Genomic DNA, 57,671 nt, shown 5'->3' with positions numbered 1-57,671 from the left:
TTTAAGCTTTTTAATAAAATATATGTTTTTAAAATTTATGCAGTTTATTGAAGGCATATATGATGTATATGACCTATCTTAAAAACCTGTGAATTCAATTTAAACAAAAAATACGAATAAGAATAAATAAGGCAAGTTATGATATTTCGTGTGTAATGAAATTATTTTTAACTCGTTTTAATAGAAAAAAGATACAGAAATGAAGTTCTTATTAAGTTCACAAGATATTCAAAACTATAAATTTTTATGGCAGGTTTCTAAAGAAAATTATAAGAAGCAGAAAGGTAGTATGTTTCTCATGTTTTTATTAGTAATGTTTACAGCATTCTTTACGACATTATTGCCATACCTATTAAAAATTATTATTGATTACTCTGCACAGGCATATAACTTTCCACTAGATATTCGACTTCCATTTAATTTCTTATATCTAATCGTACTCGCTTATGCTGCAGCATGGTTAGCGAATGAGTTATGTAATTGGACGAAAAATATTTTTAGTGCTTATTTGATGGTTGATTTCAAAGGAGCATTAATTTTTGCGGGGTTAAAAAATTATTTAAATCTTAAAAAAGATGAGCAAGATCAAATTGAAGCTGGAACAGTCATCAGTGATCTTGCAAGAGGAAGTTCTGCTTTTGGTGAGATAAATCTAACGTTGCTGCTTCATTTGGGGCCAATCATTTTTCAATTGGTTATGATCTTTGCAGTTTTATTTACAACTATTAGCTTACTTTTTAGTATCAGTTTTTTATTGGTAGCTATCGTTATTTTTTTAGTTTCCTTTCATATAAATAAAAGAAGTAGTTCTTTATTTGATTCGATGTATCAACAAGATAATCAGGTAAATAGCGATTTGATACATCAGATCTCAAATTCATATGAAATTAAAGTAAAAAATGCAGTACCGTTTCAATTGTCAAAATTTAATATCACATTAGACTCATTCATCAAAACAGCTAAAGATAGGAATAAAAAAATAGGGCTATTGATGATTTCTCAATTGTTCCTGATCTTTTTGTTTTTACTCTTTTTTATGTTATTTACAGTCTTTCTTTCAACTGAAAAGCAGCTTACACCGGGTGCTTTCGTATTGATAAGTACTTATATTATTCAACTCACCAATCCATTTTTAGCGGTTTCTCAAAGCTTGATGCGTTTAAATGGTAACTTTGTCGCCTTAGCAAAATATCGAAAATACTTTAATCTCAATAAAGAAAATTATACGCATTCTATCGTTCAAGACTCCAACGTTCTCTTTCAATTTATAAATGCTAAATTTTTACTTGGGAAAAGAGCCGTAGATCATTTTAATTTAACAATATTAGCCAATAAAACGTATGTCGTGATTGGGCCAACTGGCTTGGGAAAGACTTCTCTAATGAATTATTTAATGGGTGTCTATCAGATTCAATCAGGGCAGCTTTGCTATAAGAATATTGATATTAGCCAAAATTTCTCTAAACATATTTTTGATGAGGTTACTTACGTTGCACAGCAACCAGTTATTTTCCCTTATTCTCTTAGAGATAATTTAGTTTATAACTCCTCGCACATATATGAGGATTCTTACTTACTTCAGATGCTTGATCAATTTAATCTATTACATATTTTGAAAAAGCATCAACTAACGCTCGATGATGATTTAACTGAAATTTATAAGAATTTTTCAGGAGGAGAAAAGCAAAGAATTTGCATTCTTCGAGGTCTTTTAGCTCGCCCGCAGCTCATCATCCTAGACGAACCGACTGCCGCCTTGGATGTAGATACTGCAAAAAATATACTTGAATATATTCAGCAGGTTGTTCCATCCGTAATCATGATTACACATTCGCCCTATGCAATGGAAATTGCGGATGAGGTAATCGATTTAGAAAAGTTATTAAACTAAAGATAATCAAAAATAAAAAAGAGCCTAAAGCGGCTCTTTTTTACATCTTAAAAATTAAAGACGGTTTTCATCTAACAAAAGCTGAGCTTCACGAAGGTTTAAAGTACCTTCATAAATTGCGCGGCCTGTAATCGCACCTAAAATACCCGGTTGACCTTTTAAGTTACGAACGTCATCAAGGTTGGTTACACCACCAGAAGCAATTACTGGTAAGCCTGAGTATTGAGCCAAGTTTACAGTTTGCTCAACGTTTACACCTTGCATCATACCGTCACGAGCAATGTCTGTATAAACAATGCTAGACACGCCTGCATCAGCAAAGCGTTTCGCTAAATCAGTTGCTTTCACATCAGTAACGTTTGCCCAGCCGTCAGTTGCAACCATACCATTCATGGCATCAATACCAACAATGATGTGGCCTGCAAAACGTTTACAAGCTTCTTCTACAAATTCAGGTTCTTGAACAGCTTTAGTGCCGATAATGACAAAAGTCACGCCAGCTTCTAAATAGTGTTCAATCGTTTCTAATGAGCGAATACCACCACCAATTTGAATTGGTAATTCTGGCTGAGCTTTAGCAATCGCTTCAACAACAGGTTTATGAATTGGAGTACCTGCGAAAGCGCCATTCAAATCAACCAAATGCAAACGGCGCGCACCTTCATTTACCCAATGCTGGGCAGTTGCAACCGGATCGTCAGAGAAAACGGTATCGTCTTCCATACGCCCTTGTTTTAAACGCACACATTTACCATCTTTCAGGTCAATTGCTGGAATGATTAGCATGCTTCCGCTCCTTGCTTCATCATGTTTATGAAATTGTGCACATCTTAGCAAAGTATTGATCAATCGCTAAGCCTTAGAAAAGACTTTTATTACTTTACGCTTGAAGTGCGGTTTGAATAGTTTGTGAAATGTGAGCAGGTAATAGTTTTTGGTTTCTGAGCTCTTCAAATACGAGTAATGCAGCATAAGCATCGGCGGCGGCATAATTTATTTGTTGTGGTGTAAGTGGCTTTCGTGCCCAGTTTGAAGTTCCGACTTTTTTCGACTTTGCGAGATATTGTCCAAATAACAGTGCCACCGCTTTTTGTAAGCCCATTTGCTGTTTAAAACCAAAGTGACTAAAACCTTTAGCAAGGTCGATACAACTTTCTAGCTCTATGCCTTTTTTATGAAAAATGTGCTTATCATTTTTAAGACCAAAACCGACTTTAATTTGCTTCTGGTTAGATAAAATGGGCTGTAAGAATTTTAATGTCGATGAATTGACATGAAATAAATAGGCTTTTTGTGTTGTAGCAAGTTGAATTAAGTGTGGACCAGTTGAGATTTCACCCACTTTAAATGTAGGTTTAGACTCAGAATCAAATCCCAAAATTGCAGCGTTTTTTAATTCTTCTTCAATACTTTTGCATTGCTCAATATTTTCAATCACCACAATATTATGGTGGTTAAGATTTTCAAAAGTAGGAAGCTGCTGAATGGAGGCTTTATCAAGGAGGGCAACGGCTTCGGACATATTTAACAGCGTACAAAAGAATTGGGCTATTCACTTTATATATGAATAAAGCCTAGAGAACTAGGCTTTATGAATGTCTTTAAAAATTATTGAGACTGAGAAGGTGTACCAATGACCACACTTTCACTTTTCTCGACATAGCCTTCATAGGTCGGAGACATGATTGTGGCAACGACAGCAAAAACCAAAGCAAGTGGAATTAGGATAATATAAATCCAGCCTAAAACGCGCTCCCAACCAGGGGTAGGGCGCTGTGGGCCGTAATCATTATTGCCTTCTGTACCTTTTGCTGCAAAGAGATAGATCATAAAAATCAGGTTTACGGCGGGGATCAGCATCAGTAATGATAGCCATCCTGTATTATTACGGTCGTGCAAGCGGCGGATTGTAAATACAAAACTTACATAGAGGCAAACAATATAAAGAATGGCGATAACAATCATGCCTGCCGTAGAAAGACCCGTTAGTTCCTGACTAGATGTAAACCCAAAAGTAAAAGCGATGATGACAACGGCGATACCGATGACGAGTGAAAATAAGAATGTCCAAGCAGCATAAGAGAGTCGCCCAAAACGACCACTAGCTTTAAAGGGGGAATCTTGTTGAAGTGGTTGATTTTCGAAAGGTGAATTCATTTTGTTTTCCTGACCATTTGGTTTTATTTAAAAGTATAAATATTCAATATTTTGTTGAATAAAACATCATTCTATAAATGATTAGTTGTTATTGTAAATAAAAAAAAGATCAGGCCATCTAGACCTGATCTTTTTCAGTTTTAAATCAGATTAAATATTCCATTCCACAAAGTTTTTAAGTAACTGCAAACCAGCAGTATGACTTTTCTCTGGGTGGAATTGGGTCGCGAATAAATTATCTTTATGAATTGCTGTGCAGAAATTCACACCATACTCACAAGTCGCAGCCACAACGCTTTCATCTTTTGGTTCGACATAGTAGCTATGTACAAAGTAGAAGCGAGCATCTTGTTCGATGTTATTCCACATTGGATGGCTTGGGTCCATTTGGTGAACTTGGTTCCAGCCCATGTGCGGTACTTTTAAACCTTCCATTTGAGGGAAATGTTTTACGACACCGTCAAAAATACCTAATGCGTCTACACCGCCATTTTCTTCAGAACTTTGTAGTAATGCTTGCATGCCTACGCAAATCGCAAGAACAGGTTTATTAAAAGCAGCTTTACGTACAACTTCATCAATACCTGCTTCACGCATACCTTGCATACAGTCACGCATTGCACCAACGCCCGGAAAAACAATTTTGTCGGCTTGTGCAATTAACTTTGGATCATTGGTCACATCGACTGTAGCGCCTACATGCTCAAGTGCTTTAGCTGCTGAGTGTAGATTGCCCATACCATAATCAAGTAACGCGATACGTGTCATTAGAGGCTACCTTTTGTCGATGCAATCGTGTTTTCTGCACGTGGATCAACTTCACATGCCATACGTAAAGCACGAGCAAGTGCTTTGAACACACTTTCGATTTGATGGTGGCTATTTTTACCTTTTAAGTTATCGATGTGTAAGGTCATAAGCGCATGGTTTACGAAACCTTGGAAAAACTCAGAAAATAAATCGACATCAAAGGTACCGATGCGTGCACGAGTAAATGGAATATCCATAAATAATCCCGGACGACCAGATAAATCTACAACAACGCGAGATAAAGCTTCGTCTAATGGTGCATAAAAATGACCATAGCGTTTTAAACCTTTTTTATCGCCTAAAGCTTGTGCAAAAGCTTGTCCAAGTGTGATACCACAGTCTTCTACGGTGTGGTGGTCATCAATCTCGAGGTCTCCGTCACAATGAATATCGATATCAAATAAGCCATGTCGCTTGATTTGATCAATCATATGGTCTAAAAATGGAACTCCAGTGTTTAGTGTGCCTTGACCAGTACCGTCGAGATTTAAACGAACTCGAATTTTGGTTTCATTGGTATTTCTAACCACTTCACTGATACGTTGCGTCATGGACACGTTCCTCAAAAAACGTCAAAAATGATTGGATGTTAACGACAATTTCGCTGTGACGAATTCGTGACAGCATCATAGTTTGCTCAGGAGGGTTAATCAATGCCTATTACCGTACATGCTTATAGTTCTCTAGATAATTCAGAGATCCGCGATCAGCTTGAGCGACTGTATGATACAAGTCCGGAGTTTGGTGACGGGCACGATGCGATTGAACAACTTGAACAAGATTTACAACAGTATACCACGCTATACACTGCCGAATTTAACACCAAAATTATAGGTGCAATTTGGTCTTCAGGACAAGGCGAAAGCAAGGTTCTTGAATATATTGTTGTGCACCCTGCGAACCGTGGTCGTGGGGTGGCTGAGCGCTTAGTCGAAGAAGCTTGCCGTATAGAAGAGTCAAAAGGTGTTAAAACTTTTGAACCAGGTTGTGGCGCGATTCATCGCTGTTTGGCTCACATTGGTAAACTACATCACTAAAAGCTTCTATTATTTTGTGGTTGTGATTTAAAAATAATCACTTGTTACAAAAAACACGGAAGTTGCTTGACGTCTTCTTATAAACATTGTTTAATACGCCCACTTCGGCGTGATAGCTCAGTAGGTAGAGCAACGGATTGAAAATCCGTGTGTCCCCAGTTCGATCCTGGGTCTCGCCACCATTATTTGTGTTTTCAATCCCTGATCCCATCAGGGATTTTTTTTAAGTATAAAAAATACTCATTTAAATCAGAAACTCAGGATAATTGTTGACTATTGTTCTGAGATACGGCTTAATACAGGCCATCGGCGTGATAGCTCAGTAGGTAGAGCAACGGATTGAAAATCCGTGTGTCCCCAGTTCGATCCTGGGTCTCGCCACCATATTCGAAAAAGCCCCATACATTATGTATGGGGCTTTTTTCATGCCTGTTTATTTAATAAAAATATTACGACCTTACCTGTGTATAAATCTCATTTTATCCACAAGCAAAGAGGGTTATCCCCAATATTGCCTTAACTTTCTAAAAATGGCTCAACTGAAAACTTGTCTCTAATCGTGAGAACTATCACGAATAAGTCGTTTTCCTAAGCACACTGCTTCTACCTCGTCATAGCCAAGCTGTTCGTAAAAGTTCAACACATTCAAATTGTCTTTACGGACTAATAATTGAAGTTTTGGGCAGCCGCGAGCAATGAGGCGCTTCTCAAGCTGCTGAACGAGCGCTGTAGCGATTCCTAAGCGTTGTTGGTGGGGGTGAACAGCCAGATAGTTAATCCAGCCTCTATGGCTGTCGTAGCCGCCCATAAGCGTGCCAATTAGTTGCTCATCTTTAATAGCAACTAAAAACAAATCATCCTGTTGTGAGACTTTTCTGAAAATATCGGTTTCAGGATTATTCCAAGGACGAGTCAGACCACAGCTTTCCCATAAAATAACGACATCATCCAGATCTGCATTTGTAAATTGACGAATAATAAACATATGGATTTCTACTTTTTGTTTTGATGTGCTGAAAAGATAAAATAAAAATTTGGGCTTGAGCAGTTTTTTATTAATAATTTAAACAAATAAAAAAGCACCCCCGAAGGAGTGCTTGAATTAAACCAGTGATTTAAGCTGATTTTGCAACTGGTGCTGCTTGAAGCATTTGACCTGTTTCTTCGAAGTTTGCATGCCAAGACAATGCTTCACGAAGTAAGTGAGGAGTATGTCCACCTTTAGCACATGCACGGTCAAAGTAGTCATTTAATGCATCACGATAAAGTGGGTGTACACAATTATCGATAATAGCGCGAGCGCGTTCACGAGGCGCTAAACCGCGTAAGTCTGCTAAACCTTGCTCTGTCACTAAAATATCAACATCGTGTTCACTGTGGTCAACGTGGCTTACCATTGGCACGATAGAAGAGATATCGCCGCCTTTAGCAATTGATTTGGTCACAAAGATCGCTAAGTGAGCGTTACGAGCGAAGTCACCTGAACCACCGATACCGTTCATCATTTTGGTACCACACACGTGAGTTGAGTTCACGTTACCGTAAATATCAAACTCAAGCGCAGTGTTAATGCCGATAATTCCTAAACGACGAACCAATTCAGGATGGTTAGAAATTTCTTGTGGACGAAGCACTAATTTGTCTTTGTAAGCTTCGATATTACCAAAAACTTTTTCGCCACATTTTGCAGAAAGGGTAATTGAGCTACCAGAAGCAAATTTCATTTTGCCTGCATCAATGAGTTCAAAAGTACAGTCTTGTAGTACTTCTGAGTACATGATGAGGTCTTCAAAATCAGAATCTTTTAAACCTGTTAGTACTGCGTTGGCAATAGAGCCAATCCCTGCTTGTAATGGACCAAGGTTTTTCGGTAAACGACCTTCTGCAACTTCTTTATTAAAGAAAGCAATTAAGTGGTTTGCAATGCCTTGAGTCTCATCATCTGGAGGAGTTACTGTTGATGGTGAGTCATGTGTATCGTTAAATACAATACCTACAATTTTTGCAGGATCGATTTGGATTGCCGTTGTACCAATACGCTCATCCACTTTTGTCAATGGAATTGGAGTACGTGTTGGACGATAAGTCGGAATATAGATGTCATGCAAACCTTCAAAGCTTTCGCTTAAAGATGTGTTGATTTCAACAATAACTTTTTCGGCAAAAATAGCAAAGCTTGCAGAGTTACCTACAGAAGTTGTTGGAATAATACCGCCATCTTCAGTAATCGCAATTGCTTCAATAACCGCAACGTCTGGACGTTTAAGTTGCTGGTTACGCATTTGCTCAACAGTTTCTGATAAATGTTGATCAATAAACATAACTTCGCCGTTGTTAATCGCACGACGTAAAGTGTTGTCTACCTGAAATGGCATACGACGAGATAAAACACCTGCTTCCGTGAGTTGTTTGTCTAAGTCATTACCTAAGCTAGCACCCGTAATTAACGTGATTTTTAACGGATTTTTCTTTGCATGCTCTACAAGTGCTTGTGGAACAGCTTTAGCTTCACCGGCACGAGTAAAACCACTCATACCAACGGTCATTCCATTTTCGATGAATTGCGCAGCTTGTTCAGCACTGATGACCTTGTCATGAAGAGAAGCTAGGCGAATACGACTTAAAGACATTGGACATCCTCAATATTGTCAAAACATACGGGATTTTAGCTATGAAAAATTGAAAAGTGCATAGGTGTTAGGCTAAGGTCTAATTTTGTAAATAAATGGCGGTATAAATTATATTTATGGTTTTTATTTAATTGATTTTTATTGCTTTTATTTATGATTAAAACAAGGCTTTTAATTGCTGATTGATCAAATTAAAAGCGCTCACTTAATGTTTGTTTTATTTTTTCCAAAGGATTGGTCGTGGTATTTTCTTCGGTACTTGGTTTTGGGATTGGCAAAGAAATAATAACTTCTAAACCACCTTGTTCACGATTATGAATTTGAATCTCACCATGATGAATATCGACAATACGTTTAACAATAGCCAGCCCAAGACCGCTACCTTGAATGGTTCTTGCTGAGTCTCCGCGAACAAAAGGTTGCATTAACTCTTCAATTTGATCTGCAGGAATGCCTTCACCATGATCAGCAACAGTAATTAAAATACATTCATTTTCAACTTTTGCACTGAGCTGTATCGGTTCAGCACCATAGCGTTTTGCATTATTAATCAAGTTGGCAATAAGTCTTTTTAAAGAAAGACTACGTGCCGGAATAATAGGTACATCCTGCATCTCGAATTGAATATCGAGAGGTTTAAATTGCACAACAAGTTCTTGTAAAAGCATGTTGATATTGGTGTCTTTCAACTCCTCATCTGAGCCATCGCGCATGTATGAAATGAACTGATTAAGAATTGCATCCATATCATCTACGTCATAAACCAAACCTTCACGCAAAAACTCATCAGGCAGCATCTCTGCTGTTAAACGTATGCGTGTAAGAGGGGTACGTAAATCATGTGAAATACCTGCCAACATAATACGTCGTTCACGCTCAGTCTGATCGAGTGTATAGACCATACGATTAAAGGCTTGGTTTACTTGACGAATTTCTAATGGACCGTGGTTGGTATCAAGATACGGCGCTGTTCCGGATTTACTGTATTCATTGGCAGCATTCTGCAAACGACGCAGAGGGCGGTTCATCTGTCGAACCAAAATTAAAATAATGATAGCCGACAGTAATGGAACACCCACGACCCAACCTACTAAAAGTTCAGGACTATAGTTGGCATAGGTTTTTAAAGGCTCGCGAACCCAGTTGCCATGCATTTCAGGAGTTTGAATCCAAATGCGTGGGCTCGGTTTAAACTGAAAGTAAACGGTAACGTCTTTAGTCCCAATCTCATTTGCCAGCTTTTTTTCGACATGATTGGTAAAAAACTCGGCAATGACCTTTTCTCGGACACTTGGATATTCTTTGGGGTTGGTAACGTATTCAATACCGACTCGATTACGCAACCACGCATCAATATCTACTTCATTTTCACGATGAAAAATTCGTATATCAGGATTATTGACGAGCTCAAGCTCGACCGCAAGATAACGGGCGTGCTGTTGAATTTCAGGTAAATAAAGAGTGCGCCAAAAGAACCATAACGACATAAATAAGCTAAAGAACACCACCAGCAGTACCAGAATAGTGGTACGCATGGCAGCAGAACGTGGCTTTATTTTATCGAGAAAACGTTCCCATCGAGTCCGTTTACGCTCTGAATAGGTCACGTAATCGGTAAAGTTCTGTGGGGCGATTGGTTCTAAACTCACTCTATCTTATCTCAAGCTTATTCAGCACCATCTGGAACGAATACATAGCCGACACCCCATACAGTTTGGATGTAACGTGCACGTGCAGGGTTATCTTCAATTAAACGACGTAAACGAGAAACTTGAACGTCAATTGAACGTTCCATTGCACCCCATTCACGGCCACGCGCTAAGTTCATCAATTTATCGCGTGTTAATGGTTCACGTGGGTGTTGTACCAATGCTTTTAATACAGCAAATTCGCCAGTTGTTAAGGTAACGATTTGCCCTTCGCGTGTCAGTGTGCGGGTAGACAAGTCTAAAGACCATGGACCAAAGCTTACTACTTCAACTTGTTGGCTTGGTGCACCCGGAACTTCACGAACTTGGCGACGTAATACTGCGCGGATACGTGCTAAAAGCTCATTTGGGTTAAATGGTTTTGGCAAGTAGTCATCTGCACCAGCTTCAAGACCGGCAATACGGTCTGAATCGCTACCACGTGCTGTTAACATGATGATTGGCGTATCAATATTTGATTGGCGTAAACGACGGCAAATACTTAACCCATCTTCAACCGGTAACATAAAGTCGAGTACGATAAGTGAAAATAACTCACGTTGTAATAAACGGTCCATTTGAGAAGCATCGTGGGCAGTTTTTACAACAAAGCCTTTATCTTCCAAAAAACGTTGCAAGAGGGTACGTAAACGCACATCGTCATCGACCACTAAAATACGTTCGACACGATCCGTTTCGTTGTGTACGGTTTCAGGATGTTCAGCAGGTACAACTAAACTCATGATGTACTCCCTTTTAAAGTCATAATTTATATATTATTGGGTCGGATAGGCTTATTGCCAACAAGCCCTCAGTATAATGCTGATATTCTTGTTTAGACTATGTATCAATTTGCTCAAAATTACAATTTTCAAGGTGGTTTGAAACCAAAAAACAACATCTTAAGCCCATAATTTAGCAAAGACCGACCTAAAACAACAAATGGTTAAATTTTCAATAAATTTACAATAACTCTATAGTGATAACTAATTGTTTAAAATCAATTTTTTGAAACAAACATAATGGGCCTTTGATTGCTGAATAAGATAAAAAAACTGAGTAGTTAAGGAATTAGAGGAATAAAGCAGTGCTCAACCTCAATATTTTTATCTTTTGGGCTATGTATCAATATGATCATTTTCTCATAAATTATATTAATTTTTTGTCATGTTCATGACATAAGTCATACGTTTATATTTTTTAAAGATTAAAAGGTAGGGTTCAGTCTTAACTTTTTCATACTTAAATCACTGTTTTTGCGTGCTCTAGTAGTCGTAAAAAGTATAAATATTCAGAGTCAATACAAAAAAACGTTTTGAATACGCAAACAAGTGTGGATTTTATGGGCTTGGTCTTTATAATCAGTGCTTTTAAACTTTATCCTTGTGGGATCAAACACGATGACTGACTTAGTTCAGCAGTTGGCAAGTGAGCTTGCCGTACGTCCAAACCAAGTAGAAGCTGCCATCCGCTTAATTGACGAAGGTGCCAGTGTTCCATTCATTGCCCGTTACCGTAAAGAAGTAACACAAGGTTTAGATGATACGCAGTTACGCCAATTAGATACTCGTTTAGCGTATTTACGTGATTTATATGAGCGCCGTGAAAAGGTCATTCAGTCATTGCAAGAACAGAATAAATTGAATGATGACTTGTTGGCGCGGGTGAATGCAGCCGAAACAAAAAATGCTTTAGAAGAAATTTATGCACCGTATCGTCCTAAGCGTACAAGTAAGTCTTTTAAAGCAAAAGAAGCAGGTTTAGGACCGATTGCTGAAAAAATTATTGCAGAACAAGTTGACCCGACAGAAGCATTGGCTGGTTTTAGTCATGAAGACTATCCAGATGTTGAAAGTCAGTTAGATGCGATCCAGCATATTCTGATTGATGACTGGGCACAAAATATTGCGCTTACTACAGAATTAAAAGCAACTTTTGCAAAAACTGCGGTTTTAAAAAGTACTGTTGCTTCTGAAGAAAAGAAAGAAGTCGGTAAAAAATTCCGTGATTACTTTGAATTTTCTGAAGGTTTAAACAAATTACCTTCACACCGTCTATTGGCGATGTTACGTGGGCGTCAAGAAAACGTATTAGGTTTAAAAGTTGATGGTGAAGATGATGCACCATTAGCGCGTATTGAAACTGAATACAACCTTGAGCAAATTCAACCTCAAGCACGTCAAGATTTCTTAAAACAAACTGCAAAATTATTCTGGTTGGGTAAAGTTCGTCCTCAAATCGAGCATTCATTGCTAACAGAGAAACGACTTACTGCCGAAGCAGAAGCAATGCAGGTATTCGCTGAAAATCTTCGTCATTTATTATTATCAGCGCCAGCAGGTGGTCGAACTACTTTAGGTGTTGACCCTGGTATTCGTACTGGTGTGAAACTTGCAGTAGTAAGCGATGCAGGTGATGTACTTGCTCATAGCACGATTTATCCATTCGCGCCTAAAGAAGATAAAGAAGGTTCTATTGCTGAACTTGCGCGTCTATGCCGTGAATATAATGTAGAGCTTATTGCTATTGGTAATGGTACAGCTAGCCGTGAAACAGAAGCTGTAGTGGCTGAAATGATGGCTGCTAATACAGACCTCAAATTAACACGCGTGACTGTAAGTGAAGCGGGTGCATCTGTTTACTCTGCAAGTGAGCTTGCTGCTGCAGAACTTCCAGAGCTTGATGTTTCAATTCGTGGTGCAGTGTCGATTGCTCGCCGTTTACAAGATCCACTTGCTGAACTTGTTAAGATTGATCCGAAATCAATTGGTGTAGGTCAATATCAACACGACGTGAATCAAACTGGTTTAGCAAAAACTCTTGACGCGGTAGTTGAAGACTGTGTGAACGCTGTTGGTGTTGATGTAAATACTGCTTCGCCAGCAATCTTGGCTTACATTGCGGGTTTAAACAAAGCGATTGCTCAGCAAATTGTTGAATACCGCAAAGAGCATGGTCGTTTTGATAACCGTCAAGCTTTGAAAAGCGTACCACGTTTAGGCGAACGTACTTTTGAACAAGCGGCTGGTTTCTTACGTATTCAAAATGGTTCTGAACCTTTAGATGCTTCTGCTGTTCATCCTGAGAGTTATGGTCTTGTTGAGAAAATTGTTGCAGCAAAAGCGACAACTGTTAAAGACATCATTGGTAATACCGAAATCATTCGCCAAGTAAAAGCTGATGAATTTGTTGATGACAAATTTGGTTTGCCAACAGTACAAGACGTATTAGCTGAACTTGAAAAACCGGGTCGTGACCCGCGTCCAGAGTTCCGTACTGCTAAATTCCGCGAAGATATTACTGAAGTGGGCCAATTAACTGAAGGTATGCAACTTGAGGGTGTGATCACTAATGTCACAAACTTTGGTGCTTTCGTTGATATTGGTGTACATCAAGATGGTTTAGTTCATATTTCTGAGTTAGCGAATGAGTTCGTTTCTGATCCGCATAAAGTTGTAAAACCAGGTCAGATCGTACAAGTGCGTGTTATGCAGGTTGATGTTGAACGTAACCGCGTGAACTTAAGTATGCGTGCTGAAGGTTCTGCACCTGTAAAAGCACAGCGTCCACCACGCCGTGAACAAAATACAGAACAGCGTTTTGAGCGTAAGCCTCAAGGTAAACGTCCTCAACCGCGTAAAGACCAAGCTGAACGTCCTCAGCGTAGCAAGCAAGAGAAACCACAAGAACAAAAGATTGGTGGTTTAGGTGCATTGTTATTACAAGCGGGAATTAAAGGTTCTAAATAAGCATTTTTAATTGATAAAAAGCCTCCAATTGGAGGCTTTTTTATGGATTAAATATTATGTTTTAAATAATTATATAAAGGCAAAATAAGAAAAAAACAGTTGTAAAGATGAGGTGAATCTTAAGATCAACAAAACGTTGTTAAATACACAATTAAATACACAACGTTATAGCATAACTAAACTTTAATGATATTCAGTTGTTCGACATCATCAACCCAGCCTTGAAGCATTTACTCACTTTCAGGCTGTAATAGTACAACTTTGCTTATTTCTTTATATTATAAATGGTTGTTTTATGTCGGTTTTAAACCTGAAAAATAGATTTCATTTAAAAGACCTCTTGTCCGGAGTTGTCGTATTCCTCGTGGCATTACCGCTGTGTTTGGGTATTGCTTTAGCCTCAGGTGCTCCCATCATCTCTGGTATTATTGCAGGTATTGTAGGCGGCATTATTGTGGGTTTACTAAGTGGTTCTCACATTAGCGTTGCAGGCCCAGCGGCAGGGCTGACTGCTGTCATCCTTGTACAGTTAGAACAATTAGGCGGCAATTATGCCGCCTTTTTATTATGTATTATTTTTGCCGGTGCCCTACAAATTCTATTTGGATTATTTAAGTTAGGTTTTTTTGCGAACTTTATTCCAAATAATGTCATTTTGGGATTACTAGCCGCTATTGGCGTGATTCTGATTGCCACGCAATTGCCTTATCTGTTTGGACTTTCTGATTTTTCATGGAAACAAGTTTGGACTTCAACACCAGATGCATTCCTTCAACGTTTTGATGGAGGCGCTGCTCTTATTGGCTTACTCAGTTTATTTTTAATTTTAGCGTGGGATAGCAGTCCGCTTAAAAAACTAGCTTTACCTTCGGCTTTGATTGCGGTTGTGCTCGCAGCAGTTTTAAATTTTATTTTGGTGAGTATGGGTTCTGCATGGGCAGTGCAAATTGATAACCTCATTCAGTTACCGAATATCTTACAAGCACCCGAAGAAGTATTAATTTTCCCTGATTTTAGCTATTTAGCTGAGCCTATGATTTACACAGGGGCAATCACTCTGGCTGTCGTTGCATCTTTAGAAACGTTATTGAATTTAGAGGCAGCAGATAAAATCGATCCTCAAAAACGTTCCTCTCCGCCGAACCGTGAACTCTGGGCACAAGGCACAGGGAATATCGTTTCGGGCTTAATTGGTGGAATGCCCGTCACCTCAGTGATTGTACGTAGTTCGGTGAATGCAAATACAGGCGCGCGTAGTAAATGCTCTACCATTATTCATGGGGTATTGTTGCTGTTGGCGGTTTTGTTCTTTGTGCCATTAATGAACATGATTCCTTTGTCTGCATTGGCCGCGATCCTTATTGTCACAGGCTTTAAGCTTACTCATCCAAAACTATTTAAACAGCTTTATCAAAAAGGTTGGAAACAGTTTTTACCTTTTATTATTACCTTAGTTGCAATTTTACTGACCGATCTTTTAATGGGAATTTTAATTGGTCTGTTCACCAGTAGTGCTTTTATTCTCTATGGCAATTTTAATAAAGGTATTCGTGTTTATAGAGAGAAGCGTTTGCATGGCGTAGTGACTCGTATTGAGCTTCCTTCTCAAGTCACCTTTCTTAATCGTTCTGCGCTTATTTCGGCATTAGAACATGTACATAAACATCAACAACTCATTATTGATGCAACTCAATGTGATTCGATCGATCCTGATATCTATCAAGTTATTCAAGATTATCAAAGTGAAACGGCTATTAAACGCCAAGTAAATCTTAAACTGGTCGGGTTTAAGCAGCACTATCAAGATGTTGATGATGCGGTACTTGATATTGATATTAGTACACATGATTTGCAACAAAAGTTGAGTCCACAACAGGTCGTTAACCTACTTAAAGAGGGGAACGAACGTTTTGTAAAAAATGAACGTCTTCAACGAGATATTTACCGACAAATTCGTGTGACTGCAGATGAAGGCCAACATCCGATTGCAGCAGTCCTTGGGTGTATGGACTCACGTGCACCCACCGAAATGATTTTTGATGTGGGTATTGGTGATCTGTTCAGCTTACGAATTGCAGGTAATATTGCTGGGCAAAAAGTATTGGGTTCACTTGAGTTTGCATGTCAGGCCAAAGGTTCTAAAGTCATCGTTGTTTTAGGACATACCGATTGCGGTGCGGTGACGAGTGCATGTCAATTGCGTTTAGAGCAAAAGCAAGTATCTGATGTGAAGGAAATGCCACACATTCAATATGTACTTGGACCATTAATGCACTCGGTTGATAGCGTATATGACATTATGCAGCCACGTGAATTAGGTAATGCTTTTATTAGTCAAGTCACAGCAATGAATGTTCATTACAACATCCAGTACATTATTAATAATAGCAGCGTGCTTAAAGATATGGTTGATCGAGGTGAGATCGTAGTTGTGGGTGCAATTTACGATGTAAAAACAGGGCACGTTCAGTTTCTTGATTGATCAGTCCTTTAGTTAAAAAAAGCGCCTTAGTTAAGGCGCTTTTTTATTTGTTATGCGATTAACTCAAAATTACCAGTGTTCACCAGGGAAAATACGTGCATAAGCTTTTTGTGCCCAGTTTAATTTCTCAGTTTTTTGTCCCTTCGCTGCATCTGAACTTGGGAATAAACGGAAACCAATCGACATAAACATATTATTGATGCCTGGTGCTACAGAATAAGTCATTGAAGCTAAGCGACCTAAGTTGGTTGCCATACGTTTCGGGCGTTTCACAATTGCATAAGCAATTAAGTCAGCAGCCTGCTCAGGTGAAAGGGTTGGAACATATTTATAAATTTTAGTTGGTGCAATCATTGGGGTACGAACCAATGGCATATAAATTGAAGTAATTGCGATTTTGTGTGCATGAACTTCGGCAGATAGACAGCGGCTAAATGCATCAAGCGCTGCTTTAGACGCGACATATGCAGAGAAGCGAGTAGCGTTTGCTAAAACACCAATCGAGCTAATGTTAATGATTTGTCCATCTTTACGCTGAATCATATGCGGCAAGATATTGAGAACTAGGCGAACCGCGCCAAAATAATTTAATTGCATCGTGCGTTCAAAGTCATGAAAACGATCATAAGACTCATGTACAGCACGGCGAATAGAGCGACCTGCGTTATTAATTAAAATATCAATGTGATCCACAGTTGCTAAAATTTCTTTAGAAACTTGGTCAATCATTTCCATATCGTTGAGATCACATGGGAAAATTGATGCCTTACCGCCACGTTTTTCGATATCTGCTTTTACTTCTTCCAAAGTTTCTTGAGTACGGGCAACCAGTAAAACATGGGCTCCAGCATCAGCAAGTTTGTTTGAAATCGTTAATCCGATTCCACTCGAGGCGCCTGTCACTAAAATGACTTTATCTTGTACCTTTTCCTGGAACAGAGCTTCTAATTTTTTATTCACAGCATTTTACCTAAGTAGGGGCAGGGACTATTTATTCCGGTATGTAATTTTTATTTTTTACAACCGTAGATTCATCCAGATGAACTCATAAATATTGTCTTTATCTTAATAGATGTTTAAAAATTGTCTAGTCTGTAAATATATGAAATTTAACAATTTATTTAGAGTAAAAACTCTAAAATAGTATCTTAATCCATTAATTGTTTTAGTCATAAAATGAACAAGAAAATGAAAAAAGCCTCTATTTCCAGAGGCTTGTTGAATGGTTTAAAATTTATACAGCTGAAAGTGCTTGGTCTAAATCGGCAATTAAGTCATCAATATGCTCAATTCCAATAGAAAGACGAACCATATCTTCACTTACACCAGCAGATTTAAGCTCTTGTTCATTGAGCTGACGGTGAGTCGTAGTTGCAGGGTGGCAAGCCAAACTTTTCGCATCACCAATGTTTACAAGACGAGTAAATAGCTGAAGTGCATCAATGAATCGAGTACCTCCTTCACGCCCATCTTGTACACCGAAAGATAAAATTGCAGAAGGTTTACCTTTTACATATTTTTGAGCAAGCTGGTGCTGCGGATGATCTTTTAAACCTGCGTAATTCACCCATTTTACTTTTGGATGGGTCTGTAAATACTCTGCAATTTTTTGCGCATTTTCAGTATGACGCTCCATGCGGAGATTTAGAGTTTCGAGGCCTTGTAAAATCAAGAAGACACTGAGCGGGCTAATTGCAGCACCTGTATTACGCAATGGTACAACGCGAGCTCGTGCTATATAGGCAGCCTCGCCTAATGCCTCAACATAATTAACGCCGTGATAACTTGGGTCTGGCGTGTTCAAAACTTTAAAACGCTCTGGATATTTACCCCAAGGGAATTTGCCGCTATCGATAATCGCGCCACCAATGCTATTACCATGTCCACCAATATATTTGGTAAGAGAATGAATAACGATATCGGCGCCATATTGAAACGGTTTTAATAAAGCAGGGGTGGCAACGGTATTATCGACAATGACAGGTACACCATATTCATGTGCAATTTTTGAAATTGCTTCTAAATCGATAATATTTCCGAGTGGATTCCCAATTGATTCAACAAAAACAAGTTTAGTTTTATCATCAATTAAATTGCGTAAGCTTTCTGGCTGTTGATAATCAAAAAAGCGAACTTCAATGCCTTGTTTTGGTAAGGTGTGGGCAAATAAATTATAAGTTCCGCCATATAAAGTTGAGACGGAGGCAATGTTGTCTCCCGCTTCTGTAATCGTTTGGATAGCATAGGTAATCGCTGCCATTCCAGAAGCCAAGGCTAAAGCACCAATTCCGCCTTCGAGTGCAGCAAGGCGTTGCTCAAGCACAGCAGTGGTCGGGTTCATAATCCGGGTATAAATATTGCCCTGAACTTTTAAATCGAAAAGGTCAGCACCGTGTTGTGTATTATCAAATGCATACGAAGTTGTTTGATAAATAGGGACCGCAACGGCTTTTGTTGTTGCTTCGGGTGAGTAGCCAGCATGAATTGCTAAGGTTTCATCTTTATAAGTCATGATTACTTCATCTTCGTGAGTTAAATATTGAGCGAGTCTAGCTTAAAAGTTAAATAGAAAATTGCACAAATTCTGGTTTGTTTTCTAATTTTAGGAATATAGATAGAAAAATATACGCTGAAACGCTGTACAAATCTTATCCATAAACATTTTGCAACTTATTGAAAAAGAAAATTGTTTGATAAATCTGTACGATGGAAATCATAACTTCAAGTCATCGAGGTTTTCAGCGTATAATACGCGCGATTATTTATCGCTTATGCGATGTATTGGTTTTTCAATTGAGGAGTCCTGCGTGGCCCAATATATTTATACGATGAACCGAGTGTCTAAGATGGTTCCGCCAAAGCGCGAAATCTTAAAAGACATCTCTTTATCATTTTTCCCGGGCGCCAAAATTGGTGTGCTCGGTTTGAACGGTGCAGGTAAATCTACCTTGCTTCGTATTATGGCTGGCGTAGATAAAGATTTCTCTGGTGAAGCTCGTGCACAACCTGGAATTAAAATCGGCTATTTAGAGCAAGAGCCACCTCTTGATCCGACTAAAGACGTTCGTGGTAACGTTGAAGATGGCGTACGTGAAGCTTTAGATGCTTTAGAACGTCTTGATCAGGTATTTGCAGAATATGCAGACCCGGATGCTGATTTTGATGCACTTGCAAAAGAGCAGGAAAAATTAGAATCAATTATCCATGCTTGGGATGCGCACAACCTAAACAACCAGCTTGAAATCGCGGCAGATGCCTTGAACCTTCCAGCTTGGGATGCAGACGTAACTAAGCTTTCAGGTGGTGAACGCCGTCGTGTAGCACTTTGCCGTTTATTGCTTTCAAAGCCAGACATGTTGCTTCTTGACGAACCGACGAACCATTTAGATGCAGAATCGGTATCTTGGTTAGAGCGCTTCTTGAAAGATTTTCCTGGCACAATTGTTGCGATTACGCATGACCGTTATTTCTTGGATAACGTTGCCGAGTGGATCTTGGAGCTTGACCGTGGGCATGGTATTCCTTACCAAGGTAACTATTCTTCTTGGTTAGAGCAAAAAAATGCTCGTTTAGAACAAGAGCAGAAACAAGAAGAATCTTTTGCTAAAGCATTGAAAAAAGAACTTGAATGGGTTCGTTCAAATGCGAAAGGTCAGCAAAAGAAAAACAAAGCACGTATGGAGCGTTTTGAAGAGCTTAACTCTAAAGAATTCCAGCAACGTAATGAAACGTCTGAAATCTACATTCCACCTGGCCCTCGTTTGGGTAATAAAGTTGTGGAAGTGGAAGGTATCAGCAAATCATTTGACGGCCGTGTATTGTACGAAAACTTATCGTTTACTGTACCTCCAACAGCAATTGTGGGTATCGTTGGTCCAAACGGCGCGGGTAAAACGACTTTATTCCGTATGATGACTGGCGAACAGCAACCTGATACAGGTACTGTGACTTTAGGTGAGTCAGTTAAAGTGGCTTACGTGGGTCAGATTCGCGACACTCTAGACAATAACAAAACTGTTTGGGAAGAAGTGTCTGGTGGTTTAGATATCTTGAAAGTGGGCGATTATGAAATTGCTTCACGTGCTTATATCGGCCGCTTTAACTTCAAAGGTCAAGATCAGCAAAAACGCGTAGGCGAATTGTCTGGTGGTGAGCGTAACCGTTTACAACTTGCGAAAATTTTACAGCAAGGTGCAAACGTTATCTTACTGGATGAGCCATCAAACGATTTGGATATTGAAACTTTACGTGCGCTTGAGGATGCAATTCTTGTATTCCCGGGTACGGTAATGGTGGTATCGCATGACCGTTGGTTCCTTGACCGTATCGCGACACACATCTTGTCATTCGAAAATGAACAGCCAGAATTCTACACAGGTAACTATGCAGAATATGAAGCATACCGTCAGTCACGTTTAGGTGAAGACGCTGTTCAAAAACGTACTAAATACAAAAAAATTAGCGGCTAATCTCTGTTAATTTAAAAAACCAGCCTAAGGGCTGGTTTTTTATTTTAAGAAAATGCGAGCTTGCTAAACGCTTCTTGTAAGCAGCGTTCAGCATCGGGATGTCCCTGACTTGCTGCTTTTTGTAGCCATTTTTCAGCTTCACGATAATTTTTATCTAATCCAAATTGACCATTTAGATAACCGATACCAAGCTTAAAAGAAGCGTCAGAGCTACCACGTAAAGCTGCTCGTAGGTAGCACCACATAGCATTTCGGTCGTTAGGAGTTACATCTAACCAGTTTTGCATACGTTCATGGTCTTGCTCGGCTAGTTCCTCAAAGCGTAAACCCTGTTCAATTTCATCAACTGCTTGTGAATGCATATCAGAAGGTAAGTTTTCAAAAGCAAACAAGTGATTAAGCCTATACTTGATTGATTTCATATTCATGATAGTCTCCCTTGTTCCTCAATTTAATTGAATTGACTCACACTTTTAAGCTAGTCCCTTATATTGAAATATTATGTTTTTTTTTGTAAATGTGATATAGCGCATTTGGATGAAAAATAATGAAGTTTTGGCTTACATAAAAGTTACACGTGTTTTTACGCTAAGTGAAACTACTATGAGAATAGTGGCATTCTTAAGGGAAATTAGAGCTTTTAAAATTAAAAAATAGCTATTATTTAACGCAAAAGACTTTTGAGAAAATTTATAAATATCAAACAAAAGAAATTTCTTTAAACAAAACCAGCTTAAGAGCTAGTTAATTAGTTTTGCCTAGGAACTTCTATTTTGTAAAGTCACCTCGTAAGTCTACCCATATCAGAGAAGGGGCCACCGTGACCACATCAAATGCCATCGCTAACGGATAAAGTGCCATACGAGTTACACGTTTAAACGGATGTTTCTTTGTTATTTCATATTTTTGCTGTAAGGCGATAGGATAAGGAATGGGAAGGGTTTGTTGAATTTTTTGTATGTCTGGAGCTTTATATATTTGTCCTTTAAAGCTAAGAAAAGCGTAAGGATATAAAACATCTTTTTGATTTTCTATCACAACAAAATGATTTTTAAATCCTAGGTTTTTTAAATTTTCTTTTTGTTGTTCAGAAAGAGAGAATAGAGGAGTTTTATATAGGAATTGAAGTTCTCCATGAAAATGATTGGGATCATCCATGGTCAGTACCAGTGGGGACGGATTGGTCAGACTTCGCTGATCTGCTGGGATTGCATGAAGAAGTTTTGATAGCTCAGCGCTTCCCTCGGTCATTAAATAATTATAGTCTTTGCCTACAAAGATGATCCCTTGTTCTTGCTGGTTTTGAACAGCTTGTCCTAAAGCAATGATTTGATCTTTTGCTAAAATGATCTTCTCGGTTTTTGTGGTTTCGTTAGGTAAAGCTTCTGAAAGTAATGTCGTGGCACAAGCACTCAAAGTTAAACAGACGACAACGAGTAGGGTAGAAAATAGTTTATACATTGCAGGAACTCAAACAGGAAATTAATTTTTCTAAAGAAAAAACTTTTTTAAAACAGCGATAAATTAACCAAAAATCATTTTGTAATTTTATTACATTGGTATCGCTTGCTATAGTGACTTTGTGCAATTTACTGTCATGGTGTACCGTTGCCACGTTCTACAGTTTTTATGTCCGTCTTGTTTAGTTTGCTTATATTCCAAAGCTTATGGAATGTGGCAGCGGCATTTTGCGTGCATAAAAATCAGGAAAAGGCATTACAACATTTCGGTCATCATGCAGATTTAAATGTATATCAATCTTCAGACCATATGCAGACTGAACATGTTGGTATTGTAGAAAATTCTGAGAATGCTCCATTAAGCTGGCAAGATCATCACGATCATTTACCTTCATGTTTTCATGTAGTGATGACTGAAAATGCACAACAAGCTCAAGAACCTTTTGTGTGTATACATGAGCTTTCACAAATCTATTACTGGTCTAATTCTTATCAGTCTCCGTATCTTGGCTCTTTAAATCCCCCTCCTGTCTTAACCCTGCTATAGGTGGGGTAGCCGAAAAATAACCCACCAGAAATTTATTTATTTCAAAGGGTTATTTTATGCTTAATTATATGTGCAAACAAAGCGCAGCAATCTTCTATGTAGATTACTCGCTTAAACATTCACGTCTTTATGTTAATGACAAGGCGGGATATAAGGTTCTGTCAAATCTTTCCGGAAAACAAAAATATCATTTTAATGAATCGGTTATCTCATCTCTGATGATTCACAGTGATGGAGGTTTATGGAAATGAATATTTTATTTACCCCCCGTGTTAGAACTGTGAGCTCCCGAGTGATTGGGCTGATTTTAGCTATTATTCTTGCTTTAAGTTTTAGTAAATGGCATTTCCAGGCGGCATTTATAGAACATATTTTATGGTTCTTTGGATGGTTTTTTGTGGGCATCGGAGTAATGGGAAGAATATGGTGCAGCCTTTACATTTCCGGATTTAAAAATGCCAAGTTGGTGACAGACGGTCCCTATTCTTTATGTAGAAATCCACTCTATCTGTTTAGTTATCTGGGTGGAGTCGGGATCATGTTGATTACAGAGACGTTTATCTTTCCAATAGTATTCACGCTTTATTTTCTCTGTTACTACCATTTTGTTATACGCCAAGAAGAAGCATTCCTGAGTGAAAAATATGGAACTGCATATTCAGATTATATAAAGACAATTCCACGCTTTTTACCAAGTTTCAAAAATTTTAAAGAGCCTGAGTTCTATCAGGTTTCACCGAAGCATTTCCGTATTTTTTTGACGCAGGTGGTGTGGTTTATCTGGGTTGCGGCCTTAGTCCAACTTTTTGATGAGTTGCGACTGCACGGTGTTCTCCCTTCATTGTTTAGTTGGTTCTAAAAATGTAATGAAAGTATATCCGCATGCTTCTTAGAGACTCAGAAGATTTGTCCTGAATTGATTAACTAAAGCATGCGAAAAATTAATTTTATTTCTGGGCTAAGTCCTTAAATAAATTCGGAATATTTAGATCTGGTGATTATTATGTCTATTAAACTAAATACAAAATCGGCTTTGATGGTTTTACTTCTTTCAACAAGTTTGGCTCATGCTGATGGAGGGTTAATATTCCTCGAAAAGAATATTAAGTCTCAGCAAGAAACAAAAGCTAAAGCTGAAGAAAGTAAGAACCCTCATTTAACTTGTAAGCGTAAATAATTTCTTTTGTAGGAAACTAATTACTTAATAATTAGTTTCCTATGAGTAAAGATAGAGATTCTTAATGATTTATTCTTATCTTTACTCAAGCGAGATTAGAATCGCTTCTATACTGCTACTTATTAGATGTAATTTTATTACATGCCCACTGCCTGCTATAGTGGCTTTGTTCAACTTCTTAGTTTAATGGTGTGCTGTTGCCACGTTCTGCACTTTTCATGTCCGTCTTATTCTGTTTGCTTATATTCCAAAGTTTATGGAATGTGGCAGCGGCATTTTGCGCCCATGAAAATCAGGAAAAGGCATTACATCATTTTGGTCATCATGCAGCGTTGAGTTATGAAGCTTCACAGCATAGCCATACGGAAAAGACAGATATCGCGGGGACTCATAAAGCTCCCTTAAACTTGTCCGATCATCATGACCATTTGCCTTCATGTTTTCATGTTGTGATTGTAGAAGCACAAGAAAAACTTGTTTCACCGTTAATACAGTCATCTGAGCCAAAACAACAATATTATTGGTCCAATTCTTATAAGTCCCCTCATATCTCTAAACAAGACCCGCCTCCTGTTTTAACCCTGCTATAGGTGGGGTAGCCGAAAATTAGCCCACCAGAAATATTATTTATTTCATAGGGTTATTTTATGTCTATTTTTTTATACGAAAAAAGTTTCGTTAGTCTGAGTACGTCTTGGGTACTTAAATCATTAGTTGTTGCAGTTGCGCTTTCAACTAGCGCTGTAACAACTGCTGCTAGTTCAAATCAAAACCTCACGCAGAATACTCAACTGCAGCAAGTACAGAATGTTTTAACGTTTGAACAGGTGCTCGATCAGGTTAAGCAGTTTCAGACTCAAACAGGAATTTGGCAAACTCAACAAGATATCGCCGAGAGCAATATCAAACAGAGTCAGCTATGGGAAAATCCGACGGTTTCTGTACAGCAAACGGGTTTTAAATCTGGAAAAGATCAGGAATTAGAACTTGGGATCTCGCAAAAACTAGATATTTTTGGTGTACGTTCCGCAGCAAAAAAACTAGCAAGTGTTCAGCAAAATCAAGTTGAGTTAAATCAGGTTTTATATCAGGCTCAACTGAAGCTGGCGGTAAAATATTTATGGTCACAAGTATCTATTTTAGAGCTTGAACATGAAGTTGCTAAAGCCCAGTTAAGAACGAGTAAAAATCTTCTTGATGCTACCCGCTTACGCTTTCAGGCAGGCAGTATTGCTCAGGTTGATTTAGATCGAACTCTCATGACGCATGTTGAAAATCAGCGTTTATATCAGGAAGTTGAATTATCACTGAGTAGTGCTAAAAGAAAATTGGCTAACTTATGGGGTGAGACAGAAGATAACTTCACATTACGTCCAGATATAAAAAGTGCATGGCCTTTAAAAAATGAAGGTGATATCGATCAATATCTAAAACAGAATTTGTTAGAACAGTCCCTGCGGCTTCAAGCAATACAACAAAATTCTGAAATTAATTATTTAAAGGCAAAAAATCGGCCTACGCCTACTGTAAATATGGGCGTGGTTCGTAGTAAAACCGCAGAAACGAGCAGTACCGAAAATCAGATTCGAGTAGGTATAGCAGTTCCTTTAAACATTTTTAATCGCCAGCAATATGCCCTAAAAGTTGCACAAAGCAAACTCGATTTAATTGACCAGCAGCAAAGCTTTTATAAAAAGCAAAGCCAGAATTCTATTCGTACTCTACAGTACGAGTTAGCGGGTTTAAAGCAACAATATAATTTAATGAATGAGCAGCAAATCCCTTTATCAGAGACGGTACAAGAGAAAATGTTGCTTGGCTTTAAAGTCGGTAAATTTGCAATTACCGATGTTCAGCAATCTACCCTTCAATTACAAGAACAACGCTTGAAAAAAGTTCAACTCCTTAAATCTGCTTGGCAAAAAGCAATTGAGGCAGAAAGTTTAGCTCTCGGGATTGATCCAAATATGGTGATGTCTGGAGATGCATTAAATCAAATTAATCAAAATTTATGGCAAGACACCTATAACTTGCCGACAGTTGGAGGGGCAGAGTAATGTCAGTTAAAAAAATGAAAAACCAATGGCTTATTGCTCTTTTATTGCTGATAGTCTGCCTTGCTTTAAGTGCTTGGTTATTTTTCTCTGGAAAAAAACAGTCCAATACTGAGAAAAGTGAAGAAGGGCATGCAGAAGGTGAAGCTGGCCATGGTGAGTCTGAAAAAGAGGAAGGAAGCTTAAACCTGACTTCTAAGCAACTGGTTGAATATGGTGTGAAGTTAGAACAAGTAGGGCGTGGAGAAGTTGAGCAAAATCTTTCGTATCCTGCCAAACTTGTCGTCAATACAGACCAGCAAGCACATGTCTCTTCAACTTTTTCTGCACGGGTAGACAGCGTAAATGTTGCACTGGGACAACAAGTTGAAAAGGGTCAGGCGCTTGCAACTTTATTTGTGCCAGATTTAGTCGATCAACAAGCTAACTTAAGCATGGCACAAGAAGGGTTGACATTAGCGCAGCAAGATTATCAGCGTGAAAAACAATTGTGGGAACAAGGGGTTTCAGCACGTCAAGATTACCAGCGTGCTTACAATGCATATCGTCAGGCGCAAATTCAGGTACAAGCTGCAAATAGTCGTTTAAGTGCCTTGGGAGCGAATCGCTCAAGTAAAGGTCGATATGTTTTGACTGCGCCTTTAAGCGGGGTAATCAGTAATAAAGATATTGTCATTGGTGAGCAAATTGGTCCTGAAAAACAATTATTTGTTATTGATCGCCTAGATCAGTTATGGGTCGAATTTGTGCTACCAAGTGCAAATACCAATATTCAGCCTAATCAGGAAATTGAATTTAAATCACTGCAAACTAACAACATTTTTAAAGCACAGGTACAAAGTTTAACTTCAGAAGCGGATACTCAAACTGGTCGTCTACAGGTTCGTGCCAAGGTACTCACACCTTCAAAAGAATTACGCCCTAACTTAATGGTCAATGTGCTACTGAAACAAAATAATGCAGCGACTGTATTACGGGTTAATAAGACAGCGATACAACAGATTGATGGAAAGAATGTCGTCTTTGTTGCAAAACAGGAGAAAGATAAAATTCATTTTGCTCCTGTTGCCGTTGAGTTAGGCAATTATTCTTCAGATGCACAGTGGGTCGAGGTTAAATCCGGAATTACCGAAAAGCAGCAATATGTGACTCAAGGTAGTTTCTTGCTCAAGTCCGAACTTGAAAAAGGGGAGGCTGAGCATGGACATTAATAAACCTGATTTGCCAGAGGCTGAAGGTTTGTTTGATCGGATCATTCAGTTTTCAATTAACAACGCCATTTGGGTCATGATGTTTGTCATTGCTTGGATTGGTGTTGGAATTTATAGCTACCAAAAACTTTCAATTGATGCCGTGCCGGACATCACCAATGTACAGGTACAAATCAATAGTCAGGCCAATGGCTTTACTGCGCCAGAAGTTGAGCAAAGGATTACTTATCCGATTGAAAATGCCATGTCTGGTATTCCAAATCTGGAACAGACTCGTTCAATTTCCAGATATGGTCTTTCTCAGGTCACGATTATCTTTAAAGATGGTACTGACATTTACTGGGCAAGACAGCTGATTAACCAACGTTTACAAGAAGCTAAGAGTGCTTTACCAGATAGCATTGATCCGCAAATGTCTCCAATTTCGACTGGACTCGGTGAGATTTATCAATGGGTGGTAAAAGCCGAGCCAAATGCCAAAAAAGCAGATGGTTCAGCCTATAGCGCGATGGACCTGCGTGAAATTCAAGACTGGATTATTCGGCCCCAGTTACAACGCGTACAAGGGGTGGCAGAAGTTAATAGCATTGGTGGATATAACAAAACCTACGTGGTCTCTCCAGATCTGACACGGTTACAACAGTTGCAAATTCCACTCACTGATTTACAAGATGCGCTTCAAAATAATAATGAAAACCGTGGTGCTGGATTTATTGAAGAAAATGGCCAGCAACTCACAGTTCGTGTTCCCGGCATGCTGACGTCAATACAAGATATCCAGAATGTTACGGTCGCCACGAAAAACGGTTTACCTATACGGGTTGCCGATGTAGCGTCAGTAGCGATTGGTCATGATTTGCGTACAGGTGGTGCTACCTATAATGGACAGGAAACTGTTTTAGGTATCGCCATGATGATGATGGGTGAAAACAGTAAAACTATTGCCAAGGCGATTGACGACAAAGTTCAGGAAATTCAAAGATCACTCCCTCAGGGCGTGGTGATTGAAACAGTCTATGATCGGAGTAGCCTCGTAGATAAAGCAATTAAAACAGTAGCTAAAAATTTGATTGAAGGGGCGATTTTAGTCATCGTTATTCTTTTCATTTTTTTAGGAAACTTTCGTGCTGCTTTAATCACTGCTTGTATTATCCCGTTGGCAATGTTTTTTACCTTAACAGGTATGGCAGAACAGAAAATCAGTGCCAACCTGATGAGTCTAGGAGCTTTGGACTTCGGGATCATTGTAGATGGGGCAGTTGTTATTGTTGAAAACTGTATTCGGCGTTTAGCTGAAGCGCAGCATTTAAAAGGTCGTTTATTAACACGTTCAGAGCGTTTCACAGAGGTTTTTCTCGCAGCTAAACAGGCACGACGCCCATTAATCTTTGGTCAGATCATCATTATGGTCGTGTACCTACCAATTTTTGCTTTAGCAGGCGTAGAAGCAAAAATGTTTCACCCTATGGCAATGACTGTTGTCCTAGCATTATTAGGAGCAATTATTTTATCTGTGACCTTTGTGCCAGCAGCAGTAGCTCTGTTTGTTACGGGTGAAGTGAAGGAAAAAGAAAGCCGCTGGATGATGACGCTGAAAAAAGGTTATGCAGGCTTACTCGATAAAGCATATGCCTTTCGATATGTTGTTGTCACAGCGGCTGTCAGTATCTTAATTTTGACAAGTGCTATTGCAACAAGAGTGGGGAGTGAGTTCGCACCTCAACTCAGTGAGGGTGATTTTGCATTACAACTCATGCGTGCACCGAGCACAGACATAGAAGAGTCGCTTAAGATTCAAGAGAATGTAGAAAAGCAGTTACTCAAAGCTTTCCCTGAAATTAAAGCCATTTTTGCAAGAACAGGAACAGCCGAGGTTGCTACCGATGTCATGCCTCCAAATATTTCCGATGGTATTGTTCTCTTAAAACCACACGATCAATGGCCAAACCCTAAAGAAACGATCGATGAATTACGTACCAGAATGCTGCAATTCGTGAATCAGATTCCTGGTAATAACAGTGAATTCTCGCAACCCATCGAACTACGTTTTAATGAGCTCATTTCAGGTGTACGTAGTGATATTGGGGTGAAAGTTTTTGGGGATGATATGCAAATCCTCAATCAGGAAGCGGAAAAAATAGCCCAACAGCTACGTAGCATTCCAGGTGCCAGTGAAGTCAAAGTTGAACAGACTGACGGTTTGCCATTACTTAATGTAGATGTTGATCATGCTCTGGCTGCGCAATATGGATTATCAGTCAAGTCTATTCAGGATATTGTCGCTGCGAGTATTGGAGGACAGAGTGTAGGGCAAATTTTACAGGGCGATAGACGTTTCGATTTCGTGATTCGCTTACAGGAAAACATGCGTACACCTCAGCAATTAGCTCAGTTACCGATTCGCTTACCAAACGGCGGTCTGATCCAGTTACAAGACGTTGCTAAGGTTGAGAATATTCTGGGCCTTGCTCAAGTGAGCCGTGAAAATGGTAAGCGCCGAGTTATTGTGACGGCAAATGTGCGTGATCGTGACCTTGGGTCTTTTGTACAAGAGATGCAAAGCAAACTGGCGCAGCAAAAGCTACCTAGCGGTTATTGGTTAGGCTATGGAGGGCAATTTGAGAATCTTGCTTCTGCCACTGCAAGAATGCAAATCGTTGTACCGATGGCGCTCATCATGATCTTTGTATTGTTGATGGCGGTATTTAGTAATTTTAAAGACAGTTTACTTGTATTTAGCGGAGTTCCTTTCGCTTTATCTGGTGGATTGGTCGCTTTGTGGCTGAGAGATATTCCGCTTTCTATGTCTGCTGGAGTCGGGTTTATCGCTTTATCAGGTGTTGCGGTATTGAATGGTTTGGTCATGCTCACATTCATTAAAGAGCTAAGAGCAACCCTAGATGTTCATACAGCAACTTGGAAAGGTGCTGTACTGCGACTACGCCCTGTATTAATGACGGCATTTGTTGCTTCACTTGGTTTTATTCCAATGGCTTTAGCAACTGGAACTGGTGCAGAAGTACAACGACCTTTGGCAACTGTAGTAATCGGTGGCATTATTTCATCTACGATACTAACGCTGGTTTTATTGCCAGTCATTTATCGATGGATGAATGAAAGCAAGACGAATAAAGTTGAGCATTCATAATGTCATCGATTTGAGATATCTTTTTTGATGAAAAAGTTTGAGTCAGAAAAGTATTTGAAACAGGTAAAGGTAAACATGAATTCATGGTTACTTTTACCTCACCATAAAGATAAATAATAAGGAGTCCGCAAAATGGGTGGACAACATGGTCATGACCATAGTCATGCTGTAGTGACTGAAGGTAATGCCAAGAAACTAACGATTGCCTTGGCGCTTACTACGACATTTTTAATTGTTGAGGTCATTGCAGGTTTAATCACACAAAGTCTGGCATTGCTCTCTGACGCTGCGCATATGTTTACAGATGCAGCTGCTTTAGCAATTGCTCTGGTCGCAATTCAGATTTCAAAACGTCCCGCTGATAATAAGCGTACTTTTGGTTATCAACGCTTTGAAATTCTGGCCGCTTTATTTAATGCACTCATGCTGTTCGTGGTGGCAATTTATATTTTATATGAAGCCTATATCCGTTTCTCTAAGCCACCCGAAATTCAAAGTGTGGGTATGCTGGTTGTAGCGACTATTGGTTTGGTAATTAACCTCATCTCAATGAAAATCCTGATGTCGAGTGCCAATAACAGCCTAAATGTGAAAGGTGCTTATCTAGAAGTATTGAGTGATGCACTAGGTTCGGTAGGCGTTATTATTGGTGCAATTATTATTTACTTCACTAATTGGTACTGGATTGACACGCTTATTGCTGTACTGATTGGATTTTGGGTGCTGCCAAGAACATGGGTTTTACTTAAGCAAAGTATTAACATTTTGCTCGAAGGTGTACCCGAAGAGGTCGATATTGAGAAGCTACGTGCAGATTTACTTTCTTTAAATGGTGTTGAGAGTATTCACCAACTCAAAGTGTGGGCGATTACTTCTAAAAATATCCATTTAACCGTGCACTTATTTGCGCCTGAAGCTGACCGTACCAAGTTGTATCAAGATGCTGTTGAAATGCTTTCTCATGAACATGGTATTGGTGAAGTGACATTGCAAATTGAGGACGATGCCGAAATTAATTGTCAGCATATTGCTCAGCATGCTTCGCACAAACATGATGATGCAGACAATGCACATTCACATCAGCATTAAGCTGATGTGAACAGTTTTTTTAAATTTCCCATTCGTTATTGCAGTCACGGCATTTCCAGTGTTTTTGTGACTGCATAAATGCTTGCATAGACAGTTTAAAATCAGGCAAATCACGCCAGAACATAAAACCTGCCCCTACAGTAACCACAAATGCAACTACTGTTGCGATTTGAAGAGAACTACCTGCACCATTGCCAAAAATCCACATAAAGATGCTAATGACTACTAACAGTAAAAGCACAAAAATTGCAGGAATCAAGATAACCAAACTTTTAGGAACGACAGGTTTTGCGCTGTTCACGCCTTGGCTCACAGGCATAATTTTAACACTTTGACATTTAGGGCAACGATATTGCATGAGAACTCCACATTTAGTTTGAATCTATTCTAACGGAAATGTGCAGAAAGAAAAAAATTTGTAAGATATCGATGAAATGCGTTGAGTTAGCAGAAAAATTACTTATGAATAAACAAAGAAATATAAAAAACAGATGATTTATCCGTACACATAAAAATTAAAATAATATTGTAGAGCATGCTAATCTACAGAAAAATGAAGTGTGATTAGCACAATAAATGAGCTTAAATACTCGAATAGGATGTGGGATAAATATAAAAAGGAGAGAGGGACTTGGGTCAACAAGATGACAATAAGTCGCAGCCTACAACGACAGCATCGGTTTTAGCTACCCCAGATACCGCTAAACCGTCATTATCTCGTCGATTACTGTATAAGACATTGCAACATGCCCAAGATGCAGTTGGGTTTGCTAGCGACACGACACGTAATATTGCAGAGGTTGCTGATGCTGCTTTGGACGCACTCGATCAAGTAACTACTCATACACGACGTGGAGTTGTCGGAATGACAAATCTGGCAGCAGGCACGGTAAGAGATATGGTGTCTGAAACCAGTGAAACAGCACGCCAAGTCGCGTTGATTATGGCGCGAACTTTTTTGGGCAAAAGTACCTTAACGTTGTACTTACCCGAAATGTTATTAAATAATCAAATTCGTAAGCGCATTGATCGCTCAGAAATTGATGATATTAAAATCAAGTGCGGCAATGACAGTTTCCAAGTCGAGATCGATGGGCATTATCATCGCTTCATGTATCGTTTGAGTTTAGATTTTAAAGTATTGGAATGTCGTATTGGGCAGGAAAAATTCTTACGCTTGCGACAAATGGATGAAAGTCTTGATGTTCAGATTCGACATGGCGGCACCTTGTCAAATTGGGCTGTGCGCCGTATTGGTCGAGTTGGTTTCGAAGTCGTAAATATGTTGCCTATTCCATCACTCATTAATCACTTGATTGGCGATATTCCCGGAATCCAACGCGATGGGCATCGCATGTGGTTTATTGACCTAGAGCAAGCAGGATTTATTGACTTTATTAACAACCGTTCATGGATGGTTGAAAAGCTTTTAAGTTTGACTGATTTTAGTATTTTACCAGGCTTGAATATTTTGAGAGAAAGTCGCGAGCTTGTGCAGCAGCTCGTAGATCAGTTTGAAATTAGAGGACTACGAGTGCAGTCAGGTCGCCTTGAAGTACAAGTGGGAATTGCGGGTTGATAGAACATATAAAAAAGCTAATCATTGATTGGCTTTTTATTTTTTTAGGCAAGAAAAAAGCCACTGACGTTATGCAGTGGCTTTTTAGAATTTGGCGTCCCTACGGGGATTCGAACCCCGGTTACCGCCGTGAAAGGGCGATGTCCTAGGCCTCTAGACGATAGGGACTTATATGAGGCATACATCTGAAAAAAATATTGGCGTCCCTACGGGGATTCGAACCCCGGTTACCGCCGTGAAAGGGCGATGTCCTAGGCCTCTAGACGATAGGGACGTTTCAGAGGTGGGCGTATATTAGGTCGATTTAATAAAAGTGTCAAATAGTTTTCTGAAGAAATATTAAAAAAAACAGTCAAGCGATTAAAAATAACTCAAATTGTAGAAAATATATACATTTAGCCCTCATTTTTCTGAAAAGGTTCAATAATTGCCTTTATAACCGACGGATGTTGTAAATATCCTAAAATCTCATGCGGCTGGTTGGCGAAAGTATAAATTTTCTGATTAATAATGGCAGGTTCAAAATTAAATGGGGCTTCGCACAATGGAAATGCGGTCAAAAAATCATCTTGAGAGTAAAAATTAAACCAATCACCGTAAATACATGGCGGTCTAGAAATTGGACGCGGGAGCTTACTTTGAATTACACGAAAAGATAAAGGAGAAGCTAAGGTGACAAAGCGTTTAACCGAAAAGTGATAAGAGGGATCTGATAATAATTGGAAAGCGATAACTGAACCAAGAGAGTGTCCGACCACAATATAATCTTCGTCTTCTCGCATTTTCTTTAAAATTCTTTGATGTACTTCCTCCATAAACTCTGGGTTAGATAGATACATATAGGTTTCGATGAGGAATTGTTGAATCAAACTTTCATGCAGTTTAGGAAAGTTATTTAATAAAACAACTAGTTCTTTCAGTACACGATCTTTAACTAATTGAGAAGTGAGATAAAGCCGTTCTGAGAAGCTTTTATCAGTTTGATCGGTTGAGGGACGTAACAACGGAACAAATGGAGTGTGCTCTCTAGTAGGAGGATTACTTGGGTGTACGTTAATAGGGAAATAATTATTAAAAAATGACTTAGGTAACAACGTGTTAAGGTCTAATTGGTTACTTAATTGGTATTTGGTCATTAAGTCGCCATAAAATGGCATGTGGATATGAAGATCGCGGACATTAACTTTGCAAGGCATTTGTTTTAGGCCGAGCTTGAATACTTTTAACCAATGCTCTTTCAAGCGATGTGCTGTGTAGTTTTGTTGATTCATCCCGTGGATAAATATAATTTTCATTCTATACAAGATTTTGTTTTTAATATAAATTTTAATCTACAACGGTATGTTATTTAAAACCAGTATATAGGCAAAAAAAAGTGTAGCTTTTTGCTACACTTTAATTGAATAACGACGGGTTTAGTCTTTATTGCGATAAAAAATAAAATAACTGACATAACATAAAGCTGTAAAAATAAGACAGCCTACAAAACCAGCGCGCATTTCAGGGTCTGCTGCCATACTCAAGCAAGTAATGAAACAGAAAACAAAACCTAAAATTGGCACAATAGGGAATAAAGGCGCAGCATATTGTAAGTCTTTAACTGTATGACCTGATCTATACCATTGGCGGCGGAAGTTGAACTGACTTAAACAAATGCTCATCCATACAATGACCATGGTAAAAGCAGCTACACCCAGCAGATTCTTAAAAATAGTCTCAGGTGCAAATTGCTCTGATAATAAACCTGGAATTGCGCCGAACATAGTTACAACTAGGGCTACGATTGGTGTTCCACTTTTTGATAAAGTCGCAAACACACTAGGTAGTAATTTTTGTTCTGATAGAGACCACATCATACGTGAAGCTGCATATAGGCCAGAATTTGCTGCTGAAAGCAGAGCTGTGATGATTACAAACCTAATAATGTCATCCGCATATGGAATACCAATATAATTAAATACCGTCACAAAAGGACTGCTACTTACACCGTCACCGCCTAAACCTGCAAGTTGGAAAGGAAGTAAAGCGCTAATAACAATGATGGTACCCACAAAGAAAATAAGGAGGCGCCAGATCGCGGCATTAATCGCTTTTGGTACATTTTGAGCCGGATCTTTTGTTTCGCCAGCTGCTACACCAATTAATTCGGTTCCTGAGAATGCAAAGTTAACAATTAACATGGTCGTAAAAATAGGAATTAAACCATGAGGGAACCAGCCTTGAGCCGTAAGATTGCTAAATAGTGGAGCAGTTTGGGCACCATGGAATGGAATTAAACCAAAAATTGCTAATAGGCCGAGCACAATAAAGGCAATGACAGTAACGACTTTAACAAGAGCCAGCCAAAACTCAGATTCAGCAAAAATACGCGTTGAACTAATATTTAAGCCAAAGATGGTAACTGCAAAAATAATTGTCCAAATCCACATGGAAATCTGCGGGAACCATTCTTGCATGAGTAGAGCTGCGGCAGTGAATTCAGTTCCAAGCGTTGCAGTCCAGGTGAGCCAGTACATCCAAGAAATCATATAGCCAGTACTTGGACTGATATATTTTTTGGCGTAGGCACCAAAAGAACCTGAAACAGGCATGTGTACAGCGAGTTCTCCTAGGCAGAGCATGACCATGTAAGCGATCGCGCCACCAAGAATATAGGCAATAATTGCGCCAATAGCTCCAGTTTGTGAAATGACTTCCCCTGAACCTAAAAAGAGACCAGTTCCGATCGCTCCGCCTAGTGATAACATCACAAGATGGCGAGTACTCATGGCTCTTTTTAAAGGTGCAGTACTGTTCTGATGCTGATGAGCATCTAGTTGATTGTCAGATGGCTGCATATTACACATTGAGAGAATTAAGAAAGACGCTATTTTAGATAAAATAGACAAATGTGCAATCTAGAAAGAGATAAAGAATAAACAGTAAGGTGGCGATAGAGTCTTTTTATAATTTTTAAAGCAGAATATGGCGTCCCTACGGGGATTCGAACCCCGGTTACCGCCGTGAAAGGGCGATGTCCTAGGCCTCTAGACGATAGGGACTTGATGAGGCAAACACAAAGGAGCGTGGTGGAGTCAAGCGGGATCGAACCGCTGACCTCTACAATGCCATTGTAGCGCTCTACCAACTGAGCTATGACCCCAGTTTGTGTGAGCGCAATCTTAGGGTGAATGCGCTCACACGTCAACAAAAAAATGAATTAAACTTCGCTAGTTGCGTCATTTTTCGGCAATTTTAAGCTCTCATTGAGTTTTTCCCAATTTTTAACTTCTTTCTTGCTCGGTCCGCCCACAATTTCTAAGGCATGACGTAAGCGAGCGAAAGTTAAATCAGGCCCAAGCGTAACCATTGATTGCATCACTGGTGTTGAACTCGTTGAACCGGCAATTGCGATAAAGAACGCTGGCATGAAATCACGTAGTTTAATGCCCATCTGATTCGCAAGATCCATTAGGGTTTGGCTAACGGTGTCATTATTCCAAGTAAACTGACCTTCAAGACGCCAAATTGCAAATTGTAAACTTTGACGAACTTGCTCTTGAGTCAATTTTTTACTTTCAAACATTTCAGCAGTAATTTGTGGCATATGGTTAAAATAAAAACCAGCCCAGTTCACAGCTTCTGAAAGTAAATTAATACGTGGTTGAATAGCGGCAGCAATGTCTTCTAAAGTGCTGCGATCACTCTTCCATGTTAATAAACGGTCTAATAATTGACCTGGAGTTAACCCTTTAATCCATTGGCCGTTAAGCCAGTTCAATTTTTCAACGTCAAAAATTGGTCCGCCTAGTGATACACGCTGAATATCAAAGTTATCCATCATGTCTTGTAATGTGAAAACTTCTCTTTCATCTGGCATTGACCAACCCATACGGCCTAAATAGTTGAGTAAGGCTTCTGGCAATACACCGATATCGCGGTAGTAGTTAATTGATGTCGGGTTTTTGCGTTTAGATAGTTTTGATTTATCTGGGTTACGCAACAATGGCATGTGGCAAAGAGTTGGCATTTTCCAACCAAAATATTGGTAAAGCAACTGATGCTTCGGTGCAGATGGAAGCCATTCTTCACCACGCAATACATGAGTGATTTCCATTAAATGGTCATCAACAACGTTAGCTAAGTGGTAAGTTGGTAAACCATCTGTTTTAAGAAGGACTTGCATATCGACTTGTGCCCAAGGAATTTCAACCTCACCACGTAGCAAGTCATTAAATTTACAAACACCTTCTTCAGGCACTTTCATACGAATGACATGAGGTTCACCCGCTTCAAGACGTCGAGTCACTTCTTCTTGAGAAAGTTTTAAGCCGCGGCCGTCATATTTTGGTGTTTCGCCACGTGCTTGTTGTTCAGCACGCATTTGGTCAAGTTCTTCTGCTGTTGCGAAACAGTAAAAAGCATGACCTTTTTCAACAAGTTCTAATGCGTATTGCTTATAAATTCCCATACGTTCAGATTGGCGATATGGTGCATGTGGACCACCTACATCTGGACCTTCAGACCAATTCAAACCTAACCAACGTAATGAATCCAAAATCATTTTTTCAGACTCTGGTGTAGAACGAAGTTGGTCTGTATCTTCAATCCTTAAAATAAATTCTCCGCCATGTTGTTTCGCAAAACACATGTTAAATAAAGCAATGTAGGCTGTGCCGACATGAGGAAAACCAGTAGGGGAAGGTGCAATACGAGTACGAACTTTCATAGATAATGGGTCAGAATAAAAATTGAAACTATTATAACGAAAAAGCCCAGTATTCTGACGTTTTATTTAACGTCAGGCTGGGCTAAAACTGAAACGAAGAGGGGGTGTTTCAGATTTTAAGAAGCATGGGGCTGAAAGATTGCCTGAACAAAACGTGAAAAACGTTCGTGTTGTGCAGCAAGAAAATTTTGAGTTGGTGTAACGCGAATCGTATTTAGAACTTTAAGCTCATCATTTGTAGAAGGTAACACAATAGGGTTACGTTTCTGCTGATCTAAAGCTTTTTCAATAAGCGAAGTCTGTTTCTCTGAACCAGTTTTGCTTGGAGTATCTTTAAGTACTGCTGCAGCAGAAAACTGTGATGCCAAACTCAGCACCAAACTTAAGCTTAAAGCTTTTCCATAATGAATTTTCATTGTTAATCATCCCCTCTGTTCATTACATTTCATCTATTTTTTGAGTTTAACAAAATGTAAAATTACGGTAATGCTACGATTTAAACATAAATATTAATAAAAAAGTGGAACTGTGTCACACTTTTTACAAAATTTACCTATATTTTAAACTGGTCGACTCAAATGTAGACCCTATGTATCCTTTACGCTTCATTATTTAACAAATTAATGTGTAGATAAAGTGAAGGTCCTAAATAAGTTGTAAGAATAATTACAAAATTTTTCAAAAATGAAATAACTTAGACATCCTAAGCTATATATCTAAAAAAGATTAATAAAAAAGATATAAATATAAGTAATTGATTGTAAAAAATAAAATTAAAAATATAGTTAAACTAAAACGAATGATGGATTTTGTAAATGAAAAAAATATCAATAATAGCTGTCGCTTTATATGTGGGAATAGCGACAACAGCGGCTCAAGCAGCGACCTCTTTTTTAAATGTTTCTTATGATCCAACTCGAGAGTTCTATCAAGAATATAACCAAGCATTTGGTAAATTTTGGAAACGGCGAACAGGGCAAGACGTTGAATTTAAACAGTCACATGGTGGATCTGGCAAACAAGCCCGCGCGGTAGCCACAGGACTTGAAGCTGATGTAGTAACATTAGCATTAGCGAATGATATTGATGAGATTGTTAAAGCTGGGTTTATTCAGCCGAACTGGCAAAAAGAATTCCCAAATAATTCTGCCCCCTATACGTCAACTGTCGTGTTTCTAGTACGAAAAGGTAACCCGAAAAATATACGCGACTGGAATGATTTAACAAAACCAGGTGTGGAAATTATCACCCCTAACCCTAAAACAGGTGGTGCACCGCGTTGGATTTATCTCTCTGCGTGGGGATATGCTTTAAAACAGCCAGGTGGAAATGATGCTAAGGCTCGAGAGTTGGTGAAAAAGCTTTATCACAATGTGAAAGTTCTAGATTCGGGAGCCCGTGGTTCACTTACGACATTTGCCGAACGTGGCATTGGTGATGTTTTGTTGTCTTGGGAAAATGAAGCTTTGTTGGCGACGAAAGGGCCTGATAAGGATAAATATCAAATTGTTTATCCATCAGTTTCAATTTTGGCCGAACCATCTGTCGCGATTGTAGATAAAACCGTAGATAAAGATGGAAATAGGACCTTGGCAAAAGGTTATCTGAACTTTTTATATTCACCTTTAGGCCAAGAATTGGCTGCTAAACATTATTTCCGACCGCGTAATGCTCAAGTGGCTGCGAAATATGCAGTGCAATTCCCAAAAATTAAATTATTTACCATTAATGATGTGTTCGGTGGTTGGGCTAAAGCTCAGAAAACTCATTTTGCAAACGGTGCTATTTTTGATCAAATTTATGATGGCAAGCAGTAAATAAAATGATCTAAAAACAATAGTCCAAAAAGAAAACTTAGAAGTTAAATATTCATAAAGAAAGCAAGCAAACTTAAAAAAGTAAGCTTGCTTTCTTTTTTTGCTTAAAAAATGCTAACAAAACGGTTTTATCTATGAAAAATTAATATTTTCCTACAAAAAGCCGTTTGGCGTTGGTCATAAACAAGGTGATAATGTGCAGTTACATTTTTACGCAATGATTTAACACCTATGTCGCATATTTCTGTCTTACTTTTTGAGACCGTTGAGAGCTTATTGGCAGATCGCACAACAGGGGTGTATATAGATGCAACCTTCGGACGAGGTGGGCATACACGTTTATTGCTCTCGAAACTTGATGAAAATGCACGAGTATATGCATTTGATAAAGACCCTCAAGCTTTGGAAGTTGCAGCTGCTTTGGCGCAAGAAGACCCGAGATTTACCATTATTCATGCCAGTTTTGCTGATATTAAAGAAAAAATGCAGGAAATTGGTGTGATGAGTGTCGATGGCATTATGGCTGACTTAGGGGTGTCATCTCCTCAACTCGACCAAGCTGAACGTGGTTTCAGTTTTATGCAGGATGGTCCTCTAGACATGCGAATGGATAATTCTAAGGGATTAACCGCAGCTGAGTGGTTACTTGAAATTGAAGAAGAACAATTAGCAAATATTATTTATCAATATGGCGAAGAACGTTATAGTCGACGTATTGCAAAAGCGATTAAACAAGCTGGAAAACTAGACACGACAGCCCAATTGGCAGAACTTGTTAAAACAGCTCATCCAAAGTGGGAAAAACATAAGCATCCAGCAACACGCACATTTCAGGCAATTCGTATTGCTATTAATAAAGAACTAGATGATATTGAAGTATTTTTACCACAAGCTGTAGACTTACTAAAACCAAAAGGGCGTTTGTCTGTGATTAGCTTTCATTCTCTTGAAGATCGTTTAATCAAACAATTTATTCAAAAAGAATCGACTTTGGCAGAAGATATTGGCTGGGGAATGCCTCAGCAACAGGTAGATACAAGAAGGTTAAAGAAAATTTCACGGGTTCGTGCGAGTGAAGAAGAAGTAAAAGCGAACCCACGTTCACGTAGTGCATGGCTTCGGGTTGCTGAACGCTTGGAACAAAAAGGCGCGTAATGAAAAGCAGTGATGAAATTGAAACCACCGAAAATAAAGTGGTGAAAAAAGTTGTGGCATACACCGTATTTGTGGCGCTTGTTTTTATCAGTGCCATGATGGTGGTATTTCAAGTATTTGAATATCGTCATGATTATAGAGAGCTCAGCTCTTATATGCGTGAACGTGATGATCTCAATGCTGAATGGGGGCGTTTGCTTATTGAGCAACAAACCTTCGGTGCAACAGCACAGATTGGTACGCGTGCTGTAACCCAACTACGCATGTTTTCGCCACCTGCTGCAGAAACGGTGGTAATTTCTTTACCGATGACCTCAGAGCAAAATAAGTAAGGCCTTGCTGTATGGTAGATAAGCGAACAAAGCAAACACGGAAAAAACAGCAGTCTATTTCGGAAAAACCAACTCTTGCCTTCGATATGTGGCGGTTTTATCTGCTCTGGGCAACAGTACTGCTCTGTTTTGTTGTATTAATTGCACGTGCATTTTATGTGCAAGTGATTAATAAAGACTTTTTACAAAACAAGGCCAATGCCAATATTTTGCGTACGGAACGTATTGAGGCAATGCGTGGGGTTATTAGCGACCGTCATGGTGTGCCTTTGGCCATTAGTACGCCTATTATGAAAATTGTCATTGATCCACGTGATTACTTTGATACCAAGCATTTATATGACGAAATTACAGCCGAATTAAAAAAAGATCCAAATAATCGTAAGTTAAAACGACAATTACCAGATAAAAACTTAAACCTTGATGAGTTGGCGGATGTGGTTGGTTTAGATCGTGCAGATCTAAAAAAACAGATGAATGCGCGTCCACGTTCTCGTTATTTGGTTTTGAAAAAAGAAGTGCCGCCACAGCAGGCAGATCTCATTACAAAGGGTAACTTCCAAGGCGTTTATGCTGAGAAAACATATAAACGTTATTATCCTCAACCGCAGCCAAATGCTCAGATTATTGGTTTAACCAATAGTGAAGGCCAAGGGATTGAAGGCTTGGAAATGCAGTTGAATAAACAACTGTCTGGGGTAGATGGCGAACAAAAAATTATTCGTGATAAACGTGGTAACCGCTTAAAAGTTTCTGAGGTTATTCGTGAAGGTGAGCCAGGCGAAAACATCACTTTAAGTATCGACTCTCGTTTGCAATATATTATGTACCGTGAGTTGACTGCTGCTGGTGTTGCAAATAACGCCCGTTCGGCGACAGCAATTGCTGTAGATGTTAAAACAGGCGAAATTCTGGCTATGACCAGTTGGCCATCTTATAACCCGAATGATAAAAACGGTTTATCTAATAAAGATGCCATGCGTAACCGCGGTGCGATTGATATGTTCGAGCCGGGTTCTACTATGAAGCCTTTTACAGTTTCTGCTGCACTCGAAACTGGACAATATACGCCAAATACGATTGTCAACACTTCGCCAGGTTCAATGCGTTTAGGCTGGCATACTATTCGTGATACGCATAACTATGGTGCTTTGACTGTTAGTGGCGTAATTATTAAGTCATCAAACGTGGGTTCGGCAAAAATTGCGTTGTCACTTCCTAAGGAAACATTGCCAAGCTTCTTTAACCGTGCTGGCTTTGGTAAGCGTTCTGCTGTGAAGTTCCCTGGTGAAAGCTCTGGTTTAGTACTTCCTGTAAGCAAGTTAAACTCTTCCCAAATTGGTACCATGGCTTACGGTTATGGTCTAAATGCAACTATTCTTCAGTTGGCGCAAGGCTATGCAATGCTTGCAAACCATGGGGTAAAAATGCCTCTAAGTTTGCATAAACTCGACCAAGCTCCTAAAGGTGAGCAAGTTCTTGCTCCAAAAATTGCTGATCAGGTTTTGCTTATGCTTGAGCAGGTGACGATGCCGGGCGGTACTGCAAAGCAAGCTAATATTCCGGGTTATCGCGTTGGTGGTAAAACAGGTACAGCTCATAAACTTCGCGCAGATCGTAAAGGTTATTCAAATAATGAATACCGTGCTTTATTTGCAGGCGTAGCTCCGATTAGTGATCCTCGTTTAGCGGTTATTGTAGTTGTTGAAAATCCACAAGGCCGTTATTACGGTGGTTTGGTTGCGGCCCCTGTTTTCGCACGAATTATGCAAGAATCATTGCGCTTAATGAATGTGCCGCTTGATAAGCCCCTTGATACTCCAGAAAATCCTATTCGCAGGTAAGCTATGTCTGTTTCTTTCCAAGAAATTAATCCAGTTGAGATCGATGCACAGTGGTCTAAACAGCCTTTTCAAGGCTTTAGTTTAGACAGCCGTAAGGTTGAGTCAGGCCAGATCTTTATCGCTTTGACCAGTTATAGCCAACCTGAAAAAACACGCACTTTTGCTGAGTCAGCTTTAGCTAATGGTGCACTTGCCATTATTAGCGAGACTGAGTTGGGCGTAGCAAATGAGTGGGTATGTTCTGATATGCGTCAACGTATGGGTGAGTGGCAAGAACGTTATTTGCAGCGTATAGATCCCGCAGTACCAGTGCGTATTATTGCAGTGACTGGTACAAATGGTAAAACCACAATTTCGCGTCTAGTGGCTGAATTAATTAGCTCTCAACAACAGCGCTGTGCTGTGATGGGCACTACAGGCAATGGTATTTTACCAGACTTAACACCCTCAACTCACACTACGCTTGATGCTTTACAACTGCAAAATGCATTGCATGATTATGCAAAACAAGGTGCGACTTTCGCTTCTTTAGAAGCAAGCTCACATGGTTTGGAACAAGGTCGTTTAAATGGTTGTGCGATTGAGATTGCTGTTTATAGCAATTTGAGTCGTGACCATCTGGATTACCACGGCACTTTAGAGGCTTATGCAGAAGCGAAGGCTCTTTTATTCCGTTTTAGCTCTTTAAAAGTAGCCGTTATTAATTTAGATGATGAGCATGCTGCTCTCATGATCAATGCAGCAAAGCAAAATCCTGCTCAACCAAAAATTTTAACGTATTCACTTACTCAAAATACTGCTGATTATTATATTACTGACCTGAGTTACAGTTTAGCAGGAGCGACATTTAATTTAGTGAGCCCGCAAGGTTCTTTTGCTGTGCAAAGTCCATTGTTAGGGCATTTTAATGTCGAAAACTTGGTTGCAGCTCTTATTGCTGCTGAGCAAGCAGGTTTTAGTTTAAAAGCGTTAGTAGCTTTCGTTCCTAAACTAATTGGTGCCCCAGGTCGAATGCAGGTTATTCGTGATGGTGAGCGTTTATTTGTTGTTGATTATGCGCATACACCAGATGCATTAATTCAAGTGCTTAAAACATTAAAACGTCATGTGTCTAATCAACTTTGGGCTGTATTTGGGTGTGGCGGGGACCGCGATCGCGGTAAGCGCCCATTAATGACTCAAGCAGCTTTATACGGCGCAAATCCAGTTATTTTGACGTCGGATAACCCAAGAACAGAAGACCCTGAACAAATTTTTGCTGACATGAAGCAAGGAATCGACTTTTCAGGGCACCGTATGCATGAAATTCATGACCGCCGTGAAGCAATTAAATTTGTTGCACAGCAGGCTCAGGCTGGTGATATTGTTGTGATTGCCGGTAAAGGACATGAAAATTATCAAGAAATTAATGGCGTACGTCACTGGTTTGATGATGTTGTTGAAGTGCGTTCTGCGATTGATGCACAACATCACACTGTAGACGCTGCTTACCCTGCACAATAGGACGAATTATGCATACTTCAACCACCAGTACCGTGCCTTTGGAACCGTGGACAGCTCAACAATTACAACAGGCAACACAGGGCTACTGGCATAAAGACCAGAGCCCTCAAACTGAAATTAAACGTATTTTGACGGACTCGCGTCATGCGGAAACTGGGGATGCCTTTTTAGCACTAAAAGGTGAGCGTTTCGATGCGCATGATTTCGTTGTGCAAGTTGCTGCAAATGGTTGTCAAATAGCTATTGTTGAACGTCCGTTAGATGTAGATATTGCGCAACTCGTTGTTGCCGATACCCGATTGGCTTTAGGGCAACTCGGCGCTTATCGCCGTGAGCAAAACTCACAATTAAAGGTGATTGCCTTAACGGGAAGTAGTGGTAAAACTACAACCAAAGAAATGCTGGGAAGTATATTGTCGCGCTTAGCACCGACACTAATCACCCGAGGCAATTTAAATAATGACCTTGGTGTACCCATGATGTTGCTAGAGCTTCGCAAGGAACATCAATATGCGGTAATGGAGTTGGGTGCAAGCCATCAAGGCGAGATTGATTACACATCAAAACTCGTTCAGCCTCATGTTGCGGGCATATTAAATATTGGTACAGCTCATTTAGGCGAGTTTGGTGGTCGTGAAGGTATTTGCCGCGCAAAATCGGAAATTTATCGTCATATTTTACCAAATGGCGTTGCAATCGTGCCGCAACAAGATGACTTCACTGCCGAGATTCTTGATGCTGCGAAAGTTCATCGTATTTCTACATTTGGTGTAGGAGGCGATATCTATGCAACAGATGTGGAGTTACTGCCTCAATCAACGAATTTTATCCTTCATACACCACAAGGTAGCAGTGCAGTTAAGCTTCCTTTTGCGGGTGAGCATAATGTTCAAAATGCGACCGCAGCTGTAGCTTTTGCTTTAGCAATTGGTATTGGACTAGAAGATATTGTCCAAGGTTTAGAGCTAGCTCAGGGAGCCAAAGGTCGTCTTAACTTTATTCAAAAGTCACCTTACTTATTTATTGATGATACCTACAATGCCAATCCGACTTCTATGCGTGCTGCTGCACAAGTGTTGTTGCAGCAACAAGGCGTAAAAGTGATGGTCATGGGGGATATTGGTGAGTTAGGTGATAGCAGTTGGCAAGAGCATTATGATTTAGGTCGTGATCTTGCCGAACTTCCTTTAGATCATATTATTGCAGTTGGACAGTTCGCTCCAGCTGCTCTCGAGGGTGCAGACTCTCATTCTAATAAAGTGAAAGCATTTCAGACACAAGCTGAGGCGCTTCCATTTTTAATCAATCTAATCCAAACACATCAACCCCAGTCCATGAGTTTCCTGTTTAAAGGTTCTCGCTTTACTCATATGGAAACGTTGATGGCTGATTTGATGGAGAAACTTTAAATGCTGTTATGGTTGTTTGAACAACTTGCGGGCTATCACAGCTCGTTTCAGGTCGTTCGTTATTTAACATTACGTTCTTTACTCAGTGTATTAACTTCACTGACCATTGGTCTGGTCCTTGGACCGATCATGATTCGTAAATTACAAGCGTTAAAATACGGTCAGGCAGTAAGTTCGTTTGCTCCTGAAAATCATGCTAAAAAAATGGGTACACCAACGATGGGCGGAATTTTAATTCTGCTTTCAATTGGTATTAGTACTTTACTATGGGCTGATTTATCTAACCCTTATGTCTGGATTGTGCTTGGTGTAATGGTTGTATTCGGTGCTGTAGGCTGGGCAGATGACTGGATTAAAATTCGCTATAAAGACAATGCAGGTTTACCTGCACGTAAGAAGTTTTTCTGGACTTCTGTTGCATCGCTGGGTGCTGGTATTGCGTTATATTTAATCGCAACTCAACAGTCCAATGCAGAACATACCGCAAACATGTTGGATTTATTGATTCCATTCTTTAAGAATCTTTCAATTCCACTCTCAATTGTTCCTTTAGGTCTGGCATTTATTGTATTTACCTATCTAGTGATTAATGGTGCTTCTAACGCAGTTAACTTAACAGATGGTTTAGATGGCTTGGCAATCATGCCAGTTGTCATGGTAGCTACGGGCTTAGGCGTATTTGCTTACTTGTCTGGTGACATCCGTTTCGCTAACTATTTACATATTCCATATGTGAAATATACCTCTGAACTCGTAGTAATCTGTTCTGCCATGATTGGTGCTGGTTTGGCATTCCTTTGGTATAACGCGCATCCTGCTCAAGTATTTATGGGGGATGTCGGTGCTTTAGCTTTAGGTGCGATGCTTGGAACAATTGCAGTTATGGTTCGTCAAGAAATCGTATTTGCAATTATGGGTGGTGTATTTGTAATGGAGGCAGTATCTGTATTCTTACAAATCGGCTCCTTGCGTATGCGTAATAAACGTGTGTTCTTAATGGCGCCGCTGCATCATCACTATGAAAAGCAGGGCTGGAAAGAAACGCAAGTTGTGATCCGTTTTTGGATTATTACAATTATATTAGTAGTTTTAGGTCTAATGACTTTAAAATTGCGATAGATCTTATTTTAGTGTCAATATAAAGCCAGTTCTACTGGCTTTTTTTATTGGAGAGGTGAATGACAAAAGTTGCTGGTCTAGACCAATTATCTGTGATTAATCAAAAAGTAGTTGGAGAGGGCGAAGTATTACCTCAAGTTGTACTTAAAGATGGAAGTCAGGTGCAAACAGGAACTGTAGCGACAATGCTGCACAATATTGAATTATATAATGCTGGGCAAAGAGGGCAAATTGAGGAAGAGTTAAAGATCGCAATTCCAACTTTAGTAAAGGTAGGTCTGTTTGATTTGTTTCAGGTAGATGAATGGATTAATGGTACAAATGCAGGTCGCACCTTTGTTGGACTACACGCAAAGACTTATTTACAACAAAAAGAACAAGAGAATAATTAAAAGTGGCTAAGCAAGTTTTAATGTGTCCTGTGTGTCGTCAGTCCCTGAATTTAACTGAACGAACTTGGCGATGTGAGCAAGGACATAGTTATGATGTAGCTAAACAAGGCTATGTCAATTTACATGTGGTGCAACATAAACATAGTAAAAATCCAGGGGATACACCCGAGTCAGTCGATGCGCGACGAGCTTTTTTGCAAGGTGGTTATTATCAGCCTTTACAGCAAGCTGTAGTCGCTTTATTAAAGCAATTAGATGTAAAAGCAATACTCGATATCGGATGTGGTGAGGGCTACTATACAAGTGCTATGCAGCAAGTTGTTGAGCAGTGTGTTGGAGTTGATATTGCAAAAAACGCGGTACAACGCGCAGCAAAGCTCAACACTGAAGTAACTTGGGTGGTGGGAACAGGGGCGACTTTACCAGTGCTAGACCATAGCATGGATGCCTGCACCAGTTTATTTAGCCCAATTCCGCAAGCAGAAATTGCGCGTGTCTTAAAAGATGAGGGTCATTTAATTGTTGTTACGCCTGCTTCTGAACATTTGTATGCCATGCGTGAGGCTTTATTTGAGCAAGTTAATCCTCACACACCAGAAAAGTTTGTAGAGCAACTACAAGATTTGTTTGAATTAAAGCAAGAGCAAATTATTGATGCGCCTTTTGTGCTCGATCAACAAGCCCTAAAAAATCTGATTGCTATGACACCTTATGCTTATAAAGCTTCTCCTGAGCGTCGCTTGCAGTTAGAGCAGCAATTGCAATTAGAAGTAACGGCATCATTTCAAATTTATATTTTTCAGAAGCGCAATAAAAAAGCCATCTAACGATCTATTTTAAGAGCGCAAAAAAGAAGCCATCTGATGATGGCTTCTTTTTTGCTATTCAATCTGATTAATCAGATTTTCTAATTCATCTTTTTCTCGCTTAGGAGCGGAGTCCTGTGAAGGTCTCATGGCAGGAGGCGCAGCTTTTGACGGAATAACAATTTCTTCACCTGGTAAATCGGAAAAGTCATTGTCATTGCTTAATTTTGGTTGTGGCGGTGCTGGTCGATAGAGCGGACGTGCTAGTGGCGGAGCCGCACGATAAGTTTTCTTATCAGCTACTTCTGTCACGGTTTCTTGTTGGTCACGTGAAATAGGACTTTTAGCATCTTTATCTAAACGGACCCAAGCTGCTGGCGTACCTTGCAATGCTTGACCCATAAAGTTAATCCAGATCGGCAATGCAGCAATACCACCATATTCACGACGGCCAAGCGTAGTCGGTTGGTCAAATCCAACCCATGCTACGGTCACTAACTTGCCATTGAAGCCTGCAAACCATGCATCTTTTGCATCATTCGTAGTACCTGTTTTACCACCTAAATCACTACGGCCAATTTTAAGTGCAGCACGACCTGTACCATGCTCGATTACATCACGTAAGATGTTCGCCATATCATAAGCAGAGCTTGATTTTAAAATACGTTGAGCTTGGCGATATTGACTGTTGTTTTTGTCAGTCTGTTTAAGATTAAGCTGCTTAGCTGCATTTTCTTTCTGTTCTATGTCTTTATTCGTAACCTCAATGACTTCATCATCAGTCGTTTTAGGTTTTTGCTCATCATCCGTTGTGTCAGGTGCATTAATACATGGAATACACGCGTATTCTGGTTTGGCTTCATAAATGACTTTACCGTAAGCATCTTCAATACGTTGAATGAAATGCGGTTGAACACGGTAACCGCCGTTTGCAAACGTTGCATAACCAGTTGCCATTTGAATTGGTAATACTTGAGGAGTACCTAAGGCAATGGTGTAGTTGCGAGGAATTTGATCTTCTTGTAAACCGAAATCCATAAATAATTGGCGAGTACGTTCAATCCCTACTGTTTGCAGAAGTCTTACTGATACGGTATTACGAGACAAATATAAAGCACGGCGTAATGGGATCATACCTAAGTAACGCCCATCAGAGTTTCGCGGTGTCCATTTGCCAATCGTAATTGGGCTATCATTCACCATGCTATACGGGGTCATACCTCTTTCTAATGCTAAAGCATAGAGGAATGGCTTGATTGTAGAACCCGGTTGACGCCAGCCTTGTAAGGCACGGTTAAATTTTGATTGGTAGAAGTTGTAGCCACCTACGATTGCTTCAATTGAACCATCATTTGGGTTAATTGCAATGAGTTGACCTTGAACTTTTGGAACCTGAACTAAAGACCATGCGGTTTTATTATCATTTGGGCGTAAACGAACAATATCTTTAACTTTAACAATTTGAGATGCGCGTGAAGGAGCGCCACCTACGCTATTTGCATTGCGATAGGGGCGTGCCCATGACATGCCAGACCATTGAACCGTAACGGTTGAGCCATCTTGCATTAATGCTTCAAAAGAGCTGCTATTTACCTTGGTGACTTGTGCAGGATAGGTGTTGGCATATGCTCTAAATTCAGTTAACGGTTTGTCATGTGCTTCAGCACCACGCCAGCCATGACGACGGTCATAAGCTTCAAGGCCATCTTGCACAGCTTTTTCTGCAATCGCTTGGCGTTTAGCATTAATTGTTGTGTAGACTTTATAACCAGAATCAATGGCTTGTTCGCCAAAATGCTTGACAAGTTCTGAACGAACCATTTCCCCAGCATAGGGATGAATATTATTTAAATCCCGATTGGGCATATTTAAATTGATCGGCTCTGCAACTGCTTTTTGATATTCTGCTTGAGAAATATAACCCAGCTGTAACATACGGCCTAAAATCCAGTTGCGTCGTTCGAGTGCGCGCTCAGGATTAACTACAGGGTTATATTTAGAAGGTGCTTTTGGCAAACCTGCAATCATTGCCATTTGAGCAATGCTGAGCTCATTAATGCTTTTGTTATAATAAATTTTAGCTGCTGCCGCGATACCATACGCATTTTTCCCTAAGAAGATTTTATTCACATAGAGACTGAGAATTTCTTCTTTAGACAAATTTTGCTCAATTTTTCGAGCCAAAAAGATTTCGGTTATTTTACGTTTTAGAGTTCTTTCTGGACTCAAATAATAGTTCTTTGCAACTTGCATGGTGATCGTTGAACCACCAGTTTGCACATCTGAACCCGTCACACTTTCGCTCAAAGCACGACCTAAACCCTTAAAACTGATCCCGCTATGTTCAAAGAAAGAAGAGTCTTCTGCTGCTAAAAATGCATGAATAAAAGCAGGGGGAATTTGTTTGTATTCAACCGGAATAGAAAGCTTACCACCGTACTCGGCAATCAGTTGATTGTCTGAAGTGTAGACCTGTAATGGTTTTAATAGGGGAGCTTTTTTTAGTGAACTCATTTCTGGAAGCGATGGGGCGATATAGAGATACATGCCATAAAAGCCCATCGGAAGTGAGACTAAGATAATAATAATGATCAAAAAAATTGGACGCACGAAGCCCAAACTGGATAGCTTTTTCATGATAAGTAAGCTTTAATAAGATCGAATACAAACTAATTGTGGTCAGTATAGCCTTTAGACATGCGGATTGTTAGATGAGATATTGTATCCGTGTAAAAATAAAGACCTAGATTATTGGTTTGTAATTTTTTTTGGGGATAAAAAAATAATAGGACAATAGTGTGCTCAGGTTATATCGTAAACCGAATAAGGGGTTAATGGGCGTCGATATTAGTTCGACTTCTGTTAAGTTGTTAGAGCTCTCTGTTAAGAACGGTAAATATTGGGTAGAAAGCTATGCTTTAACGCCTTTACCTGAGAACAGTGTAGTTGAAAAAAATATCTTGAATCCAGAAGCAGTTGCAGAAGCTTTGGAACGGGCGATGAATTTAGCAAATCCCCACACCACTAACGCTGCAATTGCTGTTCCAACATCGACGGTTATTCATAAAACTATCGAAATGGATGCAGATATGAACGATGATGAACGTGAAGTTCAGATTCGATTAGATGCGGAGCAATATATACCGTTCCCTTTAGATGAGGTGAGCCTTGATTTTGAGGTTTTACCAGATCGACTGCCGAATCCAAATCGTGTGAATGTACTTTTAGTCGCAACACGAACAGAAAATGTTGAAACACGCGTAGAAGTACTGGAACTGGTTGATTTAACGCCTAAGCTTGCTGATGTTGAAAGTTATGCTGTCGAGCGTGCTTTTAGTGTGTTTGCTGATAGCTTACCCATGGGTGCAAATACCATTGGTATTTTAGATATTGGCCATACCATGACCACATTATCGGTTATGCAAAATGGCAAAATCATTTATACCCGTGAACAAGTCTTTGGCGGTAAACAGCTTACTTTGGAAATTCAAAGCCGTTACGGTTTGTCATTAGAAGAAGCGGGACGCGCTAAAAAAGAACGTTCTTTGCCAGATGATTATGACATCGAAATCTTAGAACCATTTTTAGATGCTGTAGTTCAGCAAGCTGCTAGATCTCTACAATTTTTCTTCTCTTCATCCCAATTCAATGAAATTGACCATATTTTGCTAGCGGGTGGCAATGCCAACATTCCAGGGCTTGCTAAATTGTTGCAGCAGAAACTCGGTTACCGAGTCACTATTGCCAATCCATTTTTACAAATGGGTTTCTCTCCTCAAGTCGACGTTCAAAAAATTGAAAATGATGCTTCTTCATTAATGGTGGCATGTGGCTTGGCTTTAAGGAGTTTTGATTAATGGCAACAATTAATTTACTCCCTTGGCGTGATGGGCTTAGGGAGCAGCGTAAAAAACAATTTATTATTTTATGTTTTGGGGTCGTTGTTTTGGGGATAACCACTGTATTTGCAGGGTGGTTTTATTTGAATCAAAAATTAGATGATCAAGAACAAGCAAATCAGCTCATCATCAGTACAAACCAGAATCTAGATCAACAACTTAAAACCTTAAATGGCTTGCAAGAACAGCGGGACGCAATTATTGAGCGTATGAAGCTCATTCAAGGTTTGCAAAGCCAGCGTCCAGTCGTTGTGCGTTTGGTGGATGAATTAGTGCGTGTGACACCTGCTGCCATGTATTTGACTAAATTCAGTCGAACCGGAGATAAATTTACGATTGAAGGAAAAGCGGAAAGTCCAAATACAGTTGCAGAATTATTACGTAATCTCGAAGCATCGCCATGGTATCGCAACGCTTTTATGAATTCTTTCTTGGCGACCGAAGAGAAAAAAGATAAGGCTATCAGTTCTTTGCTTCCTAGAGTTGAAGATAGCTATGGCAGTTTTGTTGTTACTGTTGATGTAGGGGAAATGGGTGTGACTACAACAGATGATACCGCCAATACGTCTGTAGGTACGGATAAGGAGGCGGCAAAATGAGTCCTGATGAACTTCATGAGCTGTCTTTAGAACAAGCTCCATCTAAGAAAAAAAAGATCACCTTAGAAAAATTTCTTCAGCAATTTAACACGCTCGACATGAACAGTTATGGTAGCTGGCCATTATCTGTGAAAATTACGTGTTGGATTTTTATTTTCTTTGCTGTATTGGCTTTGGGGTATTTTGTTGCTATTCAGCCAAAGCTACAAGCAATTGATAATGCTCAAGCACAAGAAAGTAATTTATTAAATGAGTTTCGAGAAAAAGACTCAAAATTACGCAACTTGCAGCAATACCAGCTTCAACTTCAAGAGATGCAAGCCAACTTCAATCAGCAGTTAGAACAATTGCCAAAAGAAACTGAAATTCCAAGTTTAGTTGAAGATATTAACTTAACGGGGGTGAATTCTGGTCTGAAGTTTAAAAATATCCGCTTAGAAGATGAAGTGAAGCAGGAAATTTTTATTGAACAGCCTATTACTATCGAAGCAACTGGGGATTATCACGCTTTCGGTGCTTTTGTTAGCAGTATTGCGGCATTACCACGTATTGTGACGATGCATGATTTTATTGTTGAAGCTGCTCCTGTTAAGGATGGTAAATCAGATATTCCTGTGCTTAATTATTCTATCAAAGCAAAAACTTATCGCTATATGGGTGCTGTAGAAAATCCTGAACATCAGGAAAAAAATGCTTCGGCTTCCTCGGTAGCACCTGATTCTTCTACTGCTAACACACAGCCGAAATAGGAGAATTACGATGAAACTTAAACAATTTTCTCTTTCTATTTTGGCATGTTTAGCTTTAGCTGGATGCGACTCTAGAATCGATGCTGTAAATCAGCAAATGGCTGATATACGTAATCAGCCACCACAAGCCATAGAACCAGCGCCTGTTTTTACGCCTGTGCCACAATTTAATTATGCAGCCCATCAGTTAAAGAGCCCATTTTTACCAAGCTCACTTGCTGCTGAGCTCAAAATTATGGCGGGGAAACGAGTATATCCGAATTTCTCACGAGCACCACAGCCACTCGAAAGCTATGCATTAGAGTCCTTAAATATGAAAGGAAGTATGCGTAACAGCCGCGGGCAAGTCATGGCTCTGATCCAAACACCTGATCATCAAATTGAGCGAGTACAGGTAGGGAATTATATCGGGATGAATCAAGGTCGAATTACCCATATTGGTCCTACTCAGATTGATCTGGTGGAGATTGTCCCTGATGGGCGAGAAGGCTATGTGGAGAGACCAAGAACCTTAGTGTTAATTGGACCCGCACCCTAAAATTTAGGGAATAACAAAGAAAAAATTATTTTTAAAGATTATTTATTGGGGATGGTTAGACAATGAATCACGTATTCCGTCAGTTTTCTATGGGAGCTGTGGCGATTGCAATTATGCAGGTTGCATCTGCACAGGTCAGCATGACTAATATTGTACCGATGCAAATAACGGGTCAGGGAACAGAAATTCGAGTGATATTTGATGGCTTGCCACCGCAACCACAGGCCTATCAGCTTGAGAATCCTTCACGTTTGATTTTAGATTTTAATAAAGCGCAGCAGAATTTAATACAGTCAAAAGTAGCGATTAAAACGAATGAAGCGAGTTCGGTCGATGTAAGCTCCGATGATCAGCGTTCACGTTTAACTGTAAATTTGAAAGAGGCAGGTGCTTTTACTACTCGTATTGAAGGCAACACTTTTATTTTAAAGATTAATTCTGCGCAAGCTGTAGTTAAACCTGTATCAGCAAGTGCAATGCAAACCCAAGGTGTTTCAAACATCGGCTTCCAACGCGGTAGTCAAGGGGAAGGCCTTATCGTTATTGACTTGTTGGGAGGTAATACCCCTGTTGATGTGCAACAACAAGGTAGCAAAGTTGTAGTAAGAACGTTAGGCTCTAAAATTCCTACACATCTAGCTAAACGCTTAAATGTAAATGATTTTGCAACCCCTGTTTCGACAATTGAATCTTATAATGAAAAAGGCAATGGCGTTATTACGATTCAATCTACTGGTAGCTATGAATATATGGCTTATCAGGCAGAAAATAAATTAACCATTAGTCTCAAGCGTCCGCAGGACAAAAATGTAACCTCTTTATATAAGACGCCTAATTACTCTGGTAATAAGCTTTCTCTCGATTTTCAAGATATTGAAGTTCGTCGCGTTTTACAGTTACTTGCTGATTTTACTGGTATTAATATGGTCGCGGCTGATAGTGTGCAAGGTAATATCACTTTACGTTTAAAAGATGTGCCATGGGACCAAGCACTTGATATTATTTTAAAAACTAAAAATTTAGATAAACGCAGAAATGGAAATGTAATTTGGATTGCTCCAGTTGCGGAACTGATCAAGGCTGAAGAAGAAGAAGCAAAAGCTGTTGCACAGAGCGTGAAATTAGCCCCATTACAAACTGAGTATATTCAACTTAAATATGCGCAAGCTCAGGATATTATGAGTTTAATTACTCAAGGCTCAAATAATAGCAATGGTATGCAGCGCACATCTGATGGTGGAAATTCTACATCTACTAATTTAAATACTGGTGTTGATAGTTTAGGTAATAATGTAGGAAGTTTATTGAGTCCCCGTGGAACAATTACTCAAGATGATCGTACCAATACCTTAATTATTAATGATACGGCTCAGTCGATTGATCAAATTCGTAAAATGATTGATCTGTTGGATGTACAAGTTAAACAGGTTATGGTTGAGGCGCGAATTGTAAGAGCATCTACTTCTTTTACTAAAGAGCTCGGCGTTAAATGGGGAATACTATCCCAAGGGGTAAACAGTAATAATAATTTGCTGGTGGGTGGTAGTGATACAACGCTTTGGAATTTAAGAGAACCGGATGACGACGGGAAATACACGATTGAACGTCCAGATAACTTAAATGTCGATTTAGGTGTAACCAATCCGGCTGGGAGTATTGCCTTTGGCTTGATTAGTATGTCTGATTTTATGCTTGATCTTGAACTTTCTGCATTACAAGCTGATGGCTATGGTGAGGTTATTTCTACCCCTAAAGTAATGACTGCAGATAAACAGCCTGCAAAAGTTGCAACAGGTCAACAGGTCCCATATCAAACTACAACGAATTCTGCTGCTGGTGCTACAGCAAGTACCTCTTTTAAAGATGCACTATTAAGCCTAGATGTTACACCGAACATTACGCCTGATGGTAAAATTCAAATGAAATTGGATATTTCAAAGGATTCGGTTTCGGGTGCGGCTCCTAATGGTGAATTGATCCTAAATAAAAATAATATCAAGACAAATGTGTTGGTGAATAATGGTGAGACAGTCATTCTTGGTGGTGTTTTTGAGCAGACAACCCTTAACTCTCAAACCAAAGTTCCTTTCTTTGGGGATTTACCGGGAATTGGACGCCTATTTAGGAAAGATCAGAAATCTGATGATAAGCAAGAGTTACTGATTTTCGTTACTCCACGAATTGTTAATGACACTTTGGTGAGAAATCATTAATATATTTTTTAATGAAAGCAATTGAAATAGGTGGCGCCTTGCCAAGCAAAGCGTTTGAAACCCTGCCAAATATTTATTTGGTAGGGCCCATGGGGGCAGGAAAAACAACCGTTGGACGTCATTTAGCCGAACTATTAGGGCGTGAATTTTTAGATAGTGATCATGAAATTGAACGCAAAACAGGTGCCACTATTCCCTGGATTTTTGAGAAAGAAGGGGAGTTTGGATTTCGTACTCGTGAAACAGTAGTGTTAAATGAGTTGACTTCCCGTAAAGCCTTAGTGTTGGCGACAGGTGGAGGTGCAATTACTCAAGCACCCAACCGCGAATTTCTAAAGCAACGTGGTATTGTTGTTTATCTTTACACTCCTGTAGAACTACAATTACAACGAACTTACCGTGATAAAAATAGACCTCTATTACAAGTTGAAAACCCTGAACAAAAATTACGTGATTTGTTAAAAATACGTGATCCTTTATATCGTGAAGTTGCGCATTACACGATTGAAACCAATCAGGGTGCTGCTCGTGATCTTGCTCAAAAGATTTTGCAACTTATTTTGTCCAACCCGCTAAAATAGCCAAACTTACTTGTGGTTTTATAAACTCATGCAAACTTTACATGTTGAATTAGGCGAACGCCGTTACCCTATTTTTATTGGCAGTCAACTTGATCCTAAGCAGTTGCTTGAGCCTTATATTCATGGTCAACAGGTCATGATCGTGAGTAACGAAACGGTCGCTCCTTTATATTTATCTCATTATCAAGAAGCTTTAAAAAGTTTGGGTAAAACTGTAGCGACTTGTATTTTGCCAGATGGTGAGAAATATAAGGATATTCAACATCTAAATTTAATTTTTGATGCTTTACTTGAAGCTGGTTTTAATCGTGATTGTACGGTTTTAGCTTTGGGTGGTGGTGTTATTGGGGATATGGCTGGTTTTGCGTCAGCATGTTTCCAACGTGGTGTTTATTTTATTCAGGTTCCGACTACTCTTCTTTCACAAGTAGACTCAAGTGTGGGTGGTAAAACGGGGATTAATCATCCTCTTGGGAAGAACATGTTAGGTGCATTTCAGCAACCTCAAGTTGTTTTGGCTGATATGGCTCAACTCGATACTTTACCAGATCGAGAGTTATCTGCCGGATTATCAGAAGTCATTAAATATGCTTTATTAGGTGACGCTGATTTTCTTGTTTGGTTAGAGCAAAATATGGATGGGTTAATTGGGCGAGATGCTGAACTTTTAGCAGAAGCTGTTTATCGTTCATGTGCTCATAAAGCGCGAATTGTTGCTAACGATGAAAAAGAGCAAGGCGAACGAGCTTTACTCAACCTAGGTCATACTTTTGGTCATGCGATTGAATCTTATCTTGGTTATGGCACTTGGTTGCATGGTGAAGCAGTA

Annotated in this window: 51 protein-coding genes and 6 tRNA genes (1 of these 57 only partly in view); 33 read left to right on the top strand and 24 right to left on the bottom strand. The window is 39.5% G+C overall.

Features of this window, described 5'->3' with window-relative positions; all coding sequences use genetic code 11:
* Positions 1-199 precede the first annotated feature (199 nt).
* Positions 200-1,891, top strand: a complete 1,692-nt coding sequence (locus MKL33_RS15730) for an ATP-binding cassette domain-containing protein (protein WP_270907312.1) — start codon at positions 200-202, stop codon at positions 1,889-1,891.
* A 54-nt stretch (positions 1,892-1,945) separates the two neighbouring features.
* Here the strand turns inward: MKL33_RS15730 and hisA are convergent, their stop codons facing one another.
* From hisA to hisB, 5 genes are all read right to left on the bottom strand, one after another.
* A complete protein-coding gene (gene hisA, locus MKL33_RS15725) occupies positions 1,946-2,677 on the bottom strand; it encodes a 1-(5-phosphoribosyl)-5-[(5-phosphoribosylamino)methylideneamino]imidazole-4-carboxamide isomerase (protein WP_000905538.1) in 732 nt (243 codons plus the stop codon).
* A gap of 94 nt (positions 2,678-2,771) precedes the next feature.
* Positions 2,772-3,413 carry a 3'-5' exonuclease gene (locus tag MKL33_RS15720; protein ID WP_270907311.1) on the bottom strand — a complete coding sequence of 214 codons (642 nt, stop codon included), beginning with the start codon at positions 3,411-3,413 and terminating at the stop codon, positions 2,772-2,774.
* An 86-nt stretch (positions 3,414-3,499) separates the two neighbouring features.
* Positions 3,500-4,048: a DUF805 domain-containing protein gene (locus MKL33_RS15715; protein ID WP_005067011.1), complete on the bottom strand. Its 549-nt coding sequence runs from the start codon at positions 4,046-4,048 to the stop codon at positions 3,500-3,502.
* Between the two features lie 150 nt (positions 4,049-4,198).
* Positions 4,199-4,816: an imidazole glycerol phosphate synthase subunit HisH gene (gene hisH, locus MKL33_RS15710; RefSeq protein WP_002116911.1), complete on the bottom strand. Its 618-nt coding sequence runs from the start codon at positions 4,814-4,816 to the stop codon at positions 4,199-4,201.
* Entirely contained in the window at positions 4,816-5,409 is a 594-nt protein-coding gene (gene hisB / locus MKL33_RS15705) for an imidazoleglycerol-phosphate dehydratase HisB (protein ID WP_002116767.1), read from the bottom strand. The genes hisH and hisB overlap by 1 nt, the downstream gene beginning before the upstream one ends.
* Before the next feature lie 102 nt (positions 5,410-5,511).
* Between hisB and MKL33_RS15700 the strand changes: the two genes are divergently transcribed.
* The 3 genes from MKL33_RS15700 (at position 5,512) to MKL33_RS15690 (ending at position 6,279) form a co-directional block, all read left to right on the top strand.
* Positions 5,512-5,895, top strand: coding sequence for a GNAT family N-acetyltransferase (locus MKL33_RS15700; protein WP_002116928.1), 384 nt, complete (start codon positions 5,512-5,514; stop codon positions 5,893-5,895).
* A gap of 106 nt (positions 5,896-6,001) precedes the next feature.
* Positions 6,002-6,077, top strand: a tRNA-Phe gene (locus MKL33_RS15695).
* A 126-nt stretch (positions 6,078-6,203) separates the two neighbouring features.
* Positions 6,204-6,279, top strand: a tRNA-Phe gene (locus tag MKL33_RS15690).
* Positions 6,280-6,448: 169 nt separating this feature from the next.
* Here MKL33_RS15690 and MKL33_RS15685 read toward each other — a convergent pair.
* The 5 genes from MKL33_RS15685 to ompR all read right to left on the bottom strand — a co-directional run bounded on the left by MKL33_RS15685 (position 6,449) and on the right by ompR (position 10,956).
* Positions 6,449-6,880 carry a GNAT family acetyltransferase gene (locus MKL33_RS15685; protein WP_270907310.1) on the bottom strand — a complete coding sequence of 144 codons (432 nt, stop codon included), beginning with the start codon at positions 6,878-6,880 and terminating at the stop codon, positions 6,449-6,451.
* Positions 6,881-7,010: 130 nt separating this feature from the next.
* Positions 7,011-8,525 (bottom strand): acetyl-CoA hydrolase/transferase family protein, encoded by a 1,515-nt coding sequence (locus MKL33_RS15680; RefSeq protein WP_002116671.1) that lies wholly within the window; start codon positions 8,523-8,525, stop codon positions 7,011-7,013.
* Positions 8,526-8,560: 35 nt separating this feature from the next.
* Entirely contained in the window at positions 8,561-8,683 is a 123-nt protein-coding gene (locus MKL33_RS15675) for a hypothetical protein (RefSeq protein WP_078210314.1), read from the bottom strand.
* A 33-nt stretch (positions 8,684-8,716) separates the two neighbouring features.
* Positions 8,717-10,174 carry an ATP-binding protein gene (locus tag MKL33_RS15670; RefSeq protein WP_046813534.1) on the bottom strand — a complete coding sequence of 486 codons (1,458 nt, stop codon included), beginning with the start codon at positions 10,172-10,174 and terminating at the stop codon, positions 8,717-8,719.
* Positions 10,175-10,191: 17 nt separating this feature from the next.
* Complete coding sequence (gene ompR / locus MKL33_RS15665) at positions 10,192-10,956, bottom strand: osmolarity response regulator transcription factor OmpR (RefSeq protein ID WP_000060753.1); 765 nt, start codon at positions 10,954-10,956, stop codon at positions 10,192-10,194.
* Positions 10,957-11,613: 657 nt separating this feature from the next.
* Here ompR and MKL33_RS15660 point away from each other — a divergent pair.
* Both MKL33_RS15660 and MKL33_RS15655 read left to right on the top strand, forming a co-directional pair.
* A complete protein-coding gene (locus MKL33_RS15660) occupies positions 11,614-13,962 on the top strand; it encodes a Tex family protein (protein WP_002116875.1) in 2,349 nt (782 codons plus the stop codon).
* 295 nt (positions 13,963-14,257) lie between these two features.
* Positions 14,258-16,444 carry a SulP family inorganic anion transporter gene (locus tag MKL33_RS15655; protein WP_069037161.1) on the top strand — a complete coding sequence of 729 codons (2,187 nt, stop codon included), beginning with the start codon at positions 14,258-14,260 and terminating at the stop codon, positions 16,442-16,444.
* Positions 16,445-16,513: 69 nt separating this feature from the next.
* On the opposite strand, the gene MKL33_RS15650 is transcribed toward MKL33_RS15655, so the two are convergent.
* Both MKL33_RS15650 and MKL33_RS15645 read right to left on the bottom strand, forming a co-directional pair.
* Positions 16,514-17,404 carry an SDR family NAD(P)-dependent oxidoreductase gene (locus MKL33_RS15650; protein WP_002116932.1) on the bottom strand — a complete coding sequence of 297 codons (891 nt, stop codon included), beginning with the start codon at positions 17,402-17,404 and terminating at the stop codon, positions 16,514-16,516.
* Positions 17,405-17,678: 274 nt separating this feature from the next.
* Positions 17,679-18,956 carry an O-acetylhomoserine aminocarboxypropyltransferase/cysteine synthase family protein gene (locus MKL33_RS15645; RefSeq protein WP_069037160.1) on the bottom strand — a complete coding sequence of 426 codons (1,278 nt, stop codon included), beginning with the start codon at positions 18,954-18,956 and terminating at the stop codon, positions 17,679-17,681.
* A 295-nt stretch (positions 18,957-19,251) separates the two neighbouring features.
* Here MKL33_RS15645 and ettA point away from each other — a divergent pair, with 295 nt between their 5' ends.
* Entirely contained in the window at positions 19,252-20,913 is a 1,662-nt protein-coding gene (ettA, locus tag MKL33_RS15640) for an energy-dependent translational throttle protein EttA (RefSeq protein ID WP_005067029.1), read from the top strand.
* 44 nt (positions 20,914-20,957) lie between these two features.
* Here ettA and MKL33_RS15635 read toward each other — a convergent pair whose 3' ends face one another.
* Both MKL33_RS15635 and MKL33_RS15630 read right to left on the bottom strand, forming a co-directional pair.
* Positions 20,958-21,341, bottom strand: a complete 384-nt coding sequence (locus MKL33_RS15635; RefSeq protein ID WP_002116715.1) for a tetratricopeptide repeat protein — start codon at positions 21,339-21,341, stop codon at positions 20,958-20,960.
* A gap of 340 nt (positions 21,342-21,681) precedes the next feature.
* Entirely contained in the window at positions 21,682-22,374 is a 693-nt protein-coding gene (locus tag MKL33_RS15630) for a hypothetical protein (RefSeq protein ID WP_270907309.1), read from the bottom strand.
* A gap of 147 nt (positions 22,375-22,521) precedes the next feature.
* On the opposite strand from MKL33_RS15630, the gene MKL33_RS15625 reads away from it, so the two are divergent.
* From MKL33_RS15625 to MKL33_RS15585, 9 genes are all read left to right on the top strand, one after another.
* Positions 22,522-22,920: a cation efflux protein, CzcI-like gene (locus MKL33_RS15625; RefSeq protein WP_213032064.1), complete on the top strand. Its 399-nt coding sequence runs from the start codon at positions 22,522-22,524 to the stop codon at positions 22,918-22,920.
* 56 nt (positions 22,921-22,976) lie between these two features.
* On the top strand, positions 22,977-23,171 hold the full coding sequence (locus MKL33_RS15620; RefSeq protein WP_005067033.1) for a hypothetical protein: 195 nt from the start codon (positions 22,977-22,979) through the stop codon (positions 23,169-23,171).
* Complete coding sequence (locus MKL33_RS15615) at positions 23,162-23,779, top strand: methyltransferase family protein (protein WP_000425720.1); 618 nt, start codon at positions 23,162-23,164, stop codon at positions 23,777-23,779. Before MKL33_RS15620 ends, MKL33_RS15615 begins: the two co-directional genes overlap by 10 nt.
* 144 nt (positions 23,780-23,923) lie before the next feature.
* Complete coding sequence (locus tag MKL33_RS15610) at positions 23,924-24,097, top strand: hypothetical protein (RefSeq protein ID WP_191113142.1); 174 nt, start codon at positions 23,924-23,926, stop codon at positions 24,095-24,097.
* 197 nt (positions 24,098-24,294) lie between these two features.
* A complete protein-coding gene (locus tag MKL33_RS15605; RefSeq protein WP_333725059.1) occupies positions 24,295-24,687 on the top strand; it encodes a cation efflux protein, CzcI-like in 393 nt (130 codons plus the stop codon).
* A 57-nt stretch (positions 24,688-24,744) separates the two neighbouring features.
* A complete protein-coding gene (locus MKL33_RS15600; protein ID WP_069037157.1) occupies positions 24,745-26,154 on the top strand; it encodes a TolC family protein in 1,410 nt (469 codons plus the stop codon).
* On the top strand, positions 26,154-27,362 hold the full coding sequence (locus MKL33_RS15595) for an efflux RND transporter periplasmic adaptor subunit (RefSeq protein WP_130173043.1): 1,209 nt from the start codon (positions 26,154-26,156) through the stop codon (positions 27,360-27,362). The genes MKL33_RS15600 and MKL33_RS15595 overlap by 1 nt, the downstream gene beginning before the upstream one ends.
* Complete coding sequence (locus tag MKL33_RS15590) at positions 27,352-30,510, top strand: efflux RND transporter permease subunit (RefSeq protein WP_270907308.1); 3,159 nt, start codon at positions 27,352-27,354, stop codon at positions 30,508-30,510. The genes MKL33_RS15595 and MKL33_RS15590 overlap by 11 nt, the downstream gene beginning before the upstream one ends.
* Before the next feature lie 132 nt (positions 30,511-30,642).
* The gene (locus MKL33_RS15585) at positions 30,643-31,599 is read left to right on the top strand and encodes a cation diffusion facilitator family transporter (protein WP_005067046.1); all 957 of its coding nucleotides are present in this window, start codon (positions 30,643-30,645) and stop codon (positions 31,597-31,599) included.
* A gap of 19 nt (positions 31,600-31,618) precedes the next feature.
* On the opposite strand, the gene MKL33_RS15580 is transcribed toward MKL33_RS15585, so the two are convergent.
* The gene (locus MKL33_RS15580) at positions 31,619-31,957 is read right to left on the bottom strand and encodes a hypothetical protein (RefSeq protein ID WP_002117013.1); all 339 of its coding nucleotides are present in this window, start codon (positions 31,955-31,957) and stop codon (positions 31,619-31,621) included.
* Positions 31,958-32,230: 273 nt separating this feature from the next.
* On the opposite strand from MKL33_RS15580, the gene MKL33_RS15575 reads away from it, so the two are divergent.
* The gene (locus MKL33_RS15575) at positions 32,231-33,178 is read left to right on the top strand and encodes a hypothetical protein (protein ID WP_270907307.1); all 948 of its coding nucleotides are present in this window, start codon (positions 32,231-32,233) and stop codon (positions 33,176-33,178) included.
* A 92-nt stretch (positions 33,179-33,270) separates the two neighbouring features.
* Here the strand turns inward: MKL33_RS15575 and MKL33_RS15570 are convergent.
* The 8 genes from MKL33_RS15570 to MKL33_RS15535 form a co-directional block, all read right to left on the bottom strand.
* A tRNA-Glu gene (locus tag MKL33_RS15570) sits at positions 33,271-33,346 on the bottom strand.
* A 30-nt stretch (positions 33,347-33,376) separates the two neighbouring features.
* Positions 33,377-33,452, bottom strand: a tRNA-Glu gene (locus MKL33_RS15565).
* Between the two features lie 121 nt (positions 33,453-33,573).
* Entirely contained in the window at positions 33,574-34,473 is a 900-nt protein-coding gene (locus MKL33_RS15560) for an alpha/beta hydrolase (RefSeq protein ID WP_262451965.1), read from the bottom strand.
* A gap of 120 nt (positions 34,474-34,593) precedes the next feature.
* Positions 34,594-36,015: an amino acid permease gene (locus tag MKL33_RS15555; protein ID WP_005067053.1), complete on the bottom strand. Its 1,422-nt coding sequence runs from the start codon at positions 36,013-36,015 to the stop codon at positions 34,594-34,596.
* Between the two features lie 128 nt (positions 36,016-36,143).
* Positions 36,144-36,219: transfer RNA gene (locus tag MKL33_RS15550), tRNA-Glu, on the bottom strand.
* 25 nt (positions 36,220-36,244) lie between these two features.
* Positions 36,245-36,320, bottom strand: a tRNA-Ala gene (locus MKL33_RS15545).
* Between the two features lie 57 nt (positions 36,321-36,377).
* Entirely contained in the window at positions 36,378-37,886 is a 1,509-nt protein-coding gene (gltX, locus tag MKL33_RS15540) for a glutamate--tRNA ligase (protein WP_069037154.1), read from the bottom strand.
* A gap of 116 nt (positions 37,887-38,002) precedes the next feature.
* Positions 38,003-38,302, bottom strand: a complete 300-nt coding sequence (locus MKL33_RS15535) for a hypothetical protein (protein ID WP_002116889.1) — start codon at positions 38,300-38,302, stop codon at positions 38,003-38,005.
* A 399-nt stretch (positions 38,303-38,701) separates the two neighbouring features.
* Between MKL33_RS15535 and MKL33_RS15530 the strand changes: the two genes are divergently transcribed.
* The 9 genes from MKL33_RS15530 to MKL33_RS15490 all read left to right on the top strand — a co-directional run bounded on the left by MKL33_RS15530 (position 38,702) and on the right by MKL33_RS15490 (position 48,284).
* Positions 38,702-39,703, top strand: coding sequence for a sulfate ABC transporter substrate-binding protein (locus MKL33_RS15530; RefSeq protein WP_270907306.1), 1,002 nt, complete (start codon positions 38,702-38,704; stop codon positions 39,701-39,703).
* 231 nt (positions 39,704-39,934) lie between these two features.
* A complete protein-coding gene (gene rsmH, locus MKL33_RS15525; RefSeq protein ID WP_002116998.1) occupies positions 39,935-40,858 on the top strand; it encodes a 16S rRNA (cytosine(1402)-N(4))-methyltransferase RsmH in 924 nt (307 codons plus the stop codon).
* On the top strand, positions 40,858-41,190 hold the full coding sequence (gene ftsL, locus MKL33_RS15520) for a cell division protein FtsL (RefSeq protein WP_270907305.1): 333 nt from the start codon (positions 40,858-40,860) through the stop codon (positions 41,188-41,190). Before rsmH ends, ftsL begins: the two co-directional genes overlap by 1 nt.
* A gap of 11 nt (positions 41,191-41,201) precedes the next feature.
* Positions 41,202-43,034, top strand: coding sequence for a penicillin-binding protein PBP3 (gene ftsI / locus MKL33_RS15515; protein ID WP_002117016.1), 1,833 nt, complete (start codon positions 41,202-41,204; stop codon positions 43,032-43,034).
* Positions 43,035-43,037: 3 nt separating this feature from the next.
* Positions 43,038-44,537 (top strand): UDP-N-acetylmuramoyl-L-alanyl-D-glutamate--2,6-diaminopimelate ligase, encoded by a 1,500-nt coding sequence (locus MKL33_RS15510; protein WP_270907304.1) that lies wholly within the window; start codon positions 43,038-43,040, stop codon positions 44,535-44,537.
* Between the two features lie 8 nt (positions 44,538-44,545).
* Positions 44,546-45,946, top strand: coding sequence for a UDP-N-acetylmuramoyl-tripeptide--D-alanyl-D-alanine ligase (locus MKL33_RS15505; protein ID WP_069037152.1), 1,401 nt, complete (start codon positions 44,546-44,548; stop codon positions 45,944-45,946).
* Positions 45,947-47,065 (top strand): phospho-N-acetylmuramoyl-pentapeptide-transferase, encoded by a 1,119-nt coding sequence (gene mraY / locus MKL33_RS15500; protein ID WP_002116751.1) that lies wholly within the window; start codon positions 45,947-45,949, stop codon positions 47,063-47,065.
* Positions 47,066-47,124: 59 nt separating this feature from the next.
* On the top strand, positions 47,125-47,457 hold the full coding sequence (locus tag MKL33_RS15495) for a DUF7709 family protein (protein ID WP_002116981.1): 333 nt from the start codon (positions 47,125-47,127) through the stop codon (positions 47,455-47,457).
* Between the two features lie 2 nt (positions 47,458-47,459).
* The gene (locus MKL33_RS15490) at positions 47,460-48,284 is read left to right on the top strand and encodes a putative RNA methyltransferase (protein ID WP_270907303.1); all 825 of its coding nucleotides are present in this window, start codon (positions 47,460-47,462) and stop codon (positions 48,282-48,284) included.
* A gap of 54 nt (positions 48,285-48,338) precedes the next feature.
* Here the strand turns inward: MKL33_RS15490 and ponA are convergent, their stop codons facing one another.
* Positions 48,339-50,900: a penicillin-binding protein PBP1a gene (gene ponA, locus MKL33_RS15485; protein ID WP_270907302.1), complete on the bottom strand. Its 2,562-nt coding sequence runs from the start codon at positions 50,898-50,900 to the stop codon at positions 48,339-48,341.
* Positions 50,901-51,061: 161 nt separating this feature from the next.
* Here ponA and MKL33_RS15480 point away from each other — a divergent pair, with 161 nt between their 5' ends.
* From MKL33_RS15480 to aroB, 7 genes are all read left to right on the top strand, one after another.
* Complete coding sequence (locus MKL33_RS15480; protein ID WP_005067078.1) at positions 51,062-52,120, top strand: pilus assembly protein PilM; 1,059 nt, start codon at positions 51,062-51,064, stop codon at positions 52,118-52,120.
* Positions 52,120-52,761: a PilN domain-containing protein gene (locus MKL33_RS15475; RefSeq protein WP_069037150.1), complete on the top strand. Its 642-nt coding sequence runs from the start codon at positions 52,120-52,122 to the stop codon at positions 52,759-52,761. The genes MKL33_RS15480 and MKL33_RS15475 overlap by 1 nt, the downstream gene beginning before the upstream one ends.
* On the top strand, positions 52,758-53,510 hold the full coding sequence (locus tag MKL33_RS15470; RefSeq protein ID WP_060464993.1) for a type 4a pilus biogenesis protein PilO: 753 nt from the start codon (positions 52,758-52,760) through the stop codon (positions 53,508-53,510). Before MKL33_RS15475 ends, MKL33_RS15470 begins: the two co-directional genes overlap by 4 nt.
* A 10-nt stretch (positions 53,511-53,520) precedes the next feature.
* Positions 53,521-54,048 (top strand): pilus assembly protein PilP, encoded by a 528-nt coding sequence (locus MKL33_RS15465; RefSeq protein ID WP_068563956.1) that lies wholly within the window; start codon positions 53,521-53,523, stop codon positions 54,046-54,048.
* A 62-nt stretch (positions 54,049-54,110) separates the two neighbouring features.
* Positions 54,111-56,261 carry a type IV pilus secretin PilQ gene (pilQ, locus tag MKL33_RS15460; protein WP_141314781.1) on the top strand — a complete coding sequence of 717 codons (2,151 nt, stop codon included), beginning with the start codon at positions 54,111-54,113 and terminating at the stop codon, positions 56,259-56,261.
* A gap of 11 nt (positions 56,262-56,272) precedes the next feature.
* The gene (gene aroK, locus MKL33_RS15455; protein ID WP_002116987.1) at positions 56,273-56,842 is read left to right on the top strand and encodes a shikimate kinase AroK; all 570 of its coding nucleotides are present in this window, start codon (positions 56,273-56,275) and stop codon (positions 56,840-56,842) included.
* 28 nt (positions 56,843-56,870) lie between these two features.
* On the top strand, positions 56,871-57,671 hold the 5' portion of the coding sequence (gene aroB, locus MKL33_RS15450; RefSeq protein WP_270907301.1) for a 3-dehydroquinate synthase. It continues 282 nt past the right edge of the window; only the first 801 of its 1,083 coding nucleotides appear in the window; its start codon is at positions 56,871-56,873; its stop codon lies off the right edge, out of view.

The sequence above is a fragment of the Acinetobacter sp. AOR43_HL genome, from assembly GCF_027854635.1.
Lineage (GTDB): Bacteria > Pseudomonadota > Gammaproteobacteria > Pseudomonadales > Moraxellaceae > Acinetobacter > Acinetobacter pittii.
The sequence above is the reverse complement of the archived record's forward strand: the minus strand, read 5'-3'. Positions and strand labels throughout refer to the sequence as shown.

What these genes read in the sequence shown, in the direction of transcription:
- MKL33_RS15465 (WP_068563956.1), top strand. Translation starts at nt 53,521, where the DNA reads ATGAAACTTAAACAATTTTCTCTTTCTATTTTGGCATGTTTAGCTTTA.
- MKL33_RS15535 (WP_002116889.1), bottom strand. Translation starts at nt 38,302, where the DNA reads ATGAAAATTCATTATGGAAAAGCTTTAAGCTTAAGTTTGGTGCTGAGT.
- aroK (WP_002116987.1), top strand. Translation starts at nt 56,273, where the DNA reads ATGAAAGCAATTGAAATAGGTGGCGCCTTGCCAAGCAAAGCGTTTGAA.
- ftsI (WP_002117016.1), top strand. Translation starts at nt 41,202, where the DNA reads ATGGTAGATAAGCGAACAAAGCAAACACGGAAAAAACAGCAGTCTATT.
- ftsL (WP_270907305.1), top strand. Translation starts at nt 40,858, where the DNA reads ATGAAAAGCAGTGATGAAATTGAAACCACCGAAAATAAAGTGGTGAAA.
- MKL33_RS15700 (WP_002116928.1), top strand. Translation starts at nt 5,512, where the DNA reads ATGCCTATTACCGTACATGCTTATAGTTCTCTAGATAATTCAGAGATC.
- hisB (WP_002116767.1), bottom strand. Translation starts at nt 5,409, where the DNA reads ATGACGCAACGTATCAGTGAAGTGGTTAGAAATACCAATGAAACCAAA.
- MKL33_RS15475 (WP_069037150.1), top strand. Translation starts at nt 52,120, where the DNA reads ATGGCAACAATTAATTTACTCCCTTGGCGTGATGGGCTTAGGGAGCAG.
- rsmH (WP_002116998.1), top strand. Translation starts at nt 39,935, where the DNA reads ATGTCGCATATTTCTGTCTTACTTTTTGAGACCGTTGAGAGCTTATTG.
- MKL33_RS15615 (WP_000425720.1), top strand. Translation starts at nt 23,162, where the DNA reads ATGGAAATGAATATTTTATTTACCCCCCGTGTTAGAACTGTGAGCTCC.
- hisH (WP_002116911.1), bottom strand. Translation starts at nt 4,816, where the DNA reads ATGACACGTATCGCGTTACTTGATTATGGTATGGGCAATCTACACTCA.
- gltX (WP_069037154.1), bottom strand. Translation starts at nt 37,886, where the DNA reads ATGAAAGTTCGTACTCGTATTGCACCTTCCCCTACTGGTTTTCCTCAT.
- MKL33_RS15610 (WP_191113142.1), top strand. Translation starts at nt 23,924, where the DNA reads ATGTCTATTAAACTAAATACAAAATCGGCTTTGATGGTTTTACTTCTT.
- ompR (WP_000060753.1), bottom strand. Translation starts at nt 10,956, where the DNA reads ATGAGTTTAGTTGTACCTGCTGAACATCCTGAAACCGTACACAACGAA.
- MKL33_RS15645 (WP_069037160.1), bottom strand. Translation starts at nt 18,956, where the DNA reads ATGACTTATAAAGATGAAACCTTAGCAATTCATGCTGGCTACTCACCC.
- mraY (WP_002116751.1), top strand. Translation starts at nt 45,947, where the DNA reads ATGCTGTTATGGTTGTTTGAACAACTTGCGGGCTATCACAGCTCGTTT.
- MKL33_RS15555 (WP_005067053.1), bottom strand. Translation starts at nt 36,015, where the DNA reads ATGCAGCCATCTGACAATCAACTAGATGCTCATCAGCATCAGAACAGT.
- MKL33_RS15635 (WP_002116715.1), bottom strand. Translation starts at nt 21,341, where the DNA reads ATGAATATGAAATCAATCAAGTATAGGCTTAATCACTTGTTTGCTTTT.
- MKL33_RS15600 (WP_069037157.1), top strand. Translation starts at nt 24,745, where the DNA reads ATGTCTATTTTTTTATACGAAAAAAGTTTCGTTAGTCTGAGTACGTCT.
- MKL33_RS15560 (WP_262451965.1), bottom strand. Translation starts at nt 34,473, where the DNA reads ATGAAAATTATATTTATCCACGGGATGAATCAACAAAACTACACAGCA.
- MKL33_RS15590 (WP_270907308.1), top strand. Translation starts at nt 27,352, where the DNA reads ATGGACATTAATAAACCTGATTTGCCAGAGGCTGAAGGTTTGTTTGAT.
- MKL33_RS15720 (WP_270907311.1), bottom strand. Translation starts at nt 3,413, where the DNA reads ATGTCCGAAGCCGTTGCCCTCCTTGATAAAGCCTCCATTCAGCAGCTT.
- hisA (WP_000905538.1), bottom strand. Translation starts at nt 2,677, where the DNA reads ATGCTAATCATTCCAGCAATTGACCTGAAAGATGGTAAATGTGTGCGT.
- MKL33_RS15585 (WP_005067046.1), top strand. Translation starts at nt 30,643, where the DNA reads ATGGGTGGACAACATGGTCATGACCATAGTCATGCTGTAGTGACTGAA.
- MKL33_RS15580 (WP_002117013.1), bottom strand. Translation starts at nt 31,957, where the DNA reads ATGCAATATCGTTGCCCTAAATGTCAAAGTGTTAAAATTATGCCTGTG.
- MKL33_RS15495 (WP_002116981.1), top strand. Translation starts at nt 47,125, where the DNA reads ATGACAAAAGTTGCTGGTCTAGACCAATTATCTGTGATTAATCAAAAA.
- ponA (WP_270907302.1), bottom strand. Translation starts at nt 50,900, where the DNA reads ATGAAAAAGCTATCCAGTTTGGGCTTCGTGCGTCCAATTTTTTTGATC.
- MKL33_RS15595 (WP_130173043.1), top strand. Translation starts at nt 26,154, where the DNA reads ATGTCAGTTAAAAAAATGAAAAACCAATGGCTTATTGCTCTTTTATTG.
- MKL33_RS15685 (WP_270907310.1), bottom strand. Translation starts at nt 6,880, where the DNA reads ATGTTTATTATTCGTCAATTTACAAATGCAGATCTGGATGATGTCGTT.
- MKL33_RS15505 (WP_069037152.1), top strand. Translation starts at nt 44,546, where the DNA reads ATGCATACTTCAACCACCAGTACCGTGCCTTTGGAACCGTGGACAGCT.
- MKL33_RS15655 (WP_069037161.1), top strand. Translation starts at nt 14,258, where the DNA reads ATGTCGGTTTTAAACCTGAAAAATAGATTTCATTTAAAAGACCTCTTG.
- MKL33_RS15530 (WP_270907306.1), top strand. Translation starts at nt 38,702, where the DNA reads ATGAAAAAAATATCAATAATAGCTGTCGCTTTATATGTGGGAATAGCG.
- MKL33_RS15470 (WP_060464993.1), top strand. Translation starts at nt 52,758, where the DNA reads ATGAGTCCTGATGAACTTCATGAGCTGTCTTTAGAACAAGCTCCATCT.
- MKL33_RS15510 (WP_270907304.1), top strand. Translation starts at nt 43,038, where the DNA reads ATGTCTGTTTCTTTCCAAGAAATTAATCCAGTTGAGATCGATGCACAG.
- MKL33_RS15715 (WP_005067011.1), bottom strand. Translation starts at nt 4,048, where the DNA reads ATGAATTCACCTTTCGAAAATCAACCACTTCAACAAGATTCCCCCTTT.
- pilQ (WP_141314781.1), top strand. Translation starts at nt 54,111, where the DNA reads ATGAATCACGTATTCCGTCAGTTTTCTATGGGAGCTGTGGCGATTGCA.
- MKL33_RS15730 (WP_270907312.1), top strand. Translation starts at nt 200, where the DNA reads ATGAAGTTCTTATTAAGTTCACAAGATATTCAAAACTATAAATTTTTA.
- MKL33_RS15680 (WP_002116671.1), bottom strand. Translation starts at nt 8,525, where the DNA reads ATGTCTTTAAGTCGTATTCGCCTAGCTTCTCTTCATGACAAGGTCATC.
- MKL33_RS15660 (WP_002116875.1), top strand. Translation starts at nt 11,614, where the DNA reads ATGACTGACTTAGTTCAGCAGTTGGCAAGTGAGCTTGCCGTACGTCCA.
- MKL33_RS15620 (WP_005067033.1), top strand. Translation starts at nt 22,977, where the DNA reads ATGCTTAATTATATGTGCAAACAAAGCGCAGCAATCTTCTATGTAGAT.
- MKL33_RS15630 (WP_270907309.1), bottom strand. Translation starts at nt 22,374, where the DNA reads ATGTATAAACTATTTTCTACCCTACTCGTTGTCGTCTGTTTAACTTTG.